52 protein-coding genes, 2 tRNA genes and 3 pseudogenes (1 of these 57 cut by a window edge) are annotated in these 56,752 nt (G+C 65.8%); 24 read left to right on the top strand and 33 right to left on the bottom strand.

What is annotated here, in order from left to right; translation table 11 throughout:
• Positions 1–481: 481 nt before the first annotated feature.
• From F3H10_RS12290 to F3H10_RS12300, 3 genes are all read left to right on the top strand, one after another.
• On the top strand, positions 482–1,429 hold the full coding sequence (locus tag F3H10_RS12290; RefSeq protein ID WP_149785057.1) for an RsmB/NOP family class I SAM-dependent RNA methyltransferase: 948 nt from the start codon (positions 482–484) through the stop codon (positions 1,427–1,429).
• Positions 1,426–1,971, top strand: coding sequence for a DUF7122 family protein (locus tag F3H10_RS12295; protein ID WP_149785058.1), 546 nt, complete (start codon positions 1,426–1,428; stop codon positions 1,969–1,971). The genes F3H10_RS12290 and F3H10_RS12295 overlap by 4 nt, the downstream gene beginning before the upstream one ends.
• A 65-nt stretch (positions 1,972–2,036) precedes the next feature.
• A complete protein-coding gene (locus tag F3H10_RS12300) occupies positions 2,037–3,350 on the top strand; it encodes a hypothetical protein (RefSeq protein ID WP_149785059.1) in 1,314 nt (437 codons plus the stop codon).
• Positions 3,351–3,427: 77 nt separating this feature from the next.
• Here the strand turns inward: F3H10_RS12300 and F3H10_RS12305 are convergent, their stop codons facing one another.
• The 3 genes from F3H10_RS12305 to F3H10_RS12315 form a co-directional block, all read right to left on the bottom strand.
• Positions 3,428–3,685 carry a hypothetical protein gene (locus F3H10_RS12305; protein ID WP_149785060.1) on the bottom strand — a complete coding sequence of 86 codons (258 nt, stop codon included), beginning with the start codon at positions 3,683–3,685 and terminating at the stop codon, positions 3,428–3,430.
• A gap of 14 nt (positions 3,686–3,699) precedes the next feature.
• Entirely contained in the window at positions 3,700–4,233 is a 534-nt protein-coding gene (locus F3H10_RS12310) for a DoxX family protein (RefSeq protein ID WP_149785061.1), read from the bottom strand.
• 141 nt (positions 4,234–4,374) lie between these two features.
• Positions 4,375–5,895, bottom strand: coding sequence for a DUF790 family protein (locus tag F3H10_RS12315; RefSeq protein ID WP_149785062.1), 1,521 nt, complete (start codon positions 5,893–5,895; stop codon positions 4,375–4,377).
• A 216-nt stretch (positions 5,896–6,111) separates the two neighbouring features.
• On the opposite strand from F3H10_RS12315, the gene F3H10_RS12320 reads away from it, so the two are divergent.
• The gene (locus tag F3H10_RS12320) at positions 6,112–7,326 is read left to right on the top strand and encodes a multicopper oxidase domain-containing protein (protein ID WP_149785063.1); all 1,215 of its coding nucleotides are present in this window, start codon (positions 6,112–6,114) and stop codon (positions 7,324–7,326) included.
• A 39-nt stretch (positions 7,327–7,365) separates the two neighbouring features.
• Here the strand turns inward: F3H10_RS12320 and F3H10_RS12325 are convergent, their stop codons facing one another.
• The 3 genes from F3H10_RS12325 to F3H10_RS12335 form a co-directional block, all read right to left on the bottom strand.
• On the bottom strand, positions 7,366–8,034 hold the full coding sequence (locus F3H10_RS12325) for a helix-turn-helix domain-containing protein (protein WP_149785064.1): 669 nt from the start codon (positions 8,032–8,034) through the stop codon (positions 7,366–7,368).
• An 84-nt stretch (positions 8,035–8,118) separates the two neighbouring features.
• Positions 8,119–8,592: a MoaD/ThiS family protein gene (locus F3H10_RS12330; RefSeq protein ID WP_149785065.1), complete on the bottom strand. Its 474-nt coding sequence runs from the start codon at positions 8,590–8,592 to the stop codon at positions 8,119–8,121.
• Between the two features lie 84 nt (positions 8,593–8,676).
• Positions 8,677–10,173, bottom strand: coding sequence for a DEAD/DEAH box helicase family protein (locus F3H10_RS12335; RefSeq protein WP_223174309.1), 1,497 nt, complete (start codon positions 10,171–10,173; stop codon positions 8,677–8,679).
• Positions 10,174–10,223: 50 nt separating this feature from the next.
• On the opposite strand from F3H10_RS12335, the gene F3H10_RS12340 reads away from it, so the two are divergent.
• Positions 10,224–11,171 carry an alpha/beta hydrolase gene (locus F3H10_RS12340; RefSeq protein WP_149785066.1) on the top strand — a complete coding sequence of 316 codons (948 nt, stop codon included), beginning with the start codon at positions 10,224–10,226 and terminating at the stop codon, positions 11,169–11,171.
• 81 nt (positions 11,172–11,252) lie between these two features.
• A complete protein-coding gene (locus F3H10_RS12345; RefSeq protein ID WP_149785067.1) occupies positions 11,253–11,606 on the top strand; it encodes a hypothetical protein in 354 nt (117 codons plus the stop codon).
• 36 nt (positions 11,607–11,642) lie between these two features.
• Here F3H10_RS12345 and mvaD read toward each other — a convergent pair whose 3' ends face one another.
• Entirely contained in the window at positions 11,643–12,641 is a 999-nt protein-coding gene (mvaD, locus tag F3H10_RS12350) for a phosphomevalonate decarboxylase MvaD (protein ID WP_149785068.1), read from the bottom strand.
• Between the two features lie 80 nt (positions 12,642–12,721).
• A complete protein-coding gene (locus tag F3H10_RS12355) occupies positions 12,722–14,149 on the bottom strand; it encodes an ATP-binding response regulator (RefSeq protein ID WP_149785069.1) in 1,428 nt (475 codons plus the stop codon).
• Positions 14,150–14,287: 138 nt separating this feature from the next.
• Between F3H10_RS12355 and F3H10_RS12360 the strand changes: the two genes are divergently transcribed.
• Positions 14,288–14,626, top strand: a complete 339-nt coding sequence (locus F3H10_RS12360) for a 2Fe-2S iron-sulfur cluster-binding protein (RefSeq protein ID WP_149785070.1) — start codon at positions 14,288–14,290, stop codon at positions 14,624–14,626.
• A 346-nt stretch (positions 14,627–14,972) separates the two neighbouring features.
• Here the strand turns inward: F3H10_RS12360 and F3H10_RS12370 are convergent, their stop codons facing one another.
• Complete coding sequence (locus tag F3H10_RS12370; RefSeq protein ID WP_188127935.1) at positions 14,973–15,767, bottom strand: thermonuclease family protein; 795 nt, start codon at positions 15,765–15,767, stop codon at positions 14,973–14,975.
• Between the two features lie 59 nt (positions 15,768–15,826).
• Positions 15,827–15,899, bottom strand: a tRNA-Thr gene (locus F3H10_RS12375).
• Between the two features lie 720 nt (positions 15,900–16,619).
• Between F3H10_RS12375 and F3H10_RS12380 the strand changes: the two genes are divergently transcribed.
• The gene (locus F3H10_RS12380) at positions 16,620–17,033 is read left to right on the top strand and encodes an EamA family transporter (protein WP_149785071.1); all 414 of its coding nucleotides are present in this window, start codon (positions 16,620–16,622) and stop codon (positions 17,031–17,033) included.
• Between the two features lie 44 nt (positions 17,034–17,077).
• On the opposite strand, the gene F3H10_RS12385 is transcribed toward F3H10_RS12380, so the two are convergent.
• From F3H10_RS12385 to btuC, 3 genes are all read right to left on the bottom strand, one after another.
• Positions 17,078–18,067, bottom strand: a complete 990-nt coding sequence (locus tag F3H10_RS12385; RefSeq protein WP_149785072.1) for a class I SAM-dependent methyltransferase — start codon at positions 18,065–18,067, stop codon at positions 17,078–17,080.
• Positions 18,068–18,131: 64 nt separating this feature from the next.
• Positions 18,132–19,379, bottom strand: coding sequence for an ATP-binding cassette domain-containing protein (locus F3H10_RS12390; RefSeq protein WP_149785116.1), 1,248 nt, complete (start codon positions 19,377–19,379; stop codon positions 18,132–18,134).
• Between the two features lie 53 nt (positions 19,380–19,432).
• Positions 19,433–20,575: a vitamin B12 ABC transporter permease BtuC gene (gene btuC / locus F3H10_RS12395; RefSeq protein ID WP_149785073.1), complete on the bottom strand. Its 1,143-nt coding sequence runs from the start codon at positions 20,573–20,575 to the stop codon at positions 19,433–19,435.
• A 62-nt stretch (positions 20,576–20,637) separates the two neighbouring features.
• Here btuC and F3H10_RS12400 point away from each other — a divergent pair, with 62 nt between their 5' ends.
• On the top strand, positions 20,638–21,753 hold the full coding sequence (locus tag F3H10_RS12400; protein ID WP_149785074.1) for a PGF-CTERM-anchored ABC transporter substrate-binding protein: 1,116 nt from the start codon (positions 20,638–20,640) through the stop codon (positions 21,751–21,753).
• A gap of 36 nt (positions 21,754–21,789) precedes the next feature.
• Here F3H10_RS12400 and F3H10_RS12405 read toward each other — a convergent pair whose 3' ends face one another.
• Both F3H10_RS12405 and F3H10_RS12410 read right to left on the bottom strand, forming a co-directional pair.
• A complete protein-coding gene (locus tag F3H10_RS12405) occupies positions 21,790–23,010 on the bottom strand; it encodes a pyridoxal-phosphate dependent enzyme (RefSeq protein ID WP_149785075.1) in 1,221 nt (406 codons plus the stop codon).
• Positions 23,011–23,116: 106 nt separating this feature from the next.
• Positions 23,117–23,527, bottom strand: a complete 411-nt coding sequence (locus F3H10_RS12410) for a halocyanin domain-containing protein (protein ID WP_149785076.1) — start codon at positions 23,525–23,527, stop codon at positions 23,117–23,119.
• A 91-nt stretch (positions 23,528–23,618) separates the two neighbouring features.
• Between F3H10_RS12410 and F3H10_RS12415 the strand changes: the two genes are divergently transcribed.
• Both F3H10_RS12415 and F3H10_RS12420 read left to right on the top strand, forming a co-directional pair.
• Complete coding sequence (locus F3H10_RS12415; RefSeq protein ID WP_149785077.1) at positions 23,619–24,095, top strand: DUF5799 family protein; 477 nt, start codon at positions 23,619–23,621, stop codon at positions 24,093–24,095.
• Between the two features lie 214 nt (positions 24,096–24,309).
• Positions 24,310–24,963, top strand: coding sequence for an alpha/beta hydrolase (locus F3H10_RS12420; RefSeq protein WP_149785078.1), 654 nt, complete (start codon positions 24,310–24,312; stop codon positions 24,961–24,963).
• Between the two features lie 15 nt (positions 24,964–24,978).
• Here F3H10_RS12420 and F3H10_RS12425 read toward each other — a convergent pair whose 3' ends face one another.
• Positions 24,979–25,608 carry a zinc ribbon domain-containing protein gene (locus F3H10_RS12425; RefSeq protein WP_149785079.1) on the bottom strand — a complete coding sequence of 210 codons (630 nt, stop codon included), beginning with the start codon at positions 25,606–25,608 and terminating at the stop codon, positions 24,979–24,981.
• Positions 25,609–25,688: 80 nt separating this feature from the next.
• Between F3H10_RS12425 and F3H10_RS16115 the strand changes: the two genes are divergently transcribed.
• The 4 genes from F3H10_RS16115 (at position 25,689) to F3H10_RS12440 (ending at position 28,741) form a co-directional block, all read left to right on the top strand.
• Positions 25,689–25,862 (top strand): hypothetical protein, encoded by a 174-nt coding sequence (locus tag F3H10_RS16115; RefSeq protein WP_188127936.1) that lies wholly within the window; start codon positions 25,689–25,691, stop codon positions 25,860–25,862.
• Between the two features lie 113 nt (positions 25,863–25,975).
• Positions 25,976–26,968, top strand: a complete 993-nt coding sequence (locus F3H10_RS12430; RefSeq protein ID WP_149785080.1) for an NAD-dependent epimerase/dehydratase family protein — start codon at positions 25,976–25,978, stop codon at positions 26,966–26,968.
• Positions 26,969–27,173: 205 nt separating this feature from the next.
• Positions 27,174–27,782 (top strand): hypothetical protein, encoded by a 609-nt coding sequence (locus tag F3H10_RS12435; protein WP_149785081.1) that lies wholly within the window; start codon positions 27,174–27,176, stop codon positions 27,780–27,782.
• Between the two features lie 116 nt (positions 27,783–27,898).
• Complete coding sequence (locus tag F3H10_RS12440; protein WP_149785082.1) at positions 27,899–28,741, top strand: acyl-CoA thioesterase; 843 nt, start codon at positions 27,899–27,901, stop codon at positions 28,739–28,741.
• A 38-nt stretch (positions 28,742–28,779) separates the two neighbouring features.
• Here F3H10_RS12440 and F3H10_RS12445 read toward each other — a convergent pair whose 3' ends face one another.
• Together F3H10_RS12445 and F3H10_RS12450 are read right to left on the bottom strand one after the other, a co-directional pair.
• Positions 28,780–29,688: a hypothetical protein gene (locus F3H10_RS12445; RefSeq protein WP_149785083.1), complete on the bottom strand. Its 909-nt coding sequence runs from the start codon at positions 29,686–29,688 to the stop codon at positions 28,780–28,782.
• A 50-nt stretch (positions 29,689–29,738) separates the two neighbouring features.
• Positions 29,739–30,710 carry a DMT family transporter gene (locus tag F3H10_RS12450; protein WP_149785084.1) on the bottom strand — a complete coding sequence of 324 codons (972 nt, stop codon included), beginning with the start codon at positions 30,708–30,710 and terminating at the stop codon, positions 29,739–29,741.
• Between the two features lie 183 nt (positions 30,711–30,893).
• Here F3H10_RS12450 and F3H10_RS12455 point away from each other — a divergent pair, with 183 nt between their 5' ends.
• Positions 30,894–31,376: an Lrp/AsnC family transcriptional regulator gene (locus F3H10_RS12455; protein WP_149785085.1), complete on the top strand. Its 483-nt coding sequence runs from the start codon at positions 30,894–30,896 to the stop codon at positions 31,374–31,376.
• A 77-nt stretch (positions 31,377–31,453) separates the two neighbouring features.
• Here F3H10_RS12455 and F3H10_RS12460 read toward each other — a convergent pair whose 3' ends face one another.
• From F3H10_RS12460 to F3H10_RS12515, 12 genes and pseudogenes are all read right to left on the bottom strand, one after another.
• Entirely contained in the window at positions 31,454–32,836 is a 1,383-nt protein-coding gene (locus F3H10_RS12460) for a methyl-accepting chemotaxis protein (protein ID WP_149785086.1), read from the bottom strand.
• Positions 32,837–32,991: 155 nt separating this feature from the next.
• A pseudogene (locus tag F3H10_RS12465) lies at positions 32,992–33,489 on the bottom strand (IS6 family transposase); the annotation flags it as partial.
• Between the two features lie 29 nt (positions 33,490–33,518).
• Positions 33,519–34,349, bottom strand: coding sequence for an IS5 family transposase (locus tag F3H10_RS12470; protein WP_149785088.1), 831 nt, complete (start codon positions 34,347–34,349; stop codon positions 33,519–33,521).
• Between the two features lie 74 nt (positions 34,350–34,423).
• Positions 34,424–34,570: pseudogene (locus F3H10_RS12475) on the bottom strand (IS6 family transposase); the annotation flags it as partial.
• 234 nt (positions 34,571–34,804) lie between these two features.
• Positions 34,805–35,653 carry a hypothetical protein gene (locus F3H10_RS12480; RefSeq protein WP_149785089.1) on the bottom strand — a complete coding sequence of 283 codons (849 nt, stop codon included), beginning with the start codon at positions 35,651–35,653 and terminating at the stop codon, positions 34,805–34,807.
• A gap of 72 nt (positions 35,654–35,725) precedes the next feature.
• The gene (locus F3H10_RS12485; protein WP_149785090.1) at positions 35,726–36,634 is read right to left on the bottom strand and encodes an ADP-ribosylglycohydrolase family protein; all 909 of its coding nucleotides are present in this window, start codon (positions 36,632–36,634) and stop codon (positions 35,726–35,728) included.
• A 42-nt stretch (positions 36,635–36,676) separates the two neighbouring features.
• Positions 36,677–36,946 carry a hypothetical protein gene (locus F3H10_RS12490; protein ID WP_149785091.1) on the bottom strand — a complete coding sequence of 90 codons (270 nt, stop codon included), beginning with the start codon at positions 36,944–36,946 and terminating at the stop codon, positions 36,677–36,679.
• Between the two features lie 54 nt (positions 36,947–37,000).
• Positions 37,001–37,357, bottom strand: a pseudogene (locus F3H10_RS12495) (hypothetical protein).
• Between the two features lie 178 nt (positions 37,358–37,535).
• Positions 37,536–39,821 (bottom strand): copper-translocating P-type ATPase, encoded by a 2,286-nt coding sequence (locus F3H10_RS12500; protein ID WP_149785092.1) that lies wholly within the window; start codon positions 39,819–39,821, stop codon positions 37,536–37,538.
• A 133-nt stretch (positions 39,822–39,954) separates the two neighbouring features.
• Complete coding sequence (locus F3H10_RS12505) at positions 39,955–40,152, bottom strand: CopZ family metallochaperone (RefSeq protein WP_149785093.1); 198 nt, start codon at positions 40,150–40,152, stop codon at positions 39,955–39,957.
• A 176-nt stretch (positions 40,153–40,328) separates the two neighbouring features.
• A complete protein-coding gene (locus tag F3H10_RS12510; RefSeq protein WP_149785094.1) occupies positions 40,329–40,778 on the bottom strand; it encodes a universal stress protein in 450 nt (149 codons plus the stop codon).
• A 672-nt stretch (positions 40,779–41,450) separates the two neighbouring features.
• Entirely contained in the window at positions 41,451–42,836 is a 1,386-nt protein-coding gene (locus tag F3H10_RS12515; RefSeq protein ID WP_149785117.1) for a permease, read from the bottom strand.
• A 178-nt stretch (positions 42,837–43,014) separates the two neighbouring features.
• Between F3H10_RS12515 and F3H10_RS12520 the strand changes: the two genes are divergently transcribed.
• The 5 genes from F3H10_RS12520 to F3H10_RS12545 all read left to right on the top strand — a co-directional run bounded on the left by F3H10_RS12520 (position 43,015) and on the right by F3H10_RS12545 (position 52,129).
• A complete protein-coding gene (locus tag F3H10_RS12520) occupies positions 43,015–43,389 on the top strand; it encodes an SHOCT domain-containing protein (RefSeq protein ID WP_149785095.1) in 375 nt (124 codons plus the stop codon).
• Between the two features lie 1,299 nt (positions 43,390–44,688).
• Positions 44,689–46,350: a DEAD/DEAH box helicase gene (locus F3H10_RS12530; protein WP_394349714.1), complete on the top strand. Its 1,662-nt coding sequence runs from the start codon at positions 44,689–44,691 to the stop codon at positions 46,348–46,350.
• The gene (locus F3H10_RS12535; protein ID WP_149785096.1) at positions 46,347–47,252 is read left to right on the top strand and encodes a RecB family exonuclease; all 906 of its coding nucleotides are present in this window, start codon (positions 46,347–46,349) and stop codon (positions 47,250–47,252) included. The genes F3H10_RS12530 and F3H10_RS12535 overlap by 4 nt, the downstream gene beginning before the upstream one ends.
• Positions 47,249–50,701: an ATP-dependent helicase gene (locus tag F3H10_RS12540; protein ID WP_149785097.1), complete on the top strand. Its 3,453-nt coding sequence runs from the start codon at positions 47,249–47,251 to the stop codon at positions 50,699–50,701. The genes F3H10_RS12535 and F3H10_RS12540 overlap by 4 nt, the downstream gene beginning before the upstream one ends.
• Positions 50,702–50,764: 63 nt before the next feature.
• Positions 50,765–52,129 carry a restriction endonuclease gene (locus F3H10_RS12545; protein WP_149785098.1) on the top strand — a complete coding sequence of 455 codons (1,365 nt, stop codon included), beginning with the start codon at positions 50,765–50,767 and terminating at the stop codon, positions 52,127–52,129.
• A gap of 21 nt (positions 52,130–52,150) precedes the next feature.
• Here F3H10_RS12545 and F3H10_RS12550 read toward each other — a convergent pair whose 3' ends face one another.
• Entirely contained in the window at positions 52,151–53,413 is a 1,263-nt protein-coding gene (locus tag F3H10_RS12550) for a HEAT repeat domain-containing protein (RefSeq protein WP_149785099.1), read from the bottom strand.
• A 354-nt stretch (positions 53,414–53,767) separates the two neighbouring features.
• Positions 53,768–53,842: transfer RNA gene (locus tag F3H10_RS12555), tRNA-Arg, on the bottom strand.
• A gap of 197 nt (positions 53,843–54,039) precedes the next feature.
• On the opposite strand from F3H10_RS12555, the gene F3H10_RS12560 reads away from it, so the two are divergent.
• Entirely contained in the window at positions 54,040–54,639 is a 600-nt protein-coding gene (locus F3H10_RS12560; RefSeq protein WP_149785100.1) for an RAD55 family ATPase, read from the top strand.
• Between the two features lie 40 nt (positions 54,640–54,679).
• The gene (locus F3H10_RS12565; RefSeq protein ID WP_149785101.1) at positions 54,680–55,102 is read left to right on the top strand and encodes a CoA-binding protein; all 423 of its coding nucleotides are present in this window, start codon (positions 54,680–54,682) and stop codon (positions 55,100–55,102) included.
• 55 nt (positions 55,103–55,157) lie between these two features.
• On the opposite strand, the gene F3H10_RS12570 is transcribed toward F3H10_RS12565, so the two are convergent.
• The gene (locus tag F3H10_RS12570; RefSeq protein ID WP_149785102.1) at positions 55,158–56,138 is read right to left on the bottom strand and encodes a PLP-dependent cysteine synthase family protein; all 981 of its coding nucleotides are present in this window, start codon (positions 56,136–56,138) and stop codon (positions 55,158–55,160) included.
• Between the two features lie 117 nt (positions 56,139–56,255).
• On the opposite strand from F3H10_RS12570, the gene thrS reads away from it, so the two are divergent.
• Positions 56,256–56,752, top strand: the start of a protein-coding gene (thrS, locus tag F3H10_RS12575; RefSeq protein WP_188127938.1) for a threonine--tRNA ligase. It continues 1,483 nt past the right edge of the window; only the first 497 of its 1,980 coding nucleotides appear in the window; the start codon lies at positions 56,256–56,258; its stop codon lies off the right edge, out of view.

Here is a 56,752-nt window from a genome sequence, read left to right on the forward strand (position 1 = left end):
CGGATATTCGCGCCATGTGCGGCGGTACGACGCCGGGCGACCTAAAGGTAGGCGTGGCGATCGGCCGTCGCTCCGCTCGTTCGATCGAGTGTGGTGGCGCGCTCCCGCGAGCGAGCCGAAGGCTCGCGAGACGGAACGCGAGGGACGCGATGAGCGCTCGGAGAGCGCGAATCGCGAGGCTGGGGAGGCGTGAGGTGGGGAGGCGTGAGGTGGGGAGGCGTGAGGTGGGGAGGCGTGAGGTGGGGAGGCGTGAGGTGGGGAGGCGTGAGGTGGGGAGGCGTGAGGTGCGGGGCTGTGTGATCGGGTGGGACGCAACGGGGGAGCCGTGCGAGCCCTACGGCCGGGGGATTTAGACGTGTTCTTCGCCTCGGAACGACATATAGTCGAGATCGCGGTCGTTGGACGTGCTTCCCGTTTCGCGCTCGCGGTCGCACCGAGGTCGACCCGAAACCGACTAACCGTCCGGCACGGAAGGGAGGCCATGAACCCGCTCGACCGCTATGAACCCCTCGTCGACGACGTCGACGCGTTCCGGGCGGCCTGCGACCGGCCCCTCCCGTCGGTCGTCCGCACGAACGGGATCAAGGCCTCCCCGGACCGCGTCCGCGAGGCGTTCGAGGAGGCGGGCGTCGCCCACGATCCGGTCGACTGGCACGACGGACTCTTCCGGCTCCCGGACGGGAACCCCGGCGGGAACTGGCCGCACGCACACGGCTGGACGCACGGTCAGGAGGAGGTCTCGGCCCTGCCCGCGCTGGCGCTCGACCCGCGGCCGGGCGACCGCGTCTGGGACGCGTGTGCGGCCCCGGGAAGCAAGACGACGCAGATCGCCGACCTGATGGACGACGCCGGGACCGTCGTCGCCAACGACAACAACCTCGGCCGGCTCTCGGCGCTGCGGCACAACGCCGAGCGGCTCGGCGTGACGAACGCGATCGTGACCAACCAGGACGCCCGCAACTTCTCCGTGAAGCCGCTCGCGTTCGACGCGTTCGACCGGGCGCTGGTCGACGCGCCGTGCTCGTGTGAGGGGACCTGCCGGAAGAACCCGGACGTGCTCGACGAGTGGACGCTCGACCACGTCCACGGCGTCGCCGGGATCCAAAAGGGGATCCTGACGCGCGCGATCCAGGCGACCCGCCCCGGCGGGACCGTGGTCTACTCGACCTGTACGTTCGCGCCCGAGGAGAACGAGGCGGTCCTCGATCACGCCCTCGCGAACGAGGACTGCGAGGTCGTCGCGTTCGACCTCCCGCTCGAAACGGCTCCCGGGGTGACCGAGTGGGACGGCGAGACGTATGACGAGAGCGTGACCCGGGCACACCGCGTCTACCCGCACCACAACGACACGGGCGGGTTCTTCTGTGCGAGGCTCCGCGTCGGCGAAGCGGACGACGGTGCCGGAGACGGAACGGAGGTGGCCGGATGAGCGACCACGACGACGACCGCGAACCGACCAACGACGGCCAGCGCTTCGACCGGCTCCCCGAGACCCCCGCCGACCGCGAGGTGGCCGGCCGGCCCAGCCGCGAGGAGGTCCTCGACTGGTGGGAGACGCGCTTCGGGATCGGCCGGGAGGTGCTCGGCGGGTACGGTTTCTGGGAGAAGGGCGCGGGGAAGGTGTGGGTCTTCAACGGCGAGGCCGTCGACCCGAGCCGAGTCGAGGCGATCGGGATGACGTTCCTGCGAACCCGTCAGGAGCACTGGAAGCCGACGACCCGCGCGGTCCAGCGGTTCGGCGACCACGCGACCGAGAACGTGGTCGAACTCGGTCCCGAGCGCGCGAGCCGGTTCCTCGCCGGCGAGGACCAGGACCTCCCCGAGTGGGACGGCGACTGGGGATACCTGATCGTCTCCCACCGGATCGCCGGCGGGACCGCCCCGATCGGCGTCGGACTCTACCTCTACGACGAACTCCGCTCCGTGGTGCCGAAGGGGAGCCGGGCGGACCTGTCGGTCGTCGAGCGGTGATCGTGACCCCGTCGCCTTCGTGTCACTACCGTGTGAGTTAGGTCTCCTCGTTCGTATCCGTTCGCATGAACCGCTCCTCGCCGTCCGCCTTGGTCGGGGTGATCGCGCTCGGCGTCGCGCCGCTGGTCGTCGATCCCGGGCTCACACACGTGTTGACGTGGACCGTCGAGTTCTCCGTGGACCCCTGGCGGATGCTGTCCTCCATCCGGCGGGTCGGGGAGCTCCCCACGGGCGAAGCGCTGCTGTGGCTCGTCCCCTTCGGCTGCTATCTCGGCGCCGCCGCGAACGCCGCCCGCGGAGTCGCGACCGGACGGGAGGACCCCCGAGTCACCGTCGGACTGCTCGCGTCCTCCACCGTGTTCCCCGCGGTGGTCTGGTCCCGGGCCGTCGCCAACGCGGTTCCGGTCGGCGTGATCGCCACGGCCGCCGTGATCTGGTGGTTCTATCGGCCGTTCACCGTCGACGCCGCCGCTGAGAACGCGGATCCGGGCGGACCAGACTCCACGGACGGCGATCTCGACGGGACCGGCGACGTCGACGAGACCACCGCCGACGAGGTCCGAAGCGATCCCGTCAACCCGTACGACCTCCACGAAACCGCCGAGGAACGGGTCGAGGACGCCAGGGCGGCCCGCGCGGACGGGGAGATCCGGGTCGCCGAGAGCCACTACGACGAGGCGGTTCGACTGTATCGAACCGCCGACGACCGGTTCGCCGCCGACGAGTACACCGCCTCGAGCGAGCGGGCCCGGATACGGACCGATCTCGAGGCGGTGCGCGAGGAGCGGGCGGCGGTGAAGGGACTCCGGGAGCGTCGACGGTCCGTCGCGGAGCCGTTGCGGGCCGCCGAGGAGAGCTTCCTCACCGCGATCGTCGCGCACGCCGACGGCCGATACACCCTCTCGAAGCTCCGTTACCGGCAGGCTCGCGACCGGTTCGACGACGCTCTCGAGGCAGTCGACGACGCCGATCCGGCGGTGTTCGACGCGCCGGTCGAGGTCACGGTCGACCCCGAGGGGGAGTTCCCTTCGAACCGCCTCGGGGACGTCGTGGCGATGAGCGACGAGGGAGTCGAGGCGCTCTCGTCGATCGGCATCGAGACGGTAGACGACCTCCGTGACCGTGACCTCGACGGGATCTGGCAGTCCTCTGGAGCCGACGGGCGTTCGGAGGTGGGAGACGAGACGGACGCGGAGGCGGAGTCCGGCACGAAGTCGTTCGACGAACTGATGACGGACGGAACGATCGACGCCGAAGCGGCGTCGAAACTCGCCGCAGTCTCCCGGTATCGGGACGAGGAGACTCGGGAGTTCACCGACCGTGAGGCGATCGCGGACCGACGGGACCGTGCTGCCGCCGGGTTCGAAGCGAGCGTGTGAGCGGGAGAGGGACGCTCACGCTCGGATGGACGCGACGGCGGAAAACTCGATTCGGTCGATCGACCGCTCCGCCCGTCTCAGATCGACGTGTCCGCCGGGGGCTCGCGGGCCACGCTGGAGGCGGCGTACACGCCCCACAGGAGCAGTCCGAGGAGCATGATGGACGACCGGACCGAGAGCGGGACCAGCGTCTCGTGGACGATCTGGCCCTCCCCCGACACCGGGTGCGGCGCGCCCGCGACTATCTCGAGCAGCCCGATCCCGAGCGTGCCGATCAGGAGCAGGCCGCCGCCGCCGTACAACGCGATCCGTTCCGCCGTGGTGAGTTGGGTCATGTCTGGTGTCTCCGTTAGCCGATGAAGTACCGCAGCCGCGGGTGGTCCCTGACGAACTCGGTCCTCGCGAGGTAGGCGTCGACGCCGAGCACGCGCCCGGCCCCGAGCGTGGCGATCATCGCGAAGATCAACAGCCCGAGTAAGTCGCCGGTGACTACGCCGTGTGACCAGCCGCCGGTTTCCCCGTTGACGAAGTAGAAGAACGTCATCAGGAACGCGCCGAAGAAGGCGGCGAGCCGGGTCAACGCCCCGACGATCAGCCCCAGCCCGATCAGCGTCTGTCCGAGCGGGACCATCACGTTCGTGAACGACAGCAGTATCCCGTCCGAGAAGAGGACGAGGATCGGCCCCAGCGTCGTCTGTGCGGCCGCACCGCCGACGAACCAACTCGCGTCGAAGGGCCACGCGAGGAACTTGTCCAGCCCCGCGTGGAGGAACCACCAGCCGACGATCAACCGCATCACGACCAGCCAGTAGGCCAGCCGCGACTCCTCGACCGGGAACGACACGTCCCGTCCCAGTAACCGCGTTCGTATGTCCGTCACCATGTGTAGTTCATTTTACAACACGGCGACCGGACATATATAATCATTCGCAAGTTATCAACCATCGAAAACGTCGGGTCGTGCCGGAGGACTCGCCGGGGCGCGTCGATCGCCCGCGGCACCGGATCGCCCGCGGCACTGACCTCACCCGTCTCCGTCGGAGACCCCCTTCTTCCGGACGGTCCCCCCGCTCAACCCCTCCCACTCGACGCGGTATCCGAGCGTCGAGAGCGTCGCGCTCGCGTCGTCGATCCCGCGTTCGTCGAGGCGTTCCTCGACCGCCGACAGCGACGTCCCGTCGTCGACCTCCTCGCGAAGCCGGTCCAGAACGGCCGGGCGGATCAGCGTCCGTCCCACGAGTTCGTGGTCGGGAAACGGGCCGTCCTCGATCGCCGACTCGCTCACGCCGTGGCGGTCCGCCAGTTCCGCGAGTCCGATGACGTCGTCGTCGGGCGCGAACGACTCCGGGAGGGACGCCGCCGCCTCGGCGACGAGGTCGGCCTCGTACCCGCGGAGCACGTCGAGGACCTCCTTGACCCGGACGCTCCCCGTGTAGGTGAGCACGCGGTGGTCGCGCGCGGCGATCGCCTCGCCGACGCCGAGGCTCTCGTCGGCGGCGACGAGGAGGTCCACGTCCTCGACGCCCGCCAGTTGGTCGAGCTTCTTCTCGACGTACTCCGGGGTCCAGAAACCCATCACCTCGAAGTAGAGCCGGAAGTCGGCGTGGTCGTACTCGAAGGCGAAGTCGGGGATCATCACGCGGGTGCCGGTCGCGAGCGGATCCGGCTCCCGCACCAGCGTCCAGTCGAGGTCGAGCCCGCGGAAGCGGGCGGCGAAGTCGGCCTCGACGCCGCTGTCGAAGTCCGGCTCGGCGACCGGCTCGACGCCGGGAACGGTCACGTCGGCCTCGGTGAGCGTCATCGTCCGCTCGGTTCCCCGGTCGTCGATCGTCGCCTCCAGCCGCCACTCGGTGGTGCCCGCGACGGTTCGCAACAGCCGGGCGAACGCGGTGCCGTAGCGTCTGGTCCGCCGGAAGAGCGCGTCGGGGCCGGTGACGACGAGCTCCCGGCCGTCGTCGGTTCGGCGGAGCTCGTACATCAGCCGGAGCCGCTTGACCGCGCTCACGAGCGCCTTGGGGTCGACGGAGCGGACGCGGACCTCGGTGGCGTCGAAGAGCGCGGTCTGCGCGAGCGAGAGGTCGTACTGGTCGAGCAGGGCGTCCGGGTCCCAACGCACGTCGGCGTCGACGAGGACCTCGTTGCGCTCGCGGTCCGCGTACAGGTCCGCCTCGACGACGCCGGGATCGACCCCGAGACGGTCGGCGGCGCGCGCGATCGCCCGCTCCCGGTCGTCCTCGTCGGCGACGCCGACCGCCTCGGCCGCCTCGAAGGCGACGCGGCGGACGCGGGGCGGCGGGACGGTCGCCCGCTCCTCGAAGACGCACTCGCGCTCGACGAGGGCGGCGAGCCCGCGGACGAGCTTGAAGTCGTCCTCGTCAGCCTCCAGCGCATCGATCGCCGCCGTCACCGCCGACCGGGGCTCCCCGACGTTGGCCTCGAAGGCCCCGAGCACCTTCGCGGCGAGCGGCCGGTGCTCCCGGCCGACGAACCGGGGACGATACCCGCCGCCGGCCCGGGAGACGCGCAGGAGGTCCTTCCGTAACACGCCACCCGGTAGGCGACGGGGGAGTTAATAGTCGACGGGACGCGTCCACCCCGCCGTCGCCGCGAGTGGGTGGTATCCTCGGCCCTCGAGACCCCCTCCGCGGATCCGATGAACCCTCCGACGGTTACGGATCGCTACGAACGTGTTCGGGCGGATTTCCGAACCCCGAGATTCCGATCTCCGCTTAACCGAACGTGGTTCCGAGTCCCGCCCGTGATGAACGACGACGACACGTTCGGTCGGAACACGACGTCCAGACGCGGTTTCCTCTCGGTGGCTGCCGCCCTCGGAACCGTCGGGATCGCGGGTTGCGGGGCCCCTCGATCTGACGCCAGCGCGAGCGCGACGCCCGCGAACACCGGCGAGGGAGGATCGACCGAAGGGACCCAGCAGGTCGAGCAGGTCGAGGAGTGGTCCGGCAGCGACTCGACCGCGGTGGAGACGGACCACCCGTACACGACGCCGCGGACGACGATCGACCTCGACGAGACCGACGGGGCGATCACGATGTCCACGCGGGCGTGCCGGCACCAACTGCTCGGCGACGAGTCGCGGGGCGGTCCCTGGGAGCTTCCGGAGGTGTGGGCGTGGGAGACGCCCGAGACGGACCCCAGCGTACCCGGCCCCCTGCTCCGGGTCACGGAGGGGACCGACCTGGAGATCACCTACGACAACACCGAGCACAACCGGCCGCACACCTTCCACGTCCACGGGCTCTCGAAGAGCTGGATGGACGACGGCGTCCCGACCACGACCGGCCGACAGGTCGCGCCGGGCGAGGAGTACACCTACGAGATCACCGCCAACCAGCCGGGAACGCACCTCTACCACTGCCACTACCAGACGCAGAACCACCTCGACATGGGGATGTTCGGGATCCTGCGGGTCGATCCGGAGGGATACGAGGCCCCCGACAAGGAGGCGTTCATGACGATCAAGGACTGGGACACCCGCCTGTCCGCATCGATGGCGGGCGGCGACGTCTCCTTCAGCCACCGCGACCGCAACCCGGACGCGTTCACCGTGAACGGTCGCTGCGCGCCGTACACCTTCCACCCCGAACGGGGCTCGCCGCTGATCGTCGAGGAGGGCGACCGGGTACGGATCCACTACGTCAACGCCGGCTACGAGTCGCACGCGATGCACACGCACAACCACGGGTTCACCGTCGTCGAGAAGGACGGCGGGGTCATTCCCGAGTCCGCCCGCCACCGCGAGGACGTGGTTCCCATCGCGCCCGCCGAGCGGAAGACGATCGAATTCACCGCCGACGCCGACCCGGGCGTCTACGCGCTCCACTGTCACAAGGTGAACCACGCGATGAACGGCGACACCTATCCCGGCGGGATGATCGGCGGGATGGTCTACGAGAGCGTCACGGACACGGAACAGTTCGCCTCCGTGATGGAGACCGCCGGCTACGAGGTCTGATCGGTCGCCGTTTCCGCTCCCGCTCGGGTTCGATCGGTGTCACTCCCCCGTCAGCTTCCGTTTCAATTCGCCGCTCACCGTCGGGAGGTCCTCGACGAACTCCCGGACGATCGTCCGCTCGACCCGCTGGAGCGTCTCGCTGCACGTCGACTTCGCGATCCCGGCCTCCTCGGCGACCTCGGTGAGCGTGCTCTCGCGGGGCACGTCGTAGTAGCCGGCCTCGACCGCGGTCAGGAGGAGCTCCAGCTGGTTCTCGGTGAGAAGCTGGCTCGGGTTCACGCGCTGTTGGACGAACTCCACCTCGTAGTTCAGTCCCATCCCAGCGAGCTGGTCGCCGAACGTCGAGAGCCGGTCGTGCGCGCCCGTGGCGTCGAGCGTGGCGACCCCGTTCGTGATCTCGACCGGCATCTCGATGGGGACGCCCGCGCCCTGGGCGGCCAGGAGCAGGAGCGGCGAGGACGCCTCGATCTGGACGGTGGTCTCGCCGGGCGAGCGCGTCATCACCGACGTCTCGGCGAGTCCCGAGTGCGCCTCCATCGCCGCGAGCACGTCGTCGACGTCGTCGGTGGTGATCCGGACGAGCGCGAACCCCGCTCCGTCACCGGGCGTCGCGGTCAACACGCGGAAGACGGCCTCCGGGAACTCACGCGAGACGTCGGCGATCCACGGTCCGTCAGGCAGGTCGATGAGGAGGCGTATCTGTGCCATGGTGTCTACCCGATCGCCCGGCGTCGGGGGCGGTCGACTGGTCGACGGTCGGGACCGTCGGCGTATAAACGTGTCCGACCGCCCTCAACAACAGAACATGAACGGGTACACCAACGCGACGCGGTCCCCCTCCTCGAGCTCGGTGTCGAACCCGCGCTCGTTCTCGTTGAACCGGCCGTTCACGAGGATCCGGGCGTACGCGATGGTCTGCTCGCCGACCGGGTTCTTCGTCCACGTCCCCGGAAGCTCCTCCGGCGTCGGGGCCCAGCCGCTGTGGGTGGCGTCCGCCTCCGTCTCCGCGATCAACAGCTCTTGAAGCTCCGGGTAGTCCTCGAAGAGCTCGTCGAGGAACGCCCGCAGCGTGTGCCCCTCGAACGTGTACTCGAACTCGTAGGTCCCGTCGAGTTCCGTGCGGACGTGGCCGGTACACCGGACCGTCACGGTCGTCTCCGGCGGCTCCTCGGCGATCCCGGTCTCGCCCTCTCCCTCGTCGGCCGTCGTCTCCCTCGACTCCTCCTCGGCCGCCGCCTCCGGCCGCTCCTCCGCGGTCGTGCTCATGTCCCCCGGTACGGGCCTCGGTCGGGTAAGAGGCGACCCGAACACGTTCGTCCCGTCGTCGCGTGGGGGCCACGCGTCGATCCCTCACCGCCTGCGGCCGGCCACCCGCTCCTCGGCCGTCTCGGCGCTGACGAGCTCGTAGAGCACCGCCCGGCCGTCGTCCGCCTTCGGCCGGAGGATCCGGCCGAGCCGCTGGGTGAACTCCCGCTCGCTGCCCGACCCCGACAGGACGACCGCGACGTTCGCGTCGGGGACGTCGACGCCCTCGTCGAGCACGTTCGCGGCGACCACGCGGCCGTACGTCCCGTCACGGAAGCGCTCGAGGACCTCCCGGCGCTCCTTCGCGCCCGTCTCGGCCGTGACCGCCGGGATCAGGAATCGCTCCGAGATCCGGTAGACCAGCTCGGTGTGGGCGGTGAAGACGATGACCCGGTCGTCGCGGTGGCGCTCGAGGAGGTCGGCGAGCCGCTCGAGCTTCCGCTCGGCGTTCATCATGACCTCGCGGGCGGCGGACTTCGCCAGCAGCGCCTCTCGCGCCCGCGGGTCGTTGCCCGAGCGCATCACCAGCTTCCGGTAGTCGTCGCCGCTGGTGAAGGTGATCCCCGACTCGCGGACGTACTCGAGGAAGGTCCCCTGTTTCTCGTCGTACCGCTCGCGCTCCGCGGGCGTCAGCTCCACCTCGATACGGCGGATGTCGTAGGGGGCGAGGTGGTCGCCGGCGAGGTCGTCGACGTCGAGCGCGTAGACGCGGTCGCCGACGAGCTCCGCGACCGTCTCGTGTGCCCCGTCCGGGCGCTCGAACGTCGCCGTGAGCCCGAGGCGCGCGGGCGCGGCGAGCAGACGCGCGACGTCCCGATAGCCCTCGCCGCCGAGGTGGTGGACTTCGTCGAAGACGACGAGCCCGAAGGCGTCGCCGACGTCCTCCGCCTTCAGGTACGCGGAGTCGTACGTCGACACCGTGATCGCCTCCCGTCGCTGCTCGCCGCCGCCGAACCGGCCGATCGGCACGTCGAACTCGGTCTCCAGTTCCCGTTGCCACTGCTCGAGGAGGTCGATCGTCGGGACGACGACGAGCGTCGGGACGCCCAGATCGACCATCGCGCGGATCGCGATCACGGTCTTTCCGGCCCCGGTCGGCAGTTCGAGGACCCCCCGGTCGTCGGCGTCGTGCCACGCCGTGAGCGCGTCGGCCTGGTACTCCCGGAGGTCGTAGTCGGTCGAGAGCGCGAGGTCGCCGTCGCCTTCCCCGCGCTCCCACGCGGGAACCCGGTCGTCGACCGGGACTCCGGCGACGGCGAGCGCCCGGCGGATCGCCGCGTAGCGGTACGCCGGGGCCCGACCCGTCCCCGAGCGCGGATCGGTCTCGACGCCGGGAAGCGGCGGAAGCGCCGGAGCGTCGCGGTCGACGTTGCCATCGCGGTCGGCGTCGTGGTCGGCGTCGCCGTGGCGGTCGGCGTCGCTATCGGCGTCGCCGTGGCGGTCGGCGTCGCTATCGGCGGCAGCGCGGTCGTCGCCGTCGCTCCCGTCCGGATCGGCGTCGACCCGGATCGTCCCGTTCTCGTACGACAGCCGGACCGTCATCGGTCGGGATTACCGACCGACTGATAAAGGACCACCGCCTCGGTCCCCGCATGCGCGCGGCCGAACTCGACCCCGAACTCGCGGCGGTCGTCGACGAACTCGAAACGCTCGGGCTCCCGGAGTGGCACACCCTCTCCGTCGAGGCCGCCAGACGGCTGGAGGACGAGGTGTTCTCCGGCGAGCCGGAGCCGCCCGTCGAGAGCGTCCGGGACCTCGCGTTCGACGGCCCGCACGGCGAGGTTCCCGTGCGGGTGTACCGGCCGGCGGACGCCCTCGACCCGGAGACGCCGCCCGCACGGACCCTCGTCTACTTCCACGGCGGCGGCTGGACGCTCGGAACGCTCGACTCCATCGACGGGCCGTGTCGCGAGTTGGCGACGCGGACCGACTCCGTCGTCGTCTCCGTCGACTACCGGCTCGCGCCCGAACACCCGTTTCCCGTGCCCGTCGACGAGGCGGTCGCGGCGGTGGAGTGGGTCGCCGACGTGGCCGACACCTTCGGGGGTGACCCCGACCGACTCGGCGTCGCCGGCACCAGCGCGGGCGGGGCGCTCGCGGCCGTCGCGGCGCTTCACGCCCGCGAGTTCGACGGGCCCGCGATCGCGGGACAGTTCCTGTTGTACCCGATCGCCGGCCACGACTTCGGGACCGACTCCTACCGCGAGAACGCCGACGGGCCGCTCCTCACTCGCGCCGACATGGAGTGGTTCTACGAGCAGTACCTCCGGAGCCCGGTGGACGCGCACAACCCCTTCGCGGTCCCGCTGTGCGCCGACGACCTCGGCGGGCTCCCGCCCGCGACCGTCGTCACCGCCGGGTTCGACCCGCTTCGCGACGACGGCCTCGCGCTCACGGAGCGGTTCGCCGAGGAGGGGACGCCCGTCGAGAGCCGCCACTACCCGGCGATGGCACACGGCTTCTGTAGCCTCACGGATCGCGTCGCGGTCGCGGAGGAGGCGCTCTCGGCGGTCGCCGCCGACGTCCGGGAGCGGCTGTAGCCGCGTCTCGTTCCGTTCGTCCGGTCGTCGCTTGCGTCTCGACGCCGGTACCCTCAACCGTCCCGGGCGAGAAGGGCCCGCATGAGTCTCGTCGGATCCCTGATCTCGTTCCTCGTGAGCCTGCTCGTCGGCGGGCTCGCGATCTTCGTCGCGGCCGCCGTCGTCACCGGCACCCGGGACTACGGCCACGCCGTGTTCACGGCGCTCGTCGGGGCGCTCGTCTGGGGGCTCTCGGAGCTCCTCCTCTCGTGGGTCCCGATCGTCGGCGAGTTCGTCCCGCTCGTCGCCTGGGTCTGGGTGATCAAGGGCCGGTACGGGACCTCGTGGCTGTACGCCGGGGTCATCGGCTTCGTCGCGTGGGGGGCGGCGATCCTGGTCCTCTCCGTCCTCCCGATCGTGGGAATCACCGACGTCGTCGGCGTGCCGTTCGCCTAGCGCTCGCCGGCAGCAGCCGGCGTCCGCCAACGTCGCCTAGAACAGCGCCTCGCTCGCGTCGAGGACGTGCGCCGGCCCGCCGACCTCCCAGACGTCGGTGTCGATCCCGATCTCGGCGATCCGCGACTCCACCTCTTCGGCGTGCTCCGCGCGGGTGTTGACGTAGACCGACGCGCCGGTGTCCGTCGAGAAGTAGACGTCGAGGCCCGACTCGCGAAGCTCGCGCACCGCGTTGAACACCGCGATCGTCTCGGGCTGCCAGTACACCCACCCCGCGGGACCGGTCATCGTGGTCGCCGTCAGCGACAGCGAGTCGTGTTCGGCGGTCTCGTAGATGCGGTCGAAGTCGCCCTCCCGGAGCGCGTCCCTCATCTCCACGAGTTGGTCCTGAACGTGGGCGGTCCGCGCCTGCATCATGTGGCTCGCGGCCGCCTCGCGGTGGGCCTCCTCGGTCTCCTTGTAGGCGGGGACGTGCGCGGCCACGATCCGGAGGTCTTCCTCCGGGTCGAAGCCGTCCTCGCCGACGCCGACGTCGAGCCGGCGCGAGCGGCAGTCCTCGTCGTTGAGTCCGGCCTCGAGAAGCGAGTACGCGCCGGTCACCGCGCGGGCGGCCGAGGAGGAGCCGCGGCGGGCGACGGTCGATACCTCCGGAAGCGACAGGTCGAGCCCGGCGGCCTCCGAGAGCGCCAGCGCGGCCGCGGCGAAGCCCGACGAGGACGAGCCGAAGCCGATGTTCGACGGGAAGGAGTTCTCGCTCTCCAGTCGGACCGCGTGGTCGAACCCCGCCAGCTCGCGGACGTGGTCGACGACCATGTCGATCCGCTCGGCCGCACGCCCCTCGACCGGCTCGCCGCCGATGACGTAGGTGTCCGTCGCGGCGTCGGGTTCCCACTCGACGGTCGTCGTCGTCGCGGTCGGCGCGGTACAGAGGCTGATGCTGTCGTGGTACGGCAGCCGAAGCTCCGCGTCGCGCATCCCGTGGTACTTGACGAGCCCCTGGATCGGATGGGCTCGTGCGGTGACTTTCTCGGTCATTACTCGGAATGGCGGCCGGCGTCGGATTAGTCGTTGCGATGGCCGTGCGGTACGACGACGATCCGCGTTTCCGGAGGGAGCTACCCGGCGACGAGTTCGACGCCCGTCACCTCGAAGCGGGCACCGCCGCCGTCGCCCTCGACGACGCGTATCTCCCACCCGTGCGTCTCGACGATCCCCTGGACGATGCTCAACCCGAACCCGGTTCCGTCGGGGTTCGTCGAGTATCCGGCCGAGAACGCGTCTTCGCGCCGGTCCGGAGGGATCCCGGGTCCGTCGTCCTCGACGTAGAACCCGTCGCCGTCGGGAAGCCCGCCGACCCGAACCGTCACGGCCTCGCCGCCGTGTTCGACGGAGTTCCGCACGAGGTTCTCGAGGAGCCGTCGGAGTCGACGCTCGTCCGCCCGGAGTCGGACCTCCGTCCGACCGTCCGGTTCGAGCGCGAGCGTCGCGGCCGCCGTCTCGACGTTCTCCCAGCACGCCTCGATGAGGTCGTCGAGGGCGACGTCGGTCAACGCCGCCGAAGTCTCTCCCTCGCGGGCGAGCGTCAGCAGATCGATGATGAGCGCCTCCATCCGGTCGTGTGCCCGTTCGACCGCCTCGAAGTGTTCGGGGTCCTCCCCTTCGCGGGCCAGTTCGAGGCGTCCGCGCGCGACGTTCAGGGGGTTCCGGAGGTCGTGGCTGACGACGCTCGTGAACTCCTCGAGCCGCTCGTTGTGCCGTTCGATCGCCCGTTGGCGTTCCTTCCGGTCGGTGACGTCCTGGACGAGCCCGATGATCCGGTCGTCGCCGTCGTGGTAGGCGTGCCCCCGGAGCCAGCGCACCGTTCCGGTCTCCGGATTCGTCCGATAGTCGATGGTGTCCAGGCCGTTCTCCGCGGTGCCGATCCGTTCGAAGAACGCCTCGAACCGGTCGCGGTCGTCGGGGTGGACGACGTGTTCCGTGAAGTCGTCCCTCGTCGGGATCCGGTCGGTATCGACCGGGTAGAAGGACTCGACGGCCCCGTGTCTCGAGATCGCGCCGGACTCGAGGTCGATCTCGTAGATGATCGAGTCGGTCTCCGCGAGCGCGAGCTCCATCCGCTCGCGCATTCGTTCGCGTTCGCGCTCCGCGCGCACCTGATCGACCGCGTTGCGGATCCGGTTCGCGAGAAGCGAGTACTGGTCGGTGCCGCTTCCCTTCTGGAGGTAGTCGGTGACGCCCGCCGTGATCGCCTCGCTGGCGATCTCCTCGCTTCCCTTCCCCGTGAACAGCACGAACGGCAGATCGGAACGTTCGGCGCGGACGGCCCGGAGGAACTCGATCCCGTTTCGCCCGGGCATGTCGTAGTCGGAGACGACGCAGTCGATCCCGCCCTCGCAGATCCGCGCTCTCCCCTCCGCGGCGTCGGTGGCCGTTTCGACGGCGAACGCGTCGCTCTCGCGTTCGAGAAACGTCGCGACCATCTCGGCGAACGCGGGATCGTCGTCGACGTGAAGGACCCGGATCGTGTCCGCGGCCGTGTTCATCCGGATACACCGTTGAACCGGCGGAACATAAGTGTGACAATTCACACGGGAACCGCCCTCCCTCCGCGGATCCGACCCACGGGCTCACACCCGTCACCGAGGGGAACCCTTTTGCTCCGTTGGCCGGAACTCCGTTCCATGACAGAGTACACCGTCGAGTTCGTCGGCACCGGCGAGACGATCGAGGTGTCCGACACGGAGACGATCCTCCAGCCGTGTCTCGAGGAGGGGATCGCCCAGGAGTACTCCTGCCGGGTCGGCATGTGTCTCGCCTGTTCCGCGGAGATACTCGAGGGCGAGGTGACCCAACCCGCCGCCCGCGGACTGACCGACGAGGAGGCGGAGGAGTTCGCGCTCACCTGTATGGCCCGCCCGCAGTCCGACCTGAAACTCGACCGCGGGAAGTACCCCCCGAGCATCGAGGGGGATGCGGACGCGGGATCGGGCGGGTCGGCCGCGCCGGCCGACGACGACTGAGAGACGACGACGCTCCTCCGAGCGACTGGTTCGGAAGCTAGCCGCTCACAGGTCCCGCGAGCGACCCAGGTGGCGCAGTTCCCCGCCGCACTCACAACGCCCCCCGGTCTCGGAACGCGCGCCGCATTCGAAACACTCGTACAGTTCTTCTCCGCCTTCCGTACAGTTCGGCCTCATGTCACGGAATAGCATGCCGAATCGGATAGGTTTGTACCTTATATCCATTGTATTGTTTGATCGGATAGGGGGAAGCCGGTGGACGAACGGTCGGATCCGCGGAGGGTTCGTCGCCGGCGGCGGAGACGTCGGAACTCCCGTCTCGTGGCGGGACGGCGAGCGTCGTTCGTTAGGGAAGCGATTCGCAGGCGACTCCGTCGCCGTCGCCGTCGAGCCCGTGCGGGTCCCCCGACGTTCCCTCCAACACGGCCTGTGCCTGTGCTTGCGTGTCGAAGGTCGAACAGTCGTAGTCGCCGTCAGGCGGTGGCGGCGGAACCTCCACGCCGTCGGTTTCGGTCGGCGTGGGTTCGACCTCGTCCGACTCGTCGAAGTCCCACAGACCCACGGACCCCTCGCGGGCATCGCGTTCCAGCGCATCGAACTCCTCCCGCATCGAGAACGAGCTGTCGTACACCCGCGCGTATCCGTTCGTGAGGAGCCGTTCGTTGAAGTTCTCGCCGTCGACGTACACGTACGCGAGGAGGCGGCCGAAGCCGCCCCGTCGGTCCGCCTCCTCGTCGACCTCGATCCGTATCTCCTCCGATGCCAACTCGTCGGTCGCGTAGCGCGTCGCCTCCGTTCCCCACTCGTAGAGGTGATACCGACCGGCGGTCGTGTCCGGGATCCCCTCGAACTCGCCCGGTGAGACCCTATCCAACGAGGTCTCCGGCGTGTCGACCCCCAACAGCCGAACCGTCTCGGTCTCCCCGTTCGAAAACTCGACCTCGATCGTGTCCCCGTCGATCACCCGCGTGACGGTCACGGTCCACTCCGTCCCCGAATCGGGACCTCCGGGATCCGTCACGGTTTCGTTCGGGTTCGCGGACGGCGAGGACCCCGGGTCGTCGACGATCGCTCCACTACACCCCGCGAGGACGACGAGCAGCAGCACGGCGAGGGCGGCGAGTCGACGATTCCTCTTCATGGAAAACGGTGCCGCTGACGGTCGTTCGTACGCGCTCGTGGAACGAAGTGAACGGTAAAAGCCGGAGGAGGGATTTGAACCCTCGGCCTATTCCTTACGAAGGAATCGCTCTGCCAGCTGAGCTACTCCGGCTCGCATCCGTTCATACCCCGATGACGAAAATAAGGGTTCCGAAACGGAGTCACAGACGGGACCGCGAACGGACCGATACCGGGCCCGGCCGAACGCGATCAACGATCTCCGATACGTGTGGGAATTCGCTCGAAGAATGACCGATCGTTTCACGGTGTATCTCGTCTTGATATCTATATAAGGAAAACTCATAAATACTCCGTCGAACATCCATTCGATGCCGAAAGACACCGACCGCCTCCCGGCGGTGAGATCGGTTCCCTCGACGGTGTCTGCCCGATCGGAGCCCGTATCGGGCGGCGACGACCTGCCGGTAGCGTGGCGTAACGCACCACGGGAAGCCGGCACCACGCGCCGGTGGCGTCCCCCACGAGTCGCCGGCGATCGGTCATCGGCTGTCAGCAACGACCGCGGCCGACGTGTGATCCACGTCCTCGACGTGCCAAGCGCGAGGTCGCCTCTGGCCCCGACTCCGCGGCCGCGGATCTCGTCATGTGACGGGCCCCAGTCGTCCTCCCCGACCGTCGCTCGGGGACGGCGGCGTTCTTCTCGCGGTCCGGTCGGACGCCGGGCGCGCCCGGCCGGATCGCGGTCCGTTTTTCACGGTACCGGTTCCAGACGACGTATGCGTCTCACGCCTCCGACCGTGCCTGCGACGAACGAGGACCACCCGCGACCGGGACTCCCTCGAACCGAGGACGCGAGGGGTGGCGACCGTCGATGAACCAGGTCGTCGTCCTCGCGCTCGTCGGCGCGATCGCGTGGGGCTTTTGGGCGCTCTTCGCCGACGTGGCGACTCGGTCGATGGCCCCGGAGGTCGCGATGATCGTCTCCTACTCGGTCGCCATCGGCGTCGCCGGGGTGTACGTCTGGTACCGGGGGACGGAGCTCCTCGGAAACGACCCGACCGCGCTCTGGTTCGCGGGGCTCGCCGGGGTCGCCTCCGGCGTCGGCGCGGTCGCCTATTACTCGGCGCTCCAGGCCGGGTCGGCGGGGATCGCGACGACGATCACGGCGATGTACTTCGTGGTCGCCGCCGCGCTCGGCTTCCTCGTCTTCGGCGACGCCCCCGAGGTCAGCGACCTGGCGGGGATCGCCGCGGCCGTCGTCGCGGTCGCGCTGATCGCGTACTGACGTTTCCGTCCCCGTTCACGCCCGGGTCAGCCGAACGTCGACGTTCACACCCGGGTCAGCCGAACGTCGAGACAGACGTTGTACTCGTGGGGCGCGTACGACCGGACGACGCGCTCGGTCTCGACGGCGACCTCGTAGTCGTCGCCGGCAGCCGCGCGGATCGCCCGCGTCCCGGGGCCGAACGGGTCGTCCTCGTGTTGGATGTCGTAGTAGTGGATCACGCACTCCGCGCCCGCGAGCGACACCGCGGTCTCGAGGAACTCGTCCGCCGAGTGCGGGAGGTTCATCACGAGCCGGTCGGCCGCGTCCGCGTACGCCGCGGTCGTCTCGCGCACGTCGCCGGCGACCGCGGCCACCCGGTCGGCCACCCCGTTCCGCTCGGCGTTCTCCCGGAGGTACGCGATCGCCGCCTCGTTGAGGTCGCAGGCGACCACGTCCGCGCCGCGGGCGGCCATCGGGACGGCGTACGGGCCGACGCCGGCGAACATGTCGACGACGCGCTCGTCGGGGTCCACCTGCTCGATCACGCGGTGGCGCTCGGTCGCGAGCCGCGGGGAGAAGTACACCTCGGCGACGTCGAGCGCGAACTCGTGGCCGTACTCGCGGTGGACCGTCTCGGTGCCGTCGCCCGCCAGCACCTCCCACTCGCGGACGCGAAGTTCCCCCTCGATCGGGGAGGCGCGGTTGAGCACGGTCGCACACGGGAGGTCGGAGGCCATCACGGCGTCGGCGATCTCGCGGGCGCGCTCGTCGTCGTCCTCGTCGAGGATCACGATGTCGCCGAGCCGCTCGAGCGAGGGCTCGTAGCCGAGCAGGTCCGCGGGCGTCCGCGGCCGGTCGCGCTCGGCCGCGTCGCGCTCGACGAGCCGGTCGGCCAGGTCCGCCGGAACCGCCGACGGGTCGACCACGGGGACGTAGATGGTCCCGTCGGCCACCTCGATCTCGTGGTCGCCGTCGAGGAGGTCGGCGTCGGCGAGCCGCCCGCGGACGACCTCGCCGCGCTCGCGCTCGACGGCGACGCAGGGAACGCTCATTGCCGACCGGACGCGACGCGCCCGATAAAGCGTGACGCTTCGCGGGGCGGGTCGGACGAGTCGGCTACGTCGGTCCGGTCGCCCCGGTCGCCCCGGTCGCTTCGGCCGCCACCGCGGCCAACAGGTCGTCGCCGTCGACGTCGTTCGGGACTCTCACGACCCGTTCGGCCGCGCTCGCGATCCGGAGGCGGTCGTCCTCGGACGGGTGGTCCTCCCCGGACGGGTGACCCTCCCCGAACTCGCCGACGACGACCGCGGCGTCGGCGCTCTCGGCCAGTTCGCGGGCGGCCGCCTGCGATTCGGCGTCGACCCCGGCGAAGGGCGGAACGGTGACCGCGGGCACGTCCGCGTCGGCGGCGGCAACGGCCGCGGCGTCGCCCTCGGGAACGACGCCGAGGGAGACCTCGTGACCGGCGGCCACGAGCCGCGCCACGACCCGCGCCGCGTCGGGCCCGGTCCCGACCACGTGGAGCCGGAGGGGGTCGACGGCCGACCGGGGGAAGGCGGTGACCGCGGGGGTTCCGGTCGCCGGGTTCCGACCGACGAACGCCTCCGCGTCGAACGCGCCGGCGACCGCTGACGCGTCCAGCACCTCCGCGGGCGGCCCGTCGGCGCGGACCCGCCCGTCCGCGAGGACGACGATCCGGTCGCAGAAGCGGGCCGCCATGTCGAGGTCGTGGATCGCCGCGACCGCCGCTCGGCCGCCGTCGACGACGTCGCGGACCAGCTCCATCGTCGCCACGGCGTGGTTCACGTCGAGGCTCGCGGTGGGTTCGTCGAGCAACAGGGTCGGCGTCTCCTGTGCCAGCGCCCGCGCGAGGAGGACGCGCTGGCGCTCGCCGCCCGACACCTCGGTTATCGACCGGTCGGCGAACCGCTCGACGCCCGCGGCCGCCATGGCCTCCTCGACCGCGGCCGTGTCCTCCGCGTCACGACCGTCGAACCGCCCGAGGTACGGGGTCCGACCCATCTCGACGACGTGCCGAACCGGGAAGTCGAAGGAGAGGCCGGTGTCCTGTGGGACGCTCGCCACCCGGCGGGCGACCTCGCGGGCGGACAGCCCGGCCATCGGGTCGCCATCGAGGCGCACGGTCCCCCCGTCGGCCTCGATCGCTCCCGTTATCGCCCGGAGCACGGTCGTCTTTCCCGCGCCGTTCGGGCCGACGAGGCCGACGAGCGTCCCCGGCTCGACGGCCAGATCGACCTCGTCAACCGCCTCGAGGTCGCCGAAGGAGACGGACAGGTCACGGACGGACACGAGCGGGCCGTCGGGGGGCGAGCGGTCGACGTCGCCGGACGACGAGCGGTCGATGTCCCCGACGGCAGCACCGGTGTCGACGGCGGCATCGACGGCGGCGTCGCGACTCACAGCTCGTACACCTCGCGGTTCACCAGCAGGTAGACGAAGAAGGGCGCGCCGACGGCCGCGGTGACGACGCCGACAGGCAGCTCGGCCGTCCCGGATCGGGCGGCGGTGTCGGCGGCGACGAGGAACGCCCCGCCCGAGAGCGCCGCGGTCGGGAGCAGCACCCGGTGGTCGGGACCGACGACGAGCCGGAGCATGTGCGGGACGATCAGGCCCACGAACCCGATGACCCCCGCGAACGCGACGCCCGCGGCCGTGATCAGCGCGCTCGTCGCGAGCAGGACCCGCTTCGTGCGCTCGACGTCGATCCCGAGCCCGCGGGCCTCCTCCTCGCCGAGCAGCAGGACGTTGAGGTCGCGGGCGTACGCGAGGAGCACCGCGAAAAGCGGCGGGACGACGAGCGCCGCGATCGCGACCTCGCTCCAGGCGGCCCCCGAGAGGTGGCCCATCAGCCACGCGACGATCCGCCGGAGCGACTCGCCCGCCCGCAACTGGAGGTACGAGATGACCGCGCCGAGGAACGTCTGGACGGCCACCCCCGCCAGAAGCAGCGTCGCGACCGGCGTCCGGCCGTGTCGCGTCGCGATGGCGTACACGCCGAAGGCGGCGAGCAGCGCGCCGATGAACGCGAACAGGCTCACGCCGGCCCCGTAGGAGAGGCCGAGATCGACCGCGCCGAGAAGCGGGAGCGTCAGCGTCGTCGACAGCGCGACCGGGAAGACGATGAACGCGACCGCGCCGACGGCCGCGCCCGAGGAGACGCCGATGATCGAGGGGTCGGCCATCGGGTTCCGGAAGAAGCCCTGCATGACGGTGCCCGCGGCCGCGAGCGAGAACCCCACGAGCGCCGCGAGCAGGATCCGCGGAAGCCTGACGAGCAGCACGATCCGGCGATGGACGTCGTCGACGGGGAACGCGAAGGGCGACCGATAGGCGAACTCGACGCCCGGCAGGGCGATCGGTCCCGCTCCCGCCGCGCCGAACTCCACTCCGGCGGGCACGACCGCCGCGTTCAGGACGACCTTCAGCACCTCCGCGGGGGGGATCCGAACCGGCCCGATACCCGCGCTGACGACGACCACGCCAGCCAGCGCGGCCGCTAACGCGGTCGACCACGCCACGGCCCGACGCCGGACTCGCATTCGATAGGCAACAAAACTTGTAGTAGGTAAATACTTATTGGACCAGGGGCGTCGATAGGTCGATGCGAGACAGCTTCGTGATCGCGGTCGCCCTGCTCGTGACGACGGCCCTCGCGGGCGGCGTCGCCGGCGGGGCGGCGGGCGCACAGCCGACGGTCGAAACGGCGGATACGCCGGGCGTCCACCAGACTGGCCCCCACCAGACGGACGACGCCGAGTGTTCGTTCCCGCTCACCGTGACCGACGCCACGGGGGAGGAGATCACCCTCGAGGAGCCGCCGGAGCGGATCACGACGACGAACCCCTCGGCCGCACAGACGCTGTGGGAGATCGGCGCGCGCGACCGCGTCGTCGGCGTGACCCAGTACGCGGCGTACCTCGACGGGGCGGGAGGGAAGACGAACGTCTCCGCGGAGGGACTCGGCGTCAGCGTCGAGCGCGTCGTCGGCACCGAGCCCGACCTCGTGTTGGCTCCAAACGCCTCCGCGGACCAGGTCGAGGCGCTTCGGAACGCCGACCTCACCGTCTACCACTTCCCCGAGGCGACCGGCGTGGAGGACATCGCCGGGAAGACCGAGACGGTCGGCCGGCTCGTCGGCGAGTGTGACGCCGCCGCCGAGACGAACGAGGAGATGACGACCGCGGTCGAGGAGACCCGCGAGCGAACCGCGGACATCGATCGACCGGCCGCGCTCTACCCGCTGGGGAGCGGGTTCGTCGCCGCCGGCGACACGTTCATCGACGAACTAATGACGATCGGCGGGGTCGAGAACGTCGCCGCCGCCGAACACGAAGGGTACCCGCAGCTCTCCGCCGAGGTCGTCCTCGAGATGGACCCCGAACTCGTCCTCGTCAACGAGCCGGACGCGCCGATCATGGACGAGGAGCCGTACGCGAGCACGACCGCCGGGCTGGAGGGGAACGCGGTCGTGGTCGAGGTCCAGTGGCTGAACCAGCCCGCCCCGCGGAGCGTGATCGAGGCGACCGCGACTATCGCGGACGCGGTCGAGGAGTACGACGCGGCACAGGAGGTGGAGGACGGTGACGCGAGCGACGACGAGTCGACCGCGGACGACTCGTCGGGAACCGGCGAGGAGGCTCCGGGGTTCGGCGTCGTCGCCGCGGTCCTCGCCGTGCTCGCGACGCTCGCGGTCGGCGTGAGCGCGCGGCGACCGTAGGCGGATCGGTTCCCCGAGCCGCGCTCGTCGGTCGCTTCAGATCCCCTGTCCCATCAGGTGGCTGCGCAACACGTCGGGCGTCTTGAGCCCGGCGTCGGTGTTGAGGAGGACGACCGTCTCCTCGCCGTCGAAGTAGCCCTCCTCGGCGAGTTCCCACGCGCCCGCGGGCGCCGCGCCGCCCGCCGCGCCCATCTCTATCACCTCGTTCTGGGCGACGGCGACCGCGCTCGCGAGGACGTCCTCGTCGTCCGCGGTCGTCGCCGTCCCGCCGCTCTCCACGACGGCCTCGACGGCCTCGCGGCCGCCCGCGGGGTCGGGAACCTCGAGTTCGCCGCAGATGGTGTCCGGCGTCGACCACGGCTCCGGCTCGTCGAGCCCGCGGTCGATCGCCGCCGCGATCGGGGCACAGCCGCTCGCTTGAGCCGCGACCAACCGGGGGACCGCCTCGATCGCGCCGATCCGGGCCAGCTCGGCGAAGCCCTTGTACACGCCGGCGAGCACCTCGCCGGTGCCCGTCGGGACGACGACGGCGTCGGGCGCGCCGCCGAGGTCGGCGACCAACTCGAACGCGACCGTCTTGATCCCCTCGTGGCGGTAGGGGGTCGCGAACTCGTTGAGGTCGGTGTAGTCGGTCTCCAGTTGGTCGTCGACGGCGGCGGCCGCGTCGGGGTAGCGCCCGCCGACGACCCGCATGTCGCCACCGTGGACGTTCGTCATCGCCTTGTTCGAGAACGCACACCGCGAGGGGACGAACGCGTACGAGCGCAGGCCCGCCCGCCCGGCGTACGCCGCCATCGACTGCCCGGCGTTGCCGGGGCTCGCACACGCGAGCGGCTCCACGTCGCGGTCGTCGGCGACCGCCGCGACCGCGGTCATCGCGACGGAGAGTCCACGGTCGAGGACGGTCCCCGTCGGGTTTCGGCCCTCGTCCTTGACGTACACGTTCGCGACGCCGAGCTCGTCGGCCAGCCGCTCGGTCGGAACGAGCGGCGTCGACCCCTCGCTGCCCGAGAGTCCGGTCGACGCGGGAAACGGCAGGAGCGCGTCGTACCGCCAGTGACCCGCCGCGGGGGGCTCGGCGGCGTCGACTCCATCCCCATCGCCCGCATCGAGGAGGGTCTCGGGGTCGATCGCGTCGTAGTCGTAGGTCGCCTCGACGTGGCCCGTCTCGTCCGGGAGTTCCGCCGGGTTCGCCGTCTCGTACACCCGACCGGACGCGCGACTCTCCAGCCCGCGGAACGTCTCCGTCGTCTCCATACGCGACCTTGCGGCGGCCGGGACTAATCGCTTCGCTTCCCGTTCGAGCGGTGGGGGCGGTTCGACCCGCCGCTGAACCGATCCCCGATGGCTACGGGACGTTCCGTCACTCGACGACCTCGACGACCCCGCGCATCCCCTGCGTCTGGTGCGGGGTACAGACGTACTCGTGAACGCCCACCTCCTCGAAGGCGTGCTCGAAGGTGTGGCCGGCCTCGTCGGTCAGATCGGACTCGAACGCGCCGTCGACGTCGACGACGTTGTGGCCGCCGCCCTCGCCGGTCCATTCCCAGACGACCGTCGTTCCGGGGTCGACCCGGACGTTCGCCGGGGAAAAGGAGAGCCCGTTGCCGGCGCCGACGTCGACCTCGACCGTCTCCTCGCCCGTTCGATCGACCGGCTCCGCGTCGGTCCCGCCACCGCCCGTTCCGCCGGTCAACCCGGCACATCCGGCGAGGAGGGCGAGCGAGGCGGCACCACAGGACCCGACGAGCGCGCGACGGCTGCGTTCGACCATGCGGTGGGGAGGGCGGGGAGAGGGTAAAACGTCTCGACGACTCCCCGACGATGGGAACGGGTTTTTCACCGATAGCGCCGAAAGAGCGCGTATGAGTGAGTGGACCGACGCGATCGTCGGCGAGCGGATGACCGTCGACAACGAGTTCAACGACCGCGTGATGGGCTCCCGGTTCTCCAGTCAGGAGTGGGGACTCATCATGACCGCGACCGAGTTCGAGATCGAGGACTCCGAGGACCCCGAGGCGGCGCGGATCGTCGCCGACACCTCGAACCTCCCCGCGATCATGCCGGAACTGGAGAACGTCCGGTCGCAGGTCGCCGCGATGGGCGGCGGGGGTGGCGCACGCGACGGCTCCGGCGCACCCGGCAGCGGCGGCGGAGGCGGCGGGATCGTCGACTCGATCAAGGGCGCGCTCGGACTCGGCGGGGGCGGGGGAGGCGGCGGCCCGAGCGACGAGGAGCTGGAGGCGGCAGAACGGCTCGTCCAGGAGTACGCCGAGGAGCTCCAGGCGCATCTGGAGGAGGTCGGCAAGTGGGAGCAGGTGCGGGTCGCCTACCAGGAGTGACAGCCGTCTCCGCACCCGTCCCGACCGCCGTGCCCGACACATCCGGCTCCGTCCCGACCGCCATGCCCGACACATCCGGCTCCGTCCCGACCGCCGTACCCGACACATCCGGCTCCGTCCCGACCGCCGTACCCGACGCATCCGGCTCCGTCGCGCTCACCGGCCCGCTGCCGCGGTCGACGGATACAACCGACGAGCCGTCGAACCTCCCTCCATGACCGAGATCCCGCTCGAACACGTTCACGTCGCTCCAAACGACGGCTCGGACGCCGCCCCGGCCGTCTTCGTGCTTCACGGTCGCGGTGCCGACGAGGAGGACCTCCTTCCCGTCGCCGAGTCGCTTCCCGACGAACTCCACGTGATCAGCCTCCGCGCGCCCGATCCGCTTCAGGGAGGCTACACGTGGTACGAGCTCGACCTCTCCGGCGGCGGGCTCCACGAGAGCCAGCCGCACGCCGAGGACTTCCGGCGGAGCCTCGATCGGATCGCCGAGAGCGTGTCGGCCGCGACCGACGCGTACGGCCTCGACGCCGACCGGATCGGGCTGCTCGGGTTCAGCCAGGGCGCGATCACGAGCCTCTCGCTGCTCTTGGAGGACCCCGACTCCTACGGCTGGGTCGTCGGGCTCCACGGCTACCTGCCCGACTCGCACCTCGATCTGGAACCCGACGGGATCGGAGGCAAGCCGGTCTTCGTCGGTGCCGGCACGGGCGACCGGGTGATCCCCGAGTCGCGGGCCGAGGCGGCCGCCGACCGGCTCGCCGAGGTCGGCGCGGACGTGACCTACGAGACGTACGCGACCGGGCACGGGATCGGCCGGGAGGAACTCGCCGACGTGGTCGCGTTCGTCGAGGCGCGGCTTCGCTGAGGGGGCGGTCCCGGCTCACTCCGTCGAGCCGCCCGCGACCTCGAGCGGCTCGGTACACCAGTGACAGAAGTCGAGCTCCGCGTCCGTGTCCCGGCCGCAGTGGGGACACTCGATCGTCGAGGGGACCGTTCCCGGGGATCTCCCGGCCGAGTCGTCGGAACCGGTCCGTCTGGCCCGCCGCTCGTCGCCGCGACCGGCGGGTTCCGCGTCGGAGACGTCCCGCTTGGCCGCGTTCGACCCGTCCATCTCGACCGTTCCGATATCCGTCGTTCCCGTCCCCGTTTCCGTCGCTCTCGTCCCCGTCTCCGACGTTCCCGTCCCCGCCTCGGTCGTGCTCGCGTCTCCGCCGCTCGGTCGCCGTTGGCTGTCGTAGCGACGGTTGTTCCGGACCGCGAGGACGTAGGCGTCGACGACGCTGGCGAGCACCGCGAGCAGGCCGGGCGCGACGTCGAGGGCCGGCGGCGTCTCCCGCGCCAGCAGCTGGTCGACGGCCGCGTCCGGGACGAGAAAGACGAGCGTCGCCGTGATCACTACGTACCAGCCGAACGCGCGCGCCCATCGTCGGAGGTACGCGTGGCCGAGCCCGGATATCAACAGCGCTAACAGCACGGCGAGCCACGGTCGCCGTCGACGGATCTCGCTCATGTCCCGGCGGTACGGACTCCGGGGCCGTGTAGTTGTCCCTCTCTCGGTGCGTTTATCCCTCCGAGACGCCGAGTCGACGTATGGCCGGGATCCCGACGACGGAGCTCCTCACGGGGCTCCGGATCGCCCTCCTCGCCGTCGCCTACTGGGGCGGCGGGTTCGTGGTGGCGTACCTCCTGTACAGGCGGTGGCGCGGCGACGGCCCCCGCGACGACGACGGTGACGACGAGCGGAACGACGAGACCGCCGAGTAGCCGCCGGCCCGCGATCGACGGGTTCGCCGCGGACTCGCCGTCCTCGACCGACGACGCCCGCCGTCGGCTTCCGCTTCGGCCACGCTTTTGCCGCCCCCCGCCGGAGGGCCGGTATGACCGACACGGCGCTCGTCATCGGCGGCACGCGGTTCATCGGCCGACACGCGGTCGAGGACCTCCTCGAGAACGACTACCGGGTCACGACGATGACCCGCGGGAACCGCGAGGACCCGTTCGCGGACGAGGACCGCGTCTCGCACGTCGAGGGCGACCGGACGAACGACCGCGATCTGGAGGCCGCGAAGCTGTCCGCGGATCCCGATGTCGTGATCGACTGCGTGGCGTACCACCCTGCCGACGTCGAGGCCGCGACCGATCTCTTCGCGGACGTCGACGGATACGTGTACGTCTCCTCCGGGGCGGCCTACGCGGCAGAGCACGTCCCGAAACGGGAGGGCGAGACGCCCCTCGAGGCGTGTACGCCCGAGCAGGCGACCGACGAGAGCGACGCCACCTACGGCAACCGGAAGGCCGCGGGCGACCGGGAGGTCTTCGCCGCCGCCGAGGCGGGCGTCAACGCCATGGCCGTCAGGCCGTGTATCGTGTACGGCCCACACGACTACACCGAGCGACTGGACTACTGGATCGACCGGGTGCTGTCGTACGACCGGGTGGTCGTTCCCGGCGACGGGCAGAACCTCTGGCACCGGGCGTACGTCGAGGACGTGGCGCGGGCGCTCCGGGTCGTCGCCGAGCGCGGCGAGCCGGGCGCGGCCTACAACGTCGGCGACCGGCGGGCGCTCACCCTCGAGGAGACGCTGGAGACGATCGCCGAGGTCGCCGACACGACGTGTACGGTCGTGCCCGCGAGCGCCGACGCCCTCGCCGCGGGCGGGCTCGACCCGGCCGACTTCACGCTCTACCGGGAGTACCCGCACCTGCTCGACACTTGCGCGCTCGCCGACCTCGGCTGGGAGTCGACGCCGGTCGAGGAGGCGATGGCGCGGAGCGTCGCCGACCACCGCGAGTCCGACCGCGACGGCAGCGAGTGGGACCCCGGTCGCGAGGCTGAAGAGCGGGTGCTGGGCGTGAAGGATACATTATAAATGGGTGACCGGGACCGCGAGCCTCCGTCGACACCGGGTTTCCGGTGAACCGACCCGGTCCCTCCCGGGATCGGACGTCGGTCCCGACGATCGCCGACCGGGTCGGATCACCCACGCCGACCCTCGGGAGGTTCTCTCCGCTCGGATCGCTCGGAACGACGGTCTCGGCACAAGACACAAGACCTCACGGACTGGATCCGGAGACATGCAACCCTCCAAGGAGCGGGACGCCGGAGAGGCCACCGACGCCGGAGAGGGCGACCCGCTCGACGACCTCGACGACCTCCTCGACGACGACCTCGCGGGCGGAGGATCCGGCGTCGAGGAGGGATCGGCCGCCGGCACGCGATCGGGGGATTCGGCGGACTCGACCGCCCCCGCGGACGCGAGTTCGGTTTCCGGGTCGAGCGGTTCCGGCCGGGTCGGCGTGGACGGTCGCTGGTTCTCGCTGAAGGCGTTCGGCGTCACCCTCCTCGCCGTCGCTCTCGCCACCGTCCTCGTCGGACTGGTTCCGCTCATCGGCGGGACCATCGGGGCCGTCGCCGGCGTGCTGATCGCGACCTTCCTCGTCGGGCTGCTCTTCTCTTCGTCCAACTACGTGGAAACGGGTCTCGCCGGGGCGCTCGCGGGAGCCGGCACCGCCGTGTCGAGCGTGCTCGGCGTCGGGTTCCTCCCGATCGGCATCGACTACCTCGGCCAGTGGGGACTCCCGCTTCTCGCGGTCGGCGGCGGGGTGGGCCTCCTCTGTGGACTCGTCGGCCACTACTTCGGTCGGGACCTCCGTTCGGGGGTCACCGGAGACCTCCCGGAGTGAGATCGAGAAACTCGGTCGACCCGGAGTGAGATCGAGGGCCGGCACTCGACGACGAGGACCCGTATCGCTTGCCGGTTTTCATACGCTCATGCGGGTCCAAGGGAAACCCCGACGACGTGCAGACCATCGCCCATCGCCGAGTCCGATTCGGCGAGCTCGCCGGCTCGCTCGTCCACGGTGCGACGTTCTTCGACTGGCTGTTGGTATCCACTCAGGAAGTGGCTGACGCGTTCGACTATCCGTTTCGGGAGATACTCGCCGACGACGGCATCCCGTACGCGCCCGTCGTCGCCGGTGCCTCCGTTACCCGCTATCCGACCGTCGACGACGTCGTCACCGTCGACGCGGTCCCGGTGAACGTCGGTGACTCCAGCGTGGAGTTGCTCTACGAGGTCGCCGACGGCGACGGTGAACCGCTGGCCACGGCACGAATAACGCACGTGACGATCTCGAGGGACGGCTCCGCGCTGGCGCTGCCCGAGCGGATCCGCTCGGATCTCGTCGACGCGTCCGTCGACCACGACCCCGCCGTCGGGCCCGAAACGGAGATCGACCGTTCCCGAGACCTCCCGTCGTTCTCGTCGTCGTTTCGGATCCACGGCCCCCACATCGAGGGGGCGAACCTGGCGTACTTCGAGGAGTACCCGCGGTTCGCCGATATCGCCCTCGAACGGTTCCTCGCCGATCGGGGGACGAGCGTCGACGAACTGCGCGGTGACAAACAGCCCTATCGAATCCGTGACTGGACGTGGGAGTTCAACTCGCCCGTCCGGTCCGGATCGACGCTACACGTCTCCTGTGACGTGTCCTCGGTCGATCGGGATTCGATCCGGATCGCCCACGAGCTGTCAAGCGACGGCCGAACGAGCATCGAGGGAGTCACCGAGTACGGGTGTTTCGACGGTTCCGGAGCCCCGGTTCAGTTCGACGACGCGATGCTGGCTCCGTTCGACGGGTGACCCCGGTTCCGGTCGTCGACGCATCGACGGTCGGCCGATCACTCGGGATCGAACTCGAAGACCAGCGCCGAGCACTCCTCGCAGGCCAAAACCGGTAGGTCGGGGTCGCGCTGGACGCCGCCCGGACCGCCACAGCAGTCCCGTCGGACCGTCTCGGAGACGTCACCGCCACAGACCGGACACGTCCGGACGAAGGTTCGCAGGGGCCGAGCGGCGGCCGCGCGGACCTCCGAGGGGACGTCGAAGTCGGCGAGCGTCTCCGCCGCCGCGGTCTCGGCGATCGCCACGGGCCGCGAGAGCCAGACAGGGCGGTCGCCCGCGATCCGGATCCGCTCGCCGTGTACCTCCCCGTCGAGGTCGTCGCCGGCGGCCGCGGCCGCCCGGTCGGCCAGCGCGGACTCCGAAAGCTCCCGCAGGTCGGCCATCCGGTCCTCGAAGGCCTCGCGGTAGCCGTCGGTGAGACGGAGGTCGTCGTCGGTCTCGACGAGGACCTCGGCCTCCGAGAGCGCCGCGAGCAGCGCTTCCGGGTCGGCGGCACGGTCCGTGCCGGCGTCGAGGTGATCGGACCCGGTTTCGGGCCGATCGGTGCCGGTTTCGCGGTGACCCGGATCGGCGTCGATGCGTTCGCCGGACCCGTCGGCGACCGTCTCGCGACCGACGCCGTCGGCGATCGAGTCGCTCTCGACGCGGTCGCGTTTCTCCGGTCCGACGTCGAACGGGAGCGGCTCGACGAGACGGGGCGCGAACCGCGGCGTCCCGGGGACGACGTATCCCCGGAGGTAGACGAGCAACCCGCCGCCGAGCAGGACGGGCGGGGCGAGCGGGGCGAACGCGATCCCCGCGAGCGTCGCGAGGACGACGACGACGGCGAGGTTGATCGCGGTACACGGCCAACAGCGGTTCACGCCGGTGTGTTCGGGTCGGCGGAGCGTGTCGAGTGCGGTCACGTCGGTCCGTGAGTGCCCCGGTCTTAAGGGCGTTCCGGGGCGAGCACTCGCTACGAGCGGAACCCGCGGTGGGCCGCGACGTAGGCGGCGATCTCGCGACGTTCCAGCGCGGCGAAGCCGGCGAGAATGGCGACGAAGCCGAGGACCCCCTCCCCGCCGATCAGGTGCCCGAGCACGACCCAGCTCCCGACGGCGGCGACGATCGGCTCGACGTAGCTCACGAGGTGGAGCTGTGTCGGACCGACGGCGTCGAGGAGCGCGAAGTAGAGGAGGAACCCGACGATCCCCGAGAGGACGGTGAGGTACGTCAACGAGACCACCGCGGTCGCGTTCCACACGATCGACGCGGGCGACTCACCGGTGACGGCCGCCCCGCCGAGGAGCAGTCCGGCGCCGGTAACCATCGCCCAGCCCTGGAGCGCGGCGATCGGGAGGTCGGTTCGAAGCGGTCGCAGGAGGACGGCCCCGACCGAAAAGGAGGCCGCGGAGAGGAACACCAACGCGACGCCCAGGAGCTCCGGCGAGAGGAAGCCGAGGGGACCCACCCCGCCTCCGGCCGCGAGCCCCGCTCCGCCGGGGTCGGCGATCACGGCGACCCCGACCACGCCGAGGGCGAACCCGGCGATCTCGAGGGGTCCGAGCCGCTCGTTCGGCAGCAGGACCGCGGCGAACGCGGCGGTCAACACCGGCGAGAGGCTGACGATCACGGCGGCGATCGCGCCCGAGACGTGAAGCTCGCCCACGTACAGGAGGCCGTGGTACGCCGCGATCACGAAGCCGCCGGCGACGCCGACGCCGAGCCACTCGTCGCGACCGCGTGGGACCCAGCGGTCGGAGACGACGGTCGCGTACGCCAACACGGCGACCCCGGCGAGCGCGTACCGGATCCCCGCGAAGAGCAGCGGCGGAAAGTACGCCAACCCGGCCTCGATAGCGACGAACGAACTGCCCCACAGCGTCGCGAGCAGCAGGAACGCGCCGACGGCGACGGTGGGAGACGAAAGGAGGTCCTTCGAGTACATTGGATACAATATCGATTTCACGGAGATATTTAAACTAATCTCTCGGAATATCCAGAATTTTGGATGAAGGAACACACATATGATGCTCGTTCAATATCGATCCGGATCCGTCGGTTGATGTTGGAGTCGACTCCGAGTATGTCGGTCGGAATATATACGGATCCGTAACGTGAACCCGCGTTCATGGACGAGCGCGACGTGCGGCTGTTGAAGGCGATCGCCGACCTCGGGACCGGCAGTCCGGAGGCGCTTCACGAGGAGACGGACATCCCGGTGTCGACGATCCACTACCGGCTCAACAACCTCCGGGAGTCCGGAGTGATAGAGAACGACCTCTACGACTTCGACCACGAGGCGCTCGGGCTCGGCGTCACCGTCATCGTCGAGGTGCTCGCCGACTACGACGACTCCCACGAGGAGTTCGCCGAACGGCTCCTCGAGATCGAGGGGGTCACCGGAGCGTTCTTCACGATGGGTGAGACCGACTTCGTCGTCATCGCGCGGCTCTCCTCGTCGGACACCGTCGAACGACTCATCAGCGAGTTCGAGGCGATAGACGGCGTCGAACGAACCAACTCGACGTTCACGATCTCGACCCTCCGCGACGAGTCGCGCGCGCCGGCGACCTACGACCTCGACACGCTGATCGAGGAGCTGACCGAGTGACGACGCCCCGACGTTCCTGACCCCGCGATGGCGGACACGTCACGCCGGCTCGGCGGCGACTGACGGTCGGCGGCCGGTCACTCTCCGGTGAGCAACCCGTCGACGGTCCCCTCGATCCGCTCCACCTGCCGGTACTGGTCGTTCGCGATCCCGCTGAGTTCCGACAGCTGTTCCTCCAACTCGGTCAGCTCGCCGACCGCCTCGTCGACGGTGGCGGCCACCTCCTCCGTGCTCGCCGCGTGGTCGTCGGTCGCGCGGGCGACCTCCTCGACGCCGGTGGCCGTCTCGTCCACCGCCTCGCGGATCTCCCGGAGCGAGTCGACGATCCCGCCGACCGCGTCGGTGGCGGCGTCGAGGTCATCGGTCGTCTCCTCGAGTTCGACCGCGGTCCGTCGGGTCGTCGAGACCACGTCGCCGATCCGGTCCTCGATCCGGCCCGCCTGCTCCTGTGACTCCTCGGCGAGGGACTTGACCTCGTCGGCGACGACCGAGAACCCGGCCCCCGCCTCGCCCGCACGGGCGGCCTCGATGCTGGCGTTCAACGCCAACAGGTTGGTCTGGTCGGCGATGTCGTTTATCACCTCGATGATCTCGCCCATCTCGTCGGCCTGCGCGGTCAGTTCGTCGATGGTCTCGCCGACGCTCTCGGCCGACGACCGAACCCCATCCATTCGTTCGAGGGCCGTCTCGGCCGCCGTCTCTCCCTCGTCGGCCCGTTCCCGGGCGTGTCCGGCCGCCTGGTTCACCTGCTCCGCGCTCGAGGCGATCTCCTCTATCGTCGCCGACTGGTCGGACACCTCGTCCGCGACCTGCTCCATCCACCGTCGCTGCGCCTCGGAGAACGACTCCGTCTCCTCCGTGAACGTGACCACCCGATCGATCGTCTCCGAGAGGTCGGTGAGCTGTGTCCTGACCGTCCCTGAGACCTCCCGTTGAAGCGCCTCGAGCTCGCGCTGGCGGTCGACGTGTTCGGAGACGTCGGAGGCGACCTCGAACGCTCCGGCGACGGTACCGTCGGGGCCGCGGAGCGGGACGCCGTAGTTCTGGAACTTCGCGTCCGTCGTCGGTACCTCGCGGATCTCCACCTCCTCGATCGCGGTCTCCTCCCGTGCGATCGTCTCGGCCAGCGTCTCGTCCCTGTTCTCGGTCCCGATCACGTCGTATGCGTGTTCGCCTATCGCCTCCGCCCCGTCGATGTTGAGGTGGTCGGCGAGCGTCCGGTTCCAGTGAGTGAGTCCTCCGTCGGTTCGCGTTACCAGTACTCCCTCCGGAAACTCGCCCACCAACTGGTCGAACATCGACCGCCAGAAGTCACGCTCGTGGCGCAATCGATCCACTTCGTCATCGTCTTCGGGCGCCGGCTCGGCGCGCTCGAGGTACGACTCCCAGAGGTCCTCCGAGCGGAACTCGTCGTGGCCTCCCTGCGCTCCGCCGTCATCCGTTCCAGTCGCGACGGTCATTGAATACACGCCGTCTGTGGAGGATGATGAGAGTATCGGACGAATCTCTGTTTTGATAACTGGCCGTATCGATCTCTGGAGCTTTCCGGAAAACGGCTCGCGACCCGTCAATTATAATCTATCTAATACGTGATCCGCAGCACCCGGGGTAGTGTTCAGATAAGCTGATTCCATGCGAAGGCGAACGAGCTGAGCCACTTGTTCGCAGTTTCTGCTTCGGCGTTGCTGAAAAAGTTTGAGAAACTGGTAGTTCTGCGTTTTACCTCACGAAAGACACGTTCGACGCTGTTCCGATCTCCATGTCGTTTGTATCTGAACTTGAGGTCATGTTTGTCACAGGCTCGCTGAAGTGGAACCGAGCCATCAACGAGAAAGATCGCGTCATCTATATCGTGTGTTTCGCGAAGTTCCGCGAAAAACTGATCTGCGATTACGTTTGTTCTTGTCGGCTCAAGCTTTGTATAGAGTAAATCGTTTGAATCAGGATCGACGGCGGCGTACAGCCAATACTGTTCATCGTCAAGCTGAATCACCGTTTCATCGACCGCAACACGATTCGGACTCCGACCAGATTCCGGCTGTAGATCAGCCTTATGAACCCAGTTGTGAACAGTGGATCGAACCCGATCAACACCGAATACTTCAAGAAACTGCTTTGTTGAATCCGATGACGGCGTCGGGGTCACTGTTTGAGCGCTTGTTCGAGGTTGTAGACTGCGGCGGTCAACACCAACTCGCGGAACTCGCGGTACCACGCGCGAGGGTGGACAGCGGGGCCGAACCGACGCTTGATGGCCGAAAAGGCGGTCTCGGCCATCCAGCGCTGGCCGTATAGCCCGCTGTCCAACCGTGCGTTGTGTGCGTGATCGTACGCAGCGAACAACCGATGACGCAGCAGGGGCCGGACGCCCGCTGATCGGAGGGCATCCCGGAGAGATTGGTCGTCATAGCCTTTGTCGCCGGCGAGACTCTCAATTTTCTCGGTGTTGCGAAGGGCAACTCGACGGCCGGTTTGGGTGTCGTGAGGCCAGTGTGCCGAGCAGTGAATATCGAGGATGGCACACGAGTCTGTATCGACGAGCGCCGTCGTTTTGAGCGTGCGTATGTGGCGATCCGAGCGGTGTTGGTAGTGTCTCGATGCCGTTTCGCGGTCGAAGAACGTGGCATCGATGGCTCCGTGCGAGCCCGGATCGCAGATGGTCGCAGACTCTCGAAGGAAGCCGCGCCACACGGACATGGGCACCCTCTCAAACGACCGGTACAGCGTTGAGGGTGCGGGAAATGCCGTTCGAGCGAGCTGTAACAGACCACGAACGCGATCCATCTCACTCGCCCAATCCACGATCTCTCGGTACGTCGCGTCCATGTGAACCCGCAAAAAGTGGAGCGTGACATGCTTCCACCCGGGAAATCCGTTGCCAGTCGGGTCACTCACCGCCGTTGGACTGGCGGCACAGCGCTTTTGAGCCAGCGACGCGGCTTGCTTAACGAAGCGGAAGAGTAGGTTAGTCACATTCGGCTCTTCCGCTTCGCTTCCACCTTCAGAGCGACGCTATCCCGCCGCCTTCTGCGGATTCAACAGAGCACAAGAAACGAAACAGTATTCGAAAGCGACAGTCCAGACAAATGAAGCTGAATACTGAGCTTCATCAACAGTTTCGGTGTTGCCTCCCGCTCCACAAACTCTACGTTCATCTCGTCTAAACAGCCGCTGAGGCGGTCGTTTTCGGGCATGAACCACTTTGAAAACGCACCGCCTCACCTTTCAATCCTTATCTGAACACCGCCTGAACGACTGGGAAAAGGTTCTTATGCGGGAACTGCCTTGTTTATAGTAGACGCAACTGGAGGCCCAACAATGACGTTTCAAGAACGACTCCGCTCAATAGAAGAGCGGTACGACGTAAGCCAGAGCGAACACGCCCGGGAGCTCGGACGCACTGTCGCAGACCTCCAGGACTAACGCGGTTATTCTGCCTCATCGAGGAACGAGACGAATTCTGCTTTGCCAATACCGTCGGCAGTGATGAGTTCGTCGTGTCCAGCACGAGTAACAGATTCAATAAGGAAGTCCGTACAGAGCTCTGTATGCACCTCTCCATAGTACGCGTAGGCCTCTGAACGAGTGAAGTCGAGGTCATACTCTGCAAGAACGATCCCGATGCTATTCTTCCGCATAATGGTGTCACACCCCCAGTCAGCAAGTAACGAGAACGCCGTCGTATTCCGTCGAACCGTGAGAAGCCGCTTCGACTCGGTAATGTACTCGTTGACCCACGCCTTCCAGTCGTACTCTTCGGTCGCAAAGTCAGGAAAAGAGAATCCGGTTTCGATACTCTCCAGGTACCATTGAGCCATACTGATCGACGTCCGGTGATTCGCGTTGGGCAGCGCGTGTTTCAGAATGAGTGTAGACATCAGCTGCCCTGCGACATCGACGGCGGTACCGGTCCACTCAACGCGAGCGAGAGCGTCAGGAATCCGCTCTAATTCAATCTGCTTGTAAATTTCGAGCTTCGCATCCTCCTCCAGTTCCTTTTCCTCGATGATCTCCTCGAAAATCTGAAGCAACCGCACCGTAATCGTCCGATTCTGTGGCGACATCTCATCGAGTATGTCTTCAAACTCGTCATCAAGGTCCTCAACCGTACCGCTCGCCCCGCGATTCGTATACAGTACGAAGAATTCCTCATCCAGATCGTACTGCTCAATAATTGCATCTTGCCCGGACGTCGTTATCTCATCCCTCTCCTGAGTAACGTACGCGAGAGAATACTGAGAATCCTCGGGATGATGGTAATAGACACAGGCAGTCATCCCATCAGCGTAGGTGACAGACCGAATTAAAACGCACTACATCCAGAGCCTGGCCAACACATCTCTCCTGATTTACCCCACGTTGGTAAGCTGGGTTGCCAGTACTTCGAGTTCATCGAGCTCGTCGATAGCACTCAGCCACCGATCCGGAAGCTGTGACGATCCGAACCGCGCGCCAGCGACCGCGCCAGCAATCGCCCCAATCGTATCTGTATCACCGCCACGATTCACCGCCGTCACAATCGCCTCCTCAGCACTCTCCGCGACCAGGCCATCGTGGAGTGCCGTCTGCAGCGAATACACGACGTACCCTGACGTTTCCAGCGTGTCGGTCGAGTCGCCACGAGCGAGTGGTTCGAGTGCCGTCACGATCTCCTCAGGCGCATCTGAACCGACGTAGTCAAGGGCATCCTGCAACGGCGTGTCCGCGTCTTCGAGTAGGCCAGCCACGGTGAGGTTCAGAATCGCGCAACCCTCCGTACACCGCGGGTCAGCGTGCGTGATCTGTGAGGACTGCCGACTCACCTCGGCAAGTCGCTCCCAGTCCGCCGCGTACGGGATGGCGAGCGGTGGACACCGCATCACACTCCCATTCCCTGCGTTCTGGCCTTCAGGACTGCTCTCCCAGACCTGCTGGCCTGCCTCGTCCCACGCATCGCCGCGTTGGAGGCGGCTGAGCGACCGCCTCGTCATCCCCCCTATGTCGAACGGCCCACTATCGTACCACGCAACGAACCGCTCGGCAATGTCCGCCGGATCGAACTCTTGTTGCTCGGCGAGACTTCGTGCGATGCACAGCGCCTGCTCGGTGTCGTCCGTGATCGTCCCAGCAGGCTGGTTCCACGTGCCGTGCCCGATCATCTCGTCGAGCCGACCGTGCTCAGCACTAATCTCCGAGGCAGACGAAAACTCGACTGGTCGGCCCAGCGCATCCCCACACGCCAACCCCAGTAGGACACCACGCGCCCGATCCAAATCCATACGTCACCAACGACTACCGCTGAGAAAAATGTAGGGTGGCAGTCATTCGTCAGGTTTCGTTCCGGTACGGAGGTTCTCCCGATACTCAGCCCACGCCTGGTACATCTCTACTCGTTCCGCTTCGGTCATCGTGTCGTTCTCGTCATCGTCGTAGAACGGGAGTTCGTCCTTTTCGGGCATTTCCATAAGCCGCCCGAGCGAGTAGAGTTGCTGGTAGTAATTCTCCAACACCCAGTCTTCGCCGTGTTCGTCGACGGCTTGCTGGATGTACGGAGTGGCCTCCGGGTACTCGTCGGCGAGTGTCTCAGTCATCGATAGTTGTGTACTGCTGGGTTTGTCCAAGTCTACACGTCCAAGAGTCGGAATTCAGGCGTCCGCGAATTCGGCGAGCGAACGGTTCGTACTGTCACTATTCCACTTCCCGATCTGAATGAGTTCGAACGTATCCAGGGAACGGTCAAGCTCAGCAGTGATCTGGGTCTGAACCGCAGCGGGGTGGCTGTCGACGGGAATCGCGGTGAGCGCGTGCTAAGTGAGGAAGTAACTGGTTGCGAGGCTCGTCGGTGCGACGACGATGACATTCGATCCATCGACGTCGTCAAGCGCGAGTTGGGCATCTCGGTACTGGATGACAGTCGCATCCAGTTCATCGACGGGAAAGAGGAAGCCAGCATCCCCATATTCGATACTCGCCCCCGCCGACTCAAAATGCCCTTTGAGCATAATTATATCGAAATATATGCTTTGAAGGCATTAACTTTGTGGTAGATAGATTACTTGATTCAGCCTTGTTGAAACTTCCATACAGTGACGGGTTTTCGTGGTCGGATTCGATACCAATGATGTAGTCAGCACGACAGTGTTAATCGATACTAGGATCGGAAAAAGCACTCGCGGGAAATCAACCAGTCGGACGGGTATCGGTTGACGACGATACCTCGGGGAGGCTCGGAACTGTGAGATCGGTTCGCCGAAGGAACTGTGCATTGATCGCAACAATGACCGTGCTCAAAGACATCAGCAATGCTCCGATGGCCGGGGACAGCAGAATCCCCCACGGGAAGAGGATGCCAGCTGCCAGCGGGATTGCGAAGACGTTGTAGCCGGCCGCCCAGACGAGATTTTCTCGCATCCTCTTGTAGCTCGCTCGGCTTAACTTTACGAGTCGGACAACGTCCATCGGATTGTTCTGGACTAGAATGATGTCTGCCGACTGAACCGCAACATCCGTTCCGCTTCCGATAGCGATCCCGATGTCCGCCCGGGTGAGTGCCGGTGCGTCGTTGACACCGTCACCGACCATCCCAACGAGTTTTCCTTGGTCCTGCAGCTCAGTCACCTTCTTGTCTTTGTCTTCGGGGAGAACCTCCGCGAACACGGTGTCGATGCCAAGATCCTCGGCAACGGCATGAGCCACGTCCGCAGAGTCACCCGTGAGCATAGCCACTTCGATACCGAGGTTGTGGAGCGCTTCGACGACCCGGTAGCTCTCCTCACGGATGACGTCCGCCATTGCAAACGCTGCGACGGCTTGCCCGTCGCGGACGAGATAGACAACCGTCTGAGCGTTCGCGCCAGCCTCGTCCGCAAACGCTTGGAGGGAAGACGGGACATCGTTGTCGAGATATTCAAGAAGGTTCGGTCCGCCCACGTGGACGGTTTCTTCCTCAACTGTGGCCCGCACACCGCGTCCTTTGATCGCCTCGAAGTTCGTGGCGTTCGGCGCGGTGACTCCCTTCTCATCAGCCTCCTTCCGGACAGCTTGGGCGATCATGTGCTCGGAATCACCCTCGACGGCGGCGGCCAGCGCAAGCGCTTCATCCTCGTTGATGGCGTCAGTCGTCTCAACGTCAACGACACCGTGTTCGCCCTTCGTGAGCGTCCCCGTCTTGTCGAACACGATCGTATCGAGATCTCGCGCCTGTTCCATAGCGATTCGGTCGCGGATGAGCATCCCGTTTCGTGCGGCCATCGAGGTGTTGATGGCGACGACGAGTGGAATTGCCAGCCCGAGCGCGTGCGGACAAGCGATAACGAGGACGGTGACCACCCGCTCGATGACTGTTGCGTTGAACTGAACCGCAAGCGTCCACGCGATAGCGGTCACCACAGCCGCACCAAGCGCGACGTAGAATAGCCATCCCGCCGCCCGGTCAGCAAGCATCTGTGTCTTAGACTTACTCTGCTGGGCGTCTTCGACGAGCCGCATAATGCCAGCCAACGTCGTCTCCTCGCCGGTCGAATCGATCCGGACCCGAAGACTGCCGTCACCGTTCACTGTACCGCCGATCACCTCGTCACCTGGCTCCTTCGAGACGGGGCGAGATTCGCCGGTGATCATCGCCTCATTCACGTCGGAATCGCCCTCCTCGACCACGCCGTCAGCTGGGACGCTCGCACCAGGACGGACGAGCACAAGATCGCCTTCTCCGAGTTGGTCCACGGGAACCTCCTCGGTTTCACCTGATTCAGTGAGTCGCTCTGCGGTGTCAGGCATCAGCTTCGCCAGCTCGTCGAGTGCACTGGAGGCCCGACGGACCGACCGCATCTCGATCCAGTGACCCAACAGCATGATGTCGATCAGCGTCACCAGTTCCCAGAAGAACGCCGACTGCGCCGGGAACACGACACTCGCTAAGCTGTAGACGAACGCGACGGTGATCGCCATCGAGATGAGCGTCATCATCCCGGGCGCACGGTCTCGCAGTTCGGGGACAGCCATTTTCAGGAAGGGGATGCCACCGTAGGCGAACACGATCACGGCGAACACAGGGTTGATCCATTCGCTGCCGGGGAACGCTGGGACAGAGAAACCCAGCCACTCCTGTAGCGTTGGGCTGTAGAGGAGAACGGGAATCGACAGGAGTGTCGAGACGAAAAAGCGCCGTCGGAACATCTGCTCGTGACCCTCGTGCATCCCACCATGGCCCTCGCCGTGCCCCTCGTGGGACCCGTGATCGTGCCCTCCCCCCTCGTGTCCGGCGTGCTCATGCTGCTCGTGTCGAGCAGCCTCACCCTCCGCGGCAGGTTGAGCATCGTCTTCCAGTAGCTCCTGTTCTACCCGTTGCTCGTCAGACCCGTCGACCGCTTCATCGTGCTCGCCGAGTCCGTGCTGGTGGTGACTGTCGTTGTCCTGATGAGTATCCTCTCCCGCGGGGTTCTCATTTGTATCTTCGTGGTCTTCCATGAGTCATTCTCTGTTGAAGTGGATTCACCGGCTTCCTGAATGTTCGGCCCCTGAAATCGTACAGCAGGGTCTGTGTGGGCAAACTCCGAAGGGAACGGTGGGCCGTTCGTCTTTGGAACGTTCTGTGCTATTCTCAGATATGAGCGGTATACCCGGCGTCTTCGACGGCCTCTACGAGGGACGTGGCATCCGCGTCACCATCGACGGTCGCCTGTTCGTTCTCCCGGTCGACGGTCACGTCGGTCACGCCGGATACGTCTTGAAGTGCCTCTGTAACCGTCTGTTCACAGTGGCCGCAGGTCATTCCCTCTACGGTGATGATCGTCGTCATACAAGAGTACGTACGTTCCCCTCTCTTTAGCGAATTTTCCTTTCGATCATTCTGGTCTTGTGAGGGTCAAACTTTGGAATCAAAGTGTATTCTCGCGTCGAGATCGACGGCGAGGAGTTCGACCCCCGTCTCACTCGTCACACACCTGAGGATGGCTGGTAGCAATTGGTCGTTCGCTACTCGCTGACTTCAGTTTTCACGACGGTTGCTGGGCGGGTCGTCAAGCGAAGGATCCGGTCGGTGACACTCCCGAGCAGTGCCCGGTATTCGTCTGGGCGGCGTTTGGTACCGAGCACGAGCAAGTCTGCGTCGTGGTCGTCGGCATACGCCACGATGGTCTCGGAAGGGCGACCGTGGCGTATCGCCGTCTCGATGTCGACGCCGGCCTCAGACGCTCTCTGACGAAGCTCTGAGAGCGTCTCGTCGCCCTGTTCTTCGAGGCCGTGTTCGGGGCCTTCGGCTTCGTCGACGTACTCGTCACCGCTGTACGCCGTCACGACATCCTCGTCGACGACGTAGAGGACATGAAGGACGGCGTCGTGCGTGGCTGCGAGATCGAGTGCATGCGCTTCAGCGTGTTCAGACGCGACAGTACCGTCGGTCGACAGTAGAATCCGGTCGTACATTTAGTCGAATTTCAAAGGCGGGTACAATAAATCCGGCTTTGGCTCTGTGCTGAGTGCTTAGATGAGGCGGAGGCATTGTTGAAATCCTATTCTTCAGACACATTATCAACTGAAACAGTTGGTCGACGAAGCGTGCTTATAGAACGAGTGTTTCGTGGGTAATCAAGGAAATACGAGGGGGATCGTTGCTGGCGCGGTGAACACGTCCAAAGCCCCAGCCTCGGGGACTCGCGCGGTTCGCTGTGCTCCTCGCTCAGTCACTACCGTTCCTTCGCTGCGGTGCTTGCTTCGCCGGGCTTCCTCCCCGAGGCTGCCCCTTTGAGTCCCACCCGACCGCACCGCAACCACACCTCACGCCTCCCCAGCCTCGCGGCTCGCTCCGCTCGCCGCGTCCCTCGCGGTCGGGTTCGCGCCCTTCGGGCGCTCACCGGCGCGCCACAGCACAGCAGATCGCTCGCTCCTTCGTCTGTGCTGAGCGATTCGTCAGTTCTGCAGTGACCGCAGATGAGTTAGAAGTATCACCGGTAGAGGATTTCAACAGAGCTTCGGCTTTCCAATTCTCTCCGGTCGAGGGGCACAGTAACGTGTTCAATTTGGTTTAGTCATCGGATTTACCCAAGTGCGAACAAGGACCTGTCTTCTATCAGCTGTGGATTTTCGATGAGACGTCCGTCAGTGGTCGTGTCCCTCCATCACCATCGGATGTCCGGTGGCGTATTCATCGGGTTTCTCCTCGAAGGTCTCCTTACAGGTCTGTGAGCAGAAGTAGTACGTTTCACCGTCGTGTGTCGTCGACGATTCGCTGTCATCGGTCCGCATACCACAGACGGGGTCGCGGTACTGGCCGGGCGCACCGAGACCACGACGGTACACGTACAGCAGGAAGCCCGAGAGCGCGAAGGCGATGAGGTTGAGGTAGAACGTGTAGTTGAGCTCGAAGTACGTTTGCTCGGTTGCCGTCTGTCCACCGGCCAGATCAGGGACGATGCCGAGGGCGTCGAATAGTAGTTCCATGAGGAAGCCGGTGAACGCCATCGTAACGAAGAAGACACCGAGGATGTACAGCATGATCTTCCAGCCGTAGTACTTCCGGTAGACGTTCAACACGGGGATCGTGATGAGGTCAGCGTAGACGAACGCGATGACTCCCGCGAAGCTAATGCCGCCGCCCCAGAGCGCGACCGCGAACGGGACGTTGCCCATACTGCCGACGAAACTGAGGACGGCGATGGCGACGCCCATGATCGCGTGCTCGGCGGTCACGAGCAGCCCGTCCCCCTGGATGAACAGGGTGTTCCAAACCCACTTCGGGACGAAGACGATGACGAATCCGGAGATGAGAAACCCTGCGATGACGTCCTTCCAGATCATCGACCACTCCTTGCGGTACTGATTCCCGACCTTGTACCAACCACCCCAGGACAGCAACTCCTCGCGCCACCCCCCGCTACTTGACGTCTCCTGACGGTAGGTCTCCATACAGCCCTCCGAGCAGAACTTCAGTGTTTCACCGCCGTCTGTCGTGAGCGTGTACTCGTCTTTCCCCTCCATCCCGCAGGTAGGATCTTCCGTGACGCCCGACTCACGGTCGCGTTCGTTGAGTGTCTCCCGAACCTCGTCGAACAGGTTCTCGGGGAGTGTGAGGTGGACGATGACAGCCATGATGGCGATGAGGATGAGGCCGCCGAGCAGTTCCGCGAGCAGGAACTCCCAACCCAGCAGGATCAGGATCATCAACCCAAGTTCGACGATGAGGTTCGTCGACGCGAACATGAACGCAAGGAAATTCACCGCGTGCGCACCCTTTTTGAACAGGCCTTTCCCGATGGCGACGGCCCCGAAACTACACCCACTGCTCGCTGCGCCGAACGCAGTCGCTTTGATGAGACCGCTTAGGTCACCATCACCCAGGACTTGAGCCATCCGCTCTTTGGAGACATAGACTTGAACGAGACTCGTGATCGTGAGGCCCATGATGATCGCCCACGCTGCCGTCCAGAGAAATCCAACACCGATTCGGAGGGCTTCGAAGATCCCCTCAATCATCGTCGCCTGTATGGTTGTACCAACGTAAGGATCCTCTATTACACTTTTCCTTAAGATACCGTCCTTCTGAGAACTCTCAACTATGGATTCAAAAGTCAGCAAGTTCGATTCCAGATGGTTCTAAGCCGTAATCGCATTGAATCGTAACCACGTACATGACACTAGAGACGGACTTACGGAGTGAACTCAAATGCCAAAAAATATCGACGACACACGGCTGGTCACGATCCTCCTCATTATCATCGGTGCGTTCGTCATCTTCCCGATGGTCTTCATGGGGTTCGGGATGATGGGATTCGGATCGATGATGGGCGGTATGTGGGGCGGTGGAATGTGGGGCGACGGAACGATGTCGGGCTGGATGTTCATCGTCGGCATCGTGATGCAGATCCTGTTCCTGGCTGCCATTATCGGCGGTGGTTACCTCATCTATAGGGCGGTTGTGGGCAGTGAGAGTGGTTCAGACCAAGCACTCGAAGAGCTCCGGCTCGCATACGCTCGCGGCGATCTAACCGAGGACGAATATGAACAGCGGCGAGAGGCACTTGAACGCGATACGAAGTGAAGATAAGACAGTTCCGAGAAATGACGAGGACATCCGATTCCCGTCCTGCGACGACGCATCCGTCCCTCCCAGCTTGGTTCGACCGGTATACAACGCTAGGCCTGTACGGACTACTCGTTGGAACGGGACTCTGTCTGGTCGCGTTCGTCACAAATCCGGCACCTGATCCCTCGTTCCCTTGGGCGACGCTACCGGCATCGCTCCGACTCCCGTTCGAACAGCCACGGATCGAACACTGGCCAGTAACGTACACTCTCGGCATCTGGCTGTGGATCGCCGGGTTTCCGGCGTTGTTCTTCGGTGGCTACAGACGATTCGGAACTCGGACGCCGTTCGGTTCAACGACGTGGCTCGCTGGGCTCCCCACGCTAGCGATGCTCAGCTGGACGACCTACTGTCGGGTTTTCTGGCCGAAACTCCACCCACCGACCTGGAACGCCCCCTCTTACACGTTCATCTGCTGGCTGTACTGTTCCTCGTACGATGTGGTCTGGAGTAACACCGCATATCTAATCGTGCTGTCCGGCATTGTCGCAACGCTCCTCGCAGTACGAAACCAGAACGCAGACGGGATTACTCTCCTTGGATTCGGGCTCCTGGCACTCCCCCTCGGATTGCCGGCTGTATACGAAGGGTTTCGCCGAACGAAACGAACGACAACCTAAGATAGTGAAAAAGTCACAACCATCGCTCTGTAGAAGTCTCTGATAATGTGAACAAGTACACGCCACAGGACACCAAGTAGATAAACACACCGACACTGCCGGTTCGTAGTGTTCAGCTTCGCATGGAACCAGCTTATCTGAACACTACGGGATGTAATGGGAGAAAGCCTAACTGATAGCTCTCGGAACTAGCCAGTATGTCGTACTCGACCGGTCTGTCTTCTACCTCTAGGGGCCGTCGATGAGAGGTATAGTGAACCACGCCTTCGACGGCGAACTGGTGAGCGTACCGTTTGGCCGGTATAACGTGGAATCTGCGGTATGTAACATCTACACTGACCTCCTTGACGAGCACGATTCTGAGGACGTGCTCGTCATCACCGGTGCGCCGACGAGCGCAGACACGTTCCGTGAAGCGTTAGGTGAGGAACTGCCGGGTGCGGCGACGCCGTACGTGACGTCGTCGGTGGTGCACGCGACCGATGTCCTCAACCAGACCGATGACCGCGTCATTCTCTCCGACGCGCTGCGACGGGAACTCCTGTACCGGTTCCTCGAAGACTACGAGTGGGAAACGGAGTACCTCCAACGGGCGTCTGCGCAGCCGTCGTTCATCGAGGACGTGGATGCGGTGATGGGTACGGTCTCCTGGCAGGCGGTCACGCCTGACGAGACTCCGGAACTCCGTGACATCACGACTGCGCTCAACGGGTTCCACGACTGGCTCGCCGAGCACGGGCACATGGAACGCGGGCAACTCATCTCGGAAGCGCTCGATGTCCTCACTGGGGATGCCCGCGACGAGGTCGTTGATTTCGACGCGGTGCTCGCAGTCGAATTTGAGGAGTTCTTCCCGCTTGATCGCGCGTATCTCGACGCGCTCGCGGGAGACTGCGAGCTCGTCTGTGTCGCCGAGGAGAACGCGAGTGTGCGCCGCACCTGGGTCGAGACCGGACCCGTTACGGACTACGTCTCGTTCAGCGAGTCTCGACGTGGGGCATCGGGGACGCCGTCGACGCGACCAGCCGCGACGGCAGCCTATTTCGCCGACGAAATGGTCCCAGAAGATCCGGGAGCTGGGTCGGTGTCCGTCCTCGCTACAGACTCCAGTGACGAACAGCTCGCTGAGATTGCGAACGAGATCGAAGCGCTCGTCGCGCAGCCGGACTGGGAGTACGACGACATCGCTGTCGCCACGAAGCAAAGCGGTAGTGCTGTGACGGACGCTATCGAAGCGTTCGAAGGCACCGGGATTCCGACGGAATCGACAACCGTCACCGGGTTCGGTGACGACCCTGCGATTCGGGAACTCCTCGCGGCTGTTCGGTATCTCGCTGACGGTGAAGATGATGGGCCCGACCACGGTCCGGAGCTCGATACGGACCGCTTGGACCGAGTCAGCGAGACGGAGAGCCTCGAAGATGCGATTCACTGGTGGGCGACGGACGCTGGGTTGAAAGAGCGGATCGCGGAACGGGCGGCCCCGTTGGATGCACGGGCGCAGTTCGGGAACGTCCGACGGGCGTTCCGGATGGCCGAGTTCCTCGAAGAGACCGAGTTCGTGGATGCGACGTGGGAGTCGTTCAAGCAGATGCTCGAACGCGCTCACGAGTACGCACCACAGCAGAATCAGACGAGTGCGACGGACCTCGACGGCGGGGTCCGCGTCGATCACTTGCAAGCGATTAAGAACGAGTCGTTCCGCGCGGTGTTCCTCGTGAATCTCGTCGACAGCGAGTACCCGGGCGACCCGTTCCTGACACGGTTGTTCCCGAGCGAGCGAGTCGCGTCGATGCCGGACTACCCCGGTGTAACGGAACTGGATGGAGCGGACGTGGATGCGACGTTCCCGACGACGTCGACGGCGTCAGGACGACCGTTCGCGCAGTACCACGCGGAGCACGCGCGGCGACGGTTGGCTGTCGGTGCGGGTGCGGCGGCGGAGCGGCTCTACTGTTGTCTCTACGAGTACGAAGACACGGCGCTCGAAGAGCGTGCACAGGCGTCGCGGTTCCTCACAGCGGCGTATGCGGACCTTCCGTGGGTGACCGAGGCCGATGATCCACAGGTTACGAGCGAGCAAGCGGCGGAGCAGTACCTGCTGTCGCGGGTCGACGACGCGCTTGCGGAGGTGCGGCGCGCGAACAGTCAGGACGTGACGGTGTCGCTCGATGAGGTCGAAGCGGAACTCGGAGAGATTCAGGACGTGCTCGATAAGAGCGGGGCGCGTGGGGAGGAACTTCGGAAGGCGTTGCGTGCGCGTGTCGAGTTCGCTACCGGGGAGGTGCGGCGATGAGCTCGGAATCGCTCTCCCCGTCGCGGTTGGCGAACTACGCGACGTGTCCGCGGTTGTACGATTACCGGTACGTACAGGATGTGAACACACCGGATCGTACGGAGCTGTATCTCAACCAAGGGACGATCTACCACGAGACTATCGAGGACGTATGTGATGCGACTGACCGTGATGCTGATGCAGAGACGATTCACGACCGCGCGATGGATGTCTTCGCGGCGAAGTGGGCGGAACACAGCAACTCCGACGACTACGAATCCGACGCCCATCAGGAATACCAGCGGAGAGAGAACCGGGCTGCCGTCGAGGCGTTCTTTGACCCGGATGGTGGTGACGGGATCGAGCACGCGCGTCACTCCGTCGCCACGGAGTGCTGGGTGGAGTGCGAAGTGGATGGCCGCGGCCTCCACGGGAAAGCTGACAACGTCGTTCGGACGGACGAGGGGCTCCACGTATTCGATTACAAGCGGAACACGAGAGGTGTCCTTTCGTCCGGGACAGCCGAGTATCTCGGCGAGCACCGCGACGGAGAGGCGCACGAGCCAAAGCGTGTGCGGAACGCGTTCCAGACGGCGACGTACATCGAGGGCGTGAAGAACGAACCGTTCTACGAGGACGGGATGACGGTTCGATTCAGTTTCTACGGCCTGCTCAACAGCACGTCGTTCGAGAGCACTCCAACCGGGTACGAGGTATCTGCCCGTGGATATCCACGAGAAACCACGGAGATCTACGCGGAGCACCACGACACGATCTGGGCGCTCATCCGTGCCGCACACGACGGCATCACAGGTGAGGCCTACGAGCCGGAGCCGTTCGACCTCATCACCGACGAGGCGTGCCCGGACTGTGACTATCGAGAGATGTGTGCTGATCGCCTGTCGACGGAGGTGCGACGATGAGCGACGAGACGGAGTACCCGTCGTGGCTCCCCGTTCCAGAAGAAGACGTGTCCCCGGAGCCCCAACAGCGGACAATCATCAACTCCGACGCGTACCCGATGCGTGTCCTCGCCGGTGCAGGGACGGGGAAGACGTTCACAATGGTGCGCAAAATCGAGCACCTCATCGACGAGGAAGACGTGTCCCCCGACCGGATTCTCGCGTTGACGTTCACGAACAACGCCGCGGACTCAATGCGTGAGAAACTCAACGCGAAACTCGGGACAGCAGGGTACGACATCGACGCGTACACGTACCACTCCATCTGTAACGAGATCCTCACCGACTACGCGTACGAGGCGGGAATCGATCCGGACTTCGAGGTCGCCACGGACGCCGAAAAGTACGCCATCGTTCTGGACGTCCTGGACGACATCGAATACCGGTCTGTGAAACCCAACGTGTACGGGAGCGACGGGTACGTGTCAGGGGCTGCGTCGAAGCTGCTCAACTTCATCGGGTCGATGAAACGCAGCGGCATCACGCCCGACGAGATCGATACCTTCCTCGGACCGGCTGACCGCGTCTACGAACTCGCCGACCTCTCGGAGCGCGTCGAGAACATCGCCAGCGACCATCTGGGTGGCCAGTCCGTATCGAGCGTACTAGACTCGCTCCCAGACGCGCGTGCTGACCTTGTCGCTGAGCGCGACGCACTCGGTACCCATGGTATCGAAGCCAGCGCACGCGACTTCCTCGACCGCATCATCGAGCTTTGTGACGCGCTCGAATCCGCGTTCGAAGCCCACGAGGCGGGCGACCAAGCGTTGCCGGACAACGCGTACAAGCTTCCGAAGTACCTACTCGGAGGGTACGCGAACGGTGCGCCGAAGGGGATTCCGGACGATCTCGACCTCGAACTCACGGACCATCTCGACTCGTTCCTCTCGGACTGTCTCACGGCCCGTGACCTGACGGCGGGCTATGCGGCGTATGAGCGTGAACTTGACGAGCGGAACCTGATAGACTTCGACGGCCTCGTCGTGGAGACGGCCGCACTGATGGACTCGCCGGTCGGCGAAGAGATAGCCGACCGGTGGGACTACGTATTCTGTGACGAGTTCCAGGACACCGACCGGCTGCAGTTCGATCTCGTCACGTCCCTCGTCACCGACGACAACCTGTTCGTCGTTGGTGACGACGATCAGGCGATCTACGAGTGGCGTGGCGCGAACGTCGCCAACATCACTGACGAACTCGACCGCGCATTCGCCGCACTCGAAGATGAACCGTTAGAAGAGAACTTCCGGTCCCGACAGCCGATCCTCAACCTGGCGAACGAAGCAATTCAGAAGCTCGATCACCGCGAACGACACAAGACACTGAAACGCGTCGACGAACCTGCGTACGACGGCGACACCGTCGCAACCGTCGAACTGCCGGACGAGGACGATGCGGACGGCGCGACCCAGCTTCGCACCGTCGTCCAGAATCTACTGAGCGGCGCAGCAGACAACCTCGACGAGGCGTACGACCCGGGCGACATCGCCCTGCTTGTCCGGAAGAACGACCACGCGACGCCGGTCATCGAGGAGTTCGAGGATGCCGGCATCCCGTACCAGGTTGCTGGTGATCTGGCGACGGAATCAGTCGGCGTCGGCACCGTGACTGCCTACCTGAAGGCGCTCGCGCGGCCCGAAGACGAGGTGAGTTGGAATCGCGTCCTCCTGATGCGGTACCGGCTCTGCGATGCGGATCTCCGTACGCTCAACGCGGGCGACGACTCGCTCGTGGACACGCTGCGCGAGACGCCGCTCGACGAGTTCGAGGAACCCGACCGCGTCGTAGAAGCCCGCGAGCACGTCACAGAGCTCCTCGCCATCCGTGACTCGGCGTCGCTCAGTCACCTGTACCGCGAACTCACGGACATCACGAACATCGAGTGGTACCTCAGCGAACAGGAGCGCCGGGATCTCGCCCAGCTGGAGGACGTCATCGAACAATACGGTGACAGTGCTGTCCAACCACCGCTCACCCCAGAGTTCATCAACTCGCTCGAACACTACGACTCCCTGTTCGACGAGAGCGGCTCGACACCGACGAGTCAGCCGGACGTCGCCGACGACGCGGTCAACGTAATGACCATCCACAAGAGCAAAGGCCTAGACTTCCCGGTCGTCCTCACCCCACAAGTTACAGCCGACGAGTGGGCACCGAGCTCACGTACCTACGACGCACTCGAAACGGGGCTCTCGGATGGCGCAGAGGCGGCGTTCGCCGAGGACTTCGTCGAGCGTGACGCGCGTGAAACCCGCCGCGTGTTCCACGTCGGGATCACGCGCGCCGAAGACGTCCTTGTCCTCCAGGGCGGTACCGAGGGCGACGACGATGCTGCGGACGTGCACCCGGTTTCAGAGGCCGTCGACGAGATTCTTCCACCCCAAATCCCGTGGCAGCCAGCGCGCGGGCAGCTCCCACTCTGGACCGACGTTCAGGAGTGTCTCCCGGATGATGCGGCAGATTGGACTGACACGCTGGCGAACGAGACTGTCGGGCGCGTTGGTGGGACCGTCCAGCACGACGGGGACGAACTCGCAGTCGAAGCTGCGCGCGACCGCGTGCTAGACCTCGCAACAGCCACCCTCGACGGGGATCTCTCACCGAGAGACGAACGAGAGACACTCCAAGTGACGTCGCTAACCGGCCCGTCGACGCCCTCGCCGCCGCTCTCGCACAGTTACACGTCGCTGGCAGCCTACGAGGAATGCCCGCGGAGCCACTACCTGGACTACGTGGTCAACGCATTCCCCGACTATCAGGACGCGACGAATGAAGCCCGGGATGGTGTTTCGCAACGTGAGATCGGGTTGCTGTTCCACGACACTGCAGAGCAAGCCGCGAACCAAGCTGTGGAACGGCGTGAGGAGTGGTACGAAATCTGTGAGCGCCTGGCCAGTCAACGCCGAGCCGAGGACGCACTCCCGGCGGCGAAACAGTGTATCGACCGGTACTTCGAGTTAGACCTCCCCAGCTACGAGCTCATCGATGCGGAACGGGAGTTCGAACTCGACATCGATGGGCACGAACTCGTCGGATACATCGACGCCGTCTACCGGACGCCAGACGATGAGTTGCTCGTCATCGACTACAAGGCCACCGAACGTCACCGCGACCTAGAGGACGACAAGCAACTCCCGATCTACCTGTTGGCATGTCGTGACCTGTACGATGAGCCCGTCGCACGTGCAGGATACGCCTATGTCGGTGAGATAGGGCCGACGGTTGAATCCCGAACATTCAGCGACGCTGACCTGGCGGCGGTCAGGGACGACGTGACGGCGTCGATGACCCGTATTGCCGAGTTCTCGTTCAGTCGGTACACTTCGGGTGAGCACTGCCGGTGGTGTCAGCACAACCAACTTCCCTGTGCGCCGGCCTCGTTTACCGTCGGACCTGGGTTCGAAGAGTAGTCCGATACCTCCTAATCGAAAGAACGTATTTACGACCCAAATGGTACAATTGGAGTAAATCCGATGCCTGTTCTGGACGATCTCTCCGGATTCGAGTTCGAGGACGTGATGGAGGATGTTTTCCGGAATCTTGGCTACGAGAACGTTCGGCAAGCTGAGCGGACGGCTGACGAAGGACGCGACATCCTCATGGAAGAGGTCGTGGACGGGAATCGCCGGGCCATCGTTGTCGAGTGTAAGCATACAGGAACTGTCGGGCGACCGGTGGTGCAGAAACTTCACTCGGCGATTGCGACGTTCGGGTTTGACGGACCGAAGCGTGGGATGGTGGTCACGACTGGTCGATTTACTAACCCGGCTATCGAGTATGCCCAGCGCCTCCAGCGCAATGATGACCCGTATCCGATTGAACTCATTGACGGTGTAGACCTCCGTGAGATCGCTGACGAAATCGGACTTGACCTCTACAACGGTCGAATCGAGATCCTGTGCGACGAAACGCTCCGGCCATATGACTCAGCGACGTCGGTGACTGCGCCTGTCAAAGAAGCGTTCCAAGACATCGAAAACATCCAGTCATCGAACCTTCCTGCGCCGTATTCCACCGTCACGTTCCGACCAGTCGTCGCCGTGACTGCGGATACGAACGCAGTTTTCGAAACGTCGGTTGGCGTGATCCACCGGATCAACGAACGGTCCCGGTTCGTCGTCCACGCTGAACGCGGACGCCCCCAAGCTGCGTCAGGTGACGTCTCGAACCTCGTGTTGGAGAACCTCCACGCGACTGTTGATCTCGACGCGGACCGGTTCGAGAGTTCGTTCGATGCAGTTGAAGATCGGCGGTTCGGGCAAACCCAGACCGAATACAAAGACTGGGCCGTTGACCGTCTCAAAGACCATCACACGACGACCGTTTCCTATACCGGAGACAACAACGTCACGTATACGAAAACGTGTGAACCGAATCGGTCCGACATCTCAGTACAGTCAATCGAACCGGTGTACCTGCCGCAGGTTCGGCACACGACTGACCTACAGGAGTACTCGTATCCGTACGAGTATTTCGCGGCAGGACCATCACGCGTAACGAGTGAAGACGGAATCCACCAGTGCGTCCACTGCGACACAACAGGCACCGACAACGCCTACACGTACTGTGCGAACTGCGGAAGTATCAACTGTGACTCGCACATCAAAACCGAGCGATTAGAGGACACACCGATCTGTACCGGGTGCGCGGTGACCGAGCGCTTCGCGTTCAAAACGAAGTACTTCTACGACGAGGCGAACCGAGACGCGTTCCGCGAACAGTACGAAGCCATGCCATTCTACGAGAAAGCGATGGAAAACACGCCGCTCACCGTCGGCACAGTCGTTATCGTCGTACTCGTCTTGCTCGGAATACTCGTCAGCATCGGTGGCCTCTAACAGGCACTCGTGGCCGGTTCGCTACCGCTCCTCAATTTCGTCGATTGCGACCGACGCAGCGTGTCGTACCTCCTCGTTTGGATCAGTTTCCTCAATGTCTCGTAACCGCTCCAGTGCGTCTTCGGCTGCGAGGTAGCCGAGTGCCCAGCAGGCATTAGATCGGGCGTACGCGAAGTCCTCGTCTAATGCGTCGATCAACGGTTCGATTGCGGGTTCGACGGCATCCGGATCTGCTTTAGCGATTCGTGCGAGGATCGATGTCGCGTTGTACCGTACCTTCTCATCAGAGTCGTCTAACAACTCGATTGCCCGTGGGACCACCGGCTCGACCTGATCAGGGTATGCGTCAGCCAAGTCTGCCAACAGACCGGCTGCATTCGCGCGAAGTTTGTAGTGATCCGCGTCAAGTAATTCGATTGCCGTTGGGATCGTGTCTTCAGCGACGTTGGGGTAGTCCTTCGAGAGTGTTCCGAGGATGGCGAGCGCACCGATCCGGTGTGACTCATCACTCTCGCCGAGGTACGCGGTGAGCTGCGGGGTGATCGGAACGACAGCGTCAGGATATGCTTCTGCGATGCGTTGAATTGCTGTGATTGCTGTCGCGTCAGCGGGCGAGCCATCTTGGAGGAGTGCCGCGAGTTTCGGTACCGCATCGACGACAGCACCGGGGTTCGAATCGGCAATCTCCGCGACGATGGTAATCGCGTCAGCAAGAACGTCATGGTCTGCTTCCGAAGCGAGAAATTCGATGATGTCCTCAGCAGCGGGGGTTACCTCTTCAGGATGCTCTTGAGCGACAGACGAGAGTATTGTTACAGCGTCAGCCTGGATAGCCGGGTCTGATCCCTGTAATTCAGTCGTTAGTACGGGAACAGGCGTAAGACCGGCGCTGGGGTCTGCTTCAGCGAGTCGTGCGAGCCTGAATAAGGCCAGTCGCTGCGCTTTACTCTCGCCCGTTTGGATAGTATCAACCATCCCGTCAACATCGGTCGTGTCCACGGCTTCCAAAGGATTCTGAAAGTCGTCGTGGTCGTAGGCGTGACCGTACTGGTCGTACACTACGTAATCTTCGAATTCGGTTGCTGGAGGTATCGTGATGCTGGAGAGTGCTAGGTGGTGGCTGACCACCGCGAGTGCCTCACCCGGTGGCCGCATCAGATTAATCTCAACGAGATTGTAGCCAGCGTCCGGATAGTGGGCTTCTCGCTCCTCGTGACCGCTTTCGAACGCGCGGTCAGAGTTCTCTTCCATTCCGTCACTCGACGGTTCATCGTTGCCAGTCATACTTGTTCGTAGAGACTGCGTTGACCCGAGGCCGGAGCGTAACGTGGGCTCTGCTATACCCGTTGAAGGATCAGATAGTTAATTCCGGAGGGGATTCTGGCTTGCTTCAGTTCAGACAGGCCCACTGAATTGCTGAGTTGAGTGGCGTGAAGACGACCAAAGTCTCTCGCGCGCGCCACCAATTACACTCTCTACCCAAGTATTATGTCCCCACAGTGTCATTCAAATGTAAGCGAATCGCATGACATCGGCGACCCCCGTTCCGAACCGTGATGAAATCAAAACGGTCGAAGAGGGGTTCCTTTATAAGCGCCGTACCGCCGTCTGCCAAATGTTGCCCGTCACGCAGAATGATGGGCGCTGCAGGATTTGAACCCGCGACAACTTGGTCCGAAGCCAAGCACTCTATCCAGACTGAGCTAAGCGCCCGTACCCATCGGTATCCCGCTGACGGTTTTAAGTCCCGCGATCCGAACTGATCGGGGACGGCGCCCTCGTCGGACCGGCGACCGATCAAAAAGAATATTATCGGGACTGGAGATGTCTTCCGTAGTCGATGTATCCCGGTCGGAGACGGTCGTCGAACGAGTGGTCCGCGTCGATCCCCCCGCGATCGAGGTACACTCATGTATGATCTGACTCCCCACCTCGACGCGGAGGTGGAACCGGGAACGAACCTGCTTCTCACCGGACCTCCCCTCACCGGGAAGCGATCGCTCGCGATGGACGTCCTCGCGGACGGGACCGACCGTGGTGACGGCGCGATCGTCGTCACGACGAAGGACGGCGCCGATCGAGTGTTGAAGGACTACGAGAAGCGGACGCCCTACGACGGAAAACCCGTCGCCGTCGTCGACTGCGTCACTCGCCAGCAGGGCTCGGACGTCCGCGACTCCGACCGGATCAAGTACGCCTCCTCGCCGGTGGACATGACGGGCATCGGGATCAAGCTCTCGGAGTTCCTCCAAGCGTTCGGCGACCGCGGGATCGACCGCAATCGGATCATGGTCCACTCGCTGTCGACGCTCCTGATGTACTCCGACCTCCAGACGGTCTTCCGGTTTCTCCACGTGTTCACCGGTCGCGTCCAGAGCGTCAACGGGCTCGGGCTGTTCAGTATCGACTCGACCGCCCACGACGACCAGAGCCTGAACACCCTCAAACAGCTGTTCGACGGGATCGTGACGGTCTCCGAGGACGACGATGTCGAGATCCGGCTGGCCTGAGCCTGCCAACGTTTAGGACCCTTGCCGACCAAACACGAGCATGCCCATCACCGACGACGCGGGACTCGAGCGCGCGCTCTCGGCCGACACGGTCGCCGTGATCGGCTGTTCGACGACCGCCGGGAAGGCGGCTCACGACGTGCCGGCGTACCTCCAGAGACACGGTTACCGGGTGATCCCGGTGAACCCGTTCGCCGACCAGGTGCTCGGCGAGCCCGCCTACGACGAACTCGCGGACGTGGACGAGGAGGTCGACGTGGTGAACGTGTTCCGGCCGAGCGAGGAGGTGCCGGAGGTCCTCGAGGCGGTGCGCGAGCGACACGCAGAACGGGGCGACGCGGGGACCGCGTGGCTCCAGTTGGGGATCAGCCACGACGAGGCGGCCGCCGTCGCCGAGGCCGACGGGCTCGACGTGATCCAGGACCGGTGTATGAAGGTCGAACACGGCCGATTGATCGGGTGACACCGGACGCGACGCGGTCCGTCGATCCCCGGATCACCCCCGAGCGCCAGGACGGTCAGCCCTCCCACTCCTCGAAGTCGCGATAGACGCCCTTCGAGAGGTAGCGCTCCGAGGAGTCCGCGAAGACGGTCACGACGTTCTCGTGGGGGGCGTCGACCTCGCCGTCGCGGATCCCGCGGGCGACCCGCTTCGCGGCGAGCGCGTTCGCGGCCGACGAGGAGGCGACGAGGTGGCCCTCCTCGCTCGCGAGCCGGGCCATCTCCTCGTGTACCTCGCGGTCGGGGATCGCGTGGATCTCGTCGACGAGGTCGGGATCGAACAGCTCGTTGGTCTCGACGTCGTGGGTGCCGATGCCCTCGGTCTTGTACTCCTCGTGGTCGACGTTCTCGCCGAAGAACTCGCGGTAGGCGGAGCCGGCGGGCTCGACGGCGGCGACGTGGACGTCGGGGTGCCGCTCGCGGAAGTAGCGGGCCGTCCCCATCAGCGTCCCGGCGGTGCCACAGCCGGCGACGACGGCTCCCACCTCGCCGTCGAGGGCGTCGTCGATCTCGGGCGCGGTCGTCTCGTAGTGCGCCTCGGCGTTGAGCGGGTTCGAGAACTGCTGGGGAACGACGGCACCGTCCAGTTCCTCGGCGATCTCGTGGGCGCGATCGATGGCGAATCCCATCCCGTCCTCGGTCGGCGTGTTGATCACGTCCGCGCCGAGCGCCCGCATCAGCTGTTGTTTCTCCACCGAGAACCGTTCGGGGACGACGAAGACGGCGTTCACGCCGAGCTGCTCGGCGGCGACCGCGATCCCGATGCCGGTGTTGCCGGCGGTCGGTTCGATCACCGTTCCCCCCGGCTCGAGGTCGCCGCGCTCGAGCATGCGTTCGAGCATGTACTTCCCGATGCGGTCCTTGATGCTCGCACCGGGGTTGAACGACTCGAGTTTCGCGTACACCGGCGCCGCGTCCGGGGAGTCGTGGACCCGGACGAGCGGCGTCTCGCCGATCGTCTCCAGCACGGACGGGAGGGGCTCGCGATGGGTGGTCATGTAGGGGCAAGGGTTGCCGGTCGGTTTGTGTGTTTCCATCGGCGGGATGCGTGTTAGGGTACGGGTCCAGCGGCCCGCGGTCCGGCCGTCACGATCCGCGCGGATCGAACAACACTTATGCCGCTCGTCCGGCTTTCCGAGGGTATGAGCGAGACGGACGCGCGCGCCGACGTGACGGTCGTCCTCCCGGACGGGTCAGAGCTCTCCGTACCGGCCGGATCGACCGTCGAGGACGTCGCGTACGAGATCGGTCCCGGACTCGGACGCGACACGGTCGCGGGGAAGATCGACGGCGAACTCGTCGAGAAGTACGCCGAGGTAACGGACGGCGACCGGATCGAGATCGTCACCGACCAGTCCGACGAGTACCTGACGGTGTTGCGCCACACGGCCGCGCACGTCTTCGCACAGGCGCTCCAGCGGCTCCATCCGGCGGCGACCCTCACGATCGGTCCGCCGACCGACGAGGGGTTCTACTACGACGTGACCGACGTCGACCTCGACGAGGACGACCTGGAGGCCGTCGAGGCGGAGATGGACGAGATCATCGCGGCCGACTACGACGTCGAACGGGTCGTCCGTAGCCGCGAGGACGCGATGGAGATCTACGCCGA

It is taken from the genome of Halorubrum aquaticum (assembly GCF_900113615.1).
Classification (GTDB): domain Archaea; phylum Halobacteriota; class Halobacteria; order Halobacteriales; family Haloferacaceae; genus Halorubrum; species Halorubrum aquaticum.

Coding starts and splice junctions, on each gene's coding strand:
- F3H10_RS12290 (WP_149785057.1), top strand. CDS start 482: ATGAACCCGCTCGACCGCTATGAACCCCTCGTCGACGACGTCGACGCG.
- F3H10_RS12295 (WP_149785058.1), top strand. CDS start 1,426: ATGAGCGACCACGACGACGACCGCGAACCGACCAACGACGGCCAGCGC.
- F3H10_RS12300 (WP_149785059.1), top strand. CDS start 2,037: ATGAACCGCTCCTCGCCGTCCGCCTTGGTCGGGGTGATCGCGCTCGGC.
- F3H10_RS12305 (WP_149785060.1), bottom strand. CDS start 3,685: ATGACCCAACTCACCACGGCGGAACGGATCGCGTTGTACGGCGGCGGC.
- F3H10_RS12310 (WP_149785061.1), bottom strand. CDS start 4,233: ATGGTGACGGACATACGAACGCGGTTACTGGGACGGGACGTGTCGTTC.
- F3H10_RS12320 (WP_149785063.1), top strand. CDS start 6,112: ATGAACGACGACGACACGTTCGGTCGGAACACGACGTCCAGACGCGGT.
- F3H10_RS12325 (WP_149785064.1), bottom strand. CDS start 8,034: ATGGCACAGATACGCCTCCTCATCGACCTGCCTGACGGACCGTGGATC.
- F3H10_RS12330 (WP_149785065.1), bottom strand. CDS start 8,592: ATGAGCACGACCGCGGAGGAGCGGCCGGAGGCGGCGGCCGAGGAGGAG.
- F3H10_RS12335 (WP_223174309.1), bottom strand. CDS start 10,173: ATGACGGTCCGGCTGTCGTACGAGAACGGGACGATCCGGGTCGACGCC.
- F3H10_RS12340 (WP_149785066.1), top strand. CDS start 10,224: ATGCGCGCGGCCGAACTCGACCCCGAACTCGCGGCGGTCGTCGACGAA.
- F3H10_RS12345 (WP_149785067.1), top strand. CDS start 11,253: ATGAGTCTCGTCGGATCCCTGATCTCGTTCCTCGTGAGCCTGCTCGTC.
- mvaD (WP_149785068.1), bottom strand. CDS start 12,641: ATGACCGAGAAAGTCACCGCACGAGCCCATCCGATCCAGGGGCTCGTC.
- F3H10_RS12355 (WP_149785069.1), bottom strand. CDS start 14,149: ATGAACACGGCCGCGGACACGATCCGGGTCCTTCACGTCGACGACGAT.
- F3H10_RS12360 (WP_149785070.1), top strand. CDS start 14,288: ATGACAGAGTACACCGTCGAGTTCGTCGGCACCGGCGAGACGATCGAG.
- F3H10_RS12370 (WP_188127935.1), bottom strand. CDS start 15,767: ATGAAGAGGAATCGTCGACTCGCCGCCCTCGCCGTGCTGCTGCTCGTC.
- F3H10_RS12380 (WP_149785071.1), top strand. CDS start 16,620: ATGAACCAGGTCGTCGTCCTCGCGCTCGTCGGCGCGATCGCGTGGGGC.
- F3H10_RS12385 (WP_149785072.1), bottom strand. CDS start 18,067: ATGAGCGTTCCCTGCGTCGCCGTCGAGCGCGAGCGCGGCGAGGTCGTC.
- btuC (WP_149785073.1), bottom strand. CDS start 20,575: ATGCGAGTCCGGCGTCGGGCCGTGGCGTGGTCGACCGCGTTAGCGGCC.
- F3H10_RS12400 (WP_149785074.1), top strand. CDS start 20,638: ATGCGAGACAGCTTCGTGATCGCGGTCGCCCTGCTCGTGACGACGGCC.
- F3H10_RS12405 (WP_149785075.1), bottom strand. CDS start 23,010: ATGGAGACGACGGAGACGTTCCGCGGGCTGGAGAGTCGCGCGTCCGGT.
- F3H10_RS12410 (WP_149785076.1), bottom strand. CDS start 23,527: ATGGTCGAACGCAGCCGTCGCGCGCTCGTCGGGTCCTGTGGTGCCGCC.
- F3H10_RS12415 (WP_149785077.1), top strand. CDS start 23,619: ATGAGTGAGTGGACCGACGCGATCGTCGGCGAGCGGATGACCGTCGAC.
- F3H10_RS12420 (WP_149785078.1), top strand. CDS start 24,310: ATGACCGAGATCCCGCTCGAACACGTTCACGTCGCTCCAAACGACGGC.
- F3H10_RS12425 (WP_149785079.1), bottom strand. CDS start 25,608: ATGAGCGAGATCCGTCGACGGCGACCGTGGCTCGCCGTGCTGTTAGCG.
- F3H10_RS16115 (WP_188127936.1), top strand. CDS start 25,689: ATGGCCGGGATCCCGACGACGGAGCTCCTCACGGGGCTCCGGATCGCC.
- F3H10_RS12430 (WP_149785080.1), top strand. CDS start 25,976: ATGACCGACACGGCGCTCGTCATCGGCGGCACGCGGTTCATCGGCCGA.
- F3H10_RS12435 (WP_149785081.1), top strand. CDS start 27,174: ATGCAACCCTCCAAGGAGCGGGACGCCGGAGAGGCCACCGACGCCGGA.
- F3H10_RS12450 (WP_149785084.1), bottom strand. CDS start 30,710: ATGTACTCGAAGGACCTCCTTTCGTCTCCCACCGTCGCCGTCGGCGCG.
- F3H10_RS12455 (WP_149785085.1), top strand. CDS start 30,894: ATGGACGAGCGCGACGTGCGGCTGTTGAAGGCGATCGCCGACCTCGGG.
- F3H10_RS12460 (WP_149785086.1), bottom strand. CDS start 32,836: ATGACCGTCGCGACTGGAACGGATGACGGCGGAGCGCAGGGAGGCCAC.
- F3H10_RS12480 (WP_149785089.1), bottom strand. CDS start 35,653: ATGACTGCCTGTGTCTATTACCATCATCCCGAGGATTCTCAGTATTCT.
- F3H10_RS12485 (WP_149785090.1), bottom strand. CDS start 36,634: ATGGATTTGGATCGGGCGCGTGGTGTCCTACTGGGGTTGGCGTGTGGG.
- F3H10_RS12490 (WP_149785091.1), bottom strand. CDS start 36,946: ATGACTGAGACACTCGCCGACGAGTACCCGGAGGCCACTCCGTACATC.
- F3H10_RS12500 (WP_149785092.1), bottom strand. CDS start 39,821: ATGGAAGACCACGAAGATACAAATGAGAACCCCGCGGGAGAGGATACT.
- F3H10_RS12505 (WP_149785093.1), bottom strand. CDS start 40,152: ATGACGACGATCATCACCGTAGAGGGAATGACCTGCGGCCACTGTGAA.
- F3H10_RS12510 (WP_149785094.1), bottom strand. CDS start 40,778: ATGTACGACCGGATTCTACTGTCGACCGACGGTACTGTCGCGTCTGAA.
- F3H10_RS12520 (WP_149785095.1), top strand. CDS start 43,015: ATGCCAAAAAATATCGACGACACACGGCTGGTCACGATCCTCCTCATT.
- F3H10_RS12530 (WP_394349714.1), top strand. CDS start 44,689: ATGGGTACGGTCTCCTGGCAGGCGGTCACGCCTGACGAGACTCCGGAA.
- F3H10_RS12535 (WP_149785096.1), top strand. CDS start 46,347: ATGAGCTCGGAATCGCTCTCCCCGTCGCGGTTGGCGAACTACGCGACG.
- F3H10_RS12540 (WP_149785097.1), top strand. CDS start 47,249: ATGAGCGACGAGACGGAGTACCCGTCGTGGCTCCCCGTTCCAGAAGAA.
- F3H10_RS12545 (WP_149785098.1), top strand. CDS start 50,765: ATGCCTGTTCTGGACGATCTCTCCGGATTCGAGTTCGAGGACGTGATG.
- F3H10_RS12550 (WP_149785099.1), bottom strand. CDS start 53,413: ATGACTGGCAACGATGAACCGTCGAGTGACGGAATGGAAGAGAACTCT.
- F3H10_RS12560 (WP_149785100.1), top strand. CDS start 54,040: ATGTATGATCTGACTCCCCACCTCGACGCGGAGGTGGAACCGGGAACG.
- F3H10_RS12565 (WP_149785101.1), top strand. CDS start 54,680: ATGCCCATCACCGACGACGCGGGACTCGAGCGCGCGCTCTCGGCCGAC.
- F3H10_RS12570 (WP_149785102.1), bottom strand. CDS start 56,138: ATGACCACCCATCGCGAGCCCCTCCCGTCCGTGCTGGAGACGATCGGC.